The 55195-nt window shown below is 68.8% G+C and carries 52 protein-coding genes (1 of these 52 cut by a window edge); 31 read left to right on the top strand and 21 right to left on the bottom strand.

From position 1 onward, the window contains the following. The 4 genes in view from coaE to AC1DQJ_RS16110 are tightly spaced (at most 2 nt apart) and all read right to left on the bottom strand, a layout consistent with a single transcriptional unit that may run on beyond the window. Nucleotides 1–50: the beginning of a dephospho-CoA kinase gene (gene coaE, locus AC1DQJ_RS16125; protein ID WP_477605229.1), read on the bottom strand. It extends 574 nt beyond the left edge of the window; the window shows 50 of its 624 coding nt (coding positions 1–50); the start codon lies at nt 48–50; the stop codon falls past the left edge of the window. Between the two features lie 2 nt (nt 51–52). Further along, nucleotides 53–895, bottom strand: coding sequence for a shikimate dehydrogenase (aroE, locus tag AC1DQJ_RS16120; protein WP_477605086.1), 843 nt, complete (start codon nt 893–895; stop codon nt 53–55). Next, nucleotides 892–1488 (bottom strand): Maf family protein, encoded by a 597-nt coding sequence (locus AC1DQJ_RS16115; RefSeq protein ID WP_477605084.1) that lies wholly within the window; start codon nt 1486–1488, stop codon nt 892–894. The genes aroE and AC1DQJ_RS16115 overlap by 4 nt, the downstream gene beginning before the upstream one ends. Next, nucleotides 1485–2336 carry a pyruvate, water dikinase regulatory protein gene (locus AC1DQJ_RS16110; RefSeq protein ID WP_477605082.1) on the bottom strand — a complete coding sequence of 284 codons (852 nt, stop codon included), beginning with the start codon at nt 2334–2336 and terminating at the stop codon, nt 1485–1487. The genes AC1DQJ_RS16115 and AC1DQJ_RS16110 overlap by 4 nt, the downstream gene beginning before the upstream one ends. A gap of 511 nt (nt 2337–2847) precedes the next feature. Between AC1DQJ_RS16110 and hemE the strand changes: the two genes are divergently transcribed. The 4 genes from hemE (at nt 2848) to rho (ending at nt 7162) form a co-directional block, all read left to right on the top strand. Then, nucleotides 2848–3879, top strand: coding sequence for a uroporphyrinogen decarboxylase (gene hemE / locus AC1DQJ_RS16105; protein ID WP_477605080.1), 1032 nt, complete (start codon nt 2848–2850; stop codon nt 3877–3879). Next, a complete protein-coding gene (hemH, locus tag AC1DQJ_RS16100) occupies nt 3876–4916 on the top strand; it encodes a ferrochelatase (RefSeq protein WP_477605078.1) in 1041 nt (346 codons plus the stop codon). The genes hemE and hemH overlap by 4 nt, the downstream gene beginning before the upstream one ends. A 2-nt stretch (nt 4917–4918) precedes the next feature. Then, nucleotides 4919–5380, top strand: coding sequence for a CopD family protein (locus tag AC1DQJ_RS16095; RefSeq protein ID WP_477605076.1), 462 nt, complete (start codon nt 4919–4921; stop codon nt 5378–5380). A 354-nt stretch (nt 5381–5734) separates the two neighbouring features. Beyond that, a complete protein-coding gene (gene rho, locus AC1DQJ_RS16090) occupies nt 5735–7162 on the top strand; it encodes a transcription termination factor Rho (protein WP_477605074.1) in 1428 nt (475 codons plus the stop codon). A 299-nt stretch (nt 7163–7461) separates the two neighbouring features. On the opposite strand, the gene AC1DQJ_RS16085 is transcribed toward rho, so the two are convergent. Then, nucleotides 7462–8433, bottom strand: coding sequence for a quinone oxidoreductase family protein (locus AC1DQJ_RS16085; RefSeq protein WP_477605072.1), 972 nt, complete (start codon nt 8431–8433; stop codon nt 7462–7464). A 10-nt stretch (nt 8434–8443) separates the two neighbouring features. Then, a complete protein-coding gene (locus tag AC1DQJ_RS16080; RefSeq protein WP_477605070.1) occupies nt 8444–9139 on the bottom strand; it encodes a dienelactone hydrolase family protein in 696 nt (231 codons plus the stop codon). 135 nt (nt 9140–9274) lie between these two features. Between AC1DQJ_RS16080 and AC1DQJ_RS16075 the strand changes: the two genes are divergently transcribed. The 6 genes from AC1DQJ_RS16075 (at nt 9275) to AC1DQJ_RS16050 (ending at nt 15307) form a co-directional block, all read left to right on the top strand. After that, complete coding sequence (locus tag AC1DQJ_RS16075; protein WP_477605068.1) at nt 9275–9526, top strand: DUF6489 family protein; 252 nt, start codon at nt 9275–9277, stop codon at nt 9524–9526. Beyond that, nucleotides 9523–10857 carry a tRNA uridine-5-carboxymethylaminomethyl(34) synthesis GTPase MnmE gene (gene mnmE / locus AC1DQJ_RS16070; RefSeq protein WP_477605066.1) on the top strand — a complete coding sequence of 445 codons (1335 nt, stop codon included), beginning with the start codon at nt 9523–9525 and terminating at the stop codon, nt 10855–10857. The genes AC1DQJ_RS16075 and mnmE overlap by 4 nt, the downstream gene beginning before the upstream one ends. A 165-nt stretch (nt 10858–11022) precedes the next feature. After that, nucleotides 11023–12873, top strand: coding sequence for a tRNA uridine-5-carboxymethylaminomethyl(34) synthesis enzyme MnmG (gene mnmG, locus AC1DQJ_RS16065; RefSeq protein ID WP_477605064.1), 1851 nt, complete (start codon nt 11023–11025; stop codon nt 12871–12873). A gap of 8 nt (nt 12874–12881) precedes the next feature. Next, the gene (rsmG, locus tag AC1DQJ_RS16060; RefSeq protein ID WP_477605062.1) at nt 12882–13529 is read left to right on the top strand and encodes a 16S rRNA (guanine(527)-N(7))-methyltransferase RsmG; all 648 of its coding nucleotides are present in this window, start codon (nt 12882–12884) and stop codon (nt 13527–13529) included. 7 nt (nt 13530–13536) lie between these two features. After that, nucleotides 13537–14325 carry a ParA family protein gene (locus AC1DQJ_RS16055; protein ID WP_477605227.1) on the top strand — a complete coding sequence of 263 codons (789 nt, stop codon included), beginning with the start codon at nt 13537–13539 and terminating at the stop codon, nt 14323–14325. 94 nt (nt 14326–14419) lie between these two features. Continuing rightward, nucleotides 14420–15307 (top strand): ParB/RepB/Spo0J family partition protein, encoded by an 888-nt coding sequence (locus AC1DQJ_RS16050; protein ID WP_477605061.1) that lies wholly within the window; start codon nt 14420–14422, stop codon nt 15305–15307. 120 nt (nt 15308–15427) lie between these two features. Here the strand turns inward: AC1DQJ_RS16050 and holA are convergent, their stop codons facing one another. The 4 genes from holA to AC1DQJ_RS16030 form a co-directional block, all read right to left on the bottom strand. Further along, nucleotides 15428–16480, bottom strand: a complete 1053-nt coding sequence (gene holA / locus AC1DQJ_RS16045; protein ID WP_477605059.1) for a DNA polymerase III subunit delta — start codon at nt 16478–16480, stop codon at nt 15428–15430. Between the two features lie 13 nt (nt 16481–16493). Next, nucleotides 16494–16991 carry an LPS assembly lipoprotein LptE gene (gene lptE / locus AC1DQJ_RS16040; RefSeq protein ID WP_477605057.1) on the bottom strand — a complete coding sequence of 166 codons (498 nt, stop codon included), beginning with the start codon at nt 16989–16991 and terminating at the stop codon, nt 16494–16496. A gap of 6 nt (nt 16992–16997) precedes the next feature. Further along, nucleotides 16998–19583 carry a leucine--tRNA ligase gene (gene leuS, locus AC1DQJ_RS16035; protein ID WP_477605055.1) on the bottom strand — a complete coding sequence of 862 codons (2586 nt, stop codon included), beginning with the start codon at nt 19581–19583 and terminating at the stop codon, nt 16998–17000. A 112-nt stretch (nt 19584–19695) separates the two neighbouring features. Next, nucleotides 19696–20205 carry a DUF3576 domain-containing protein gene (locus tag AC1DQJ_RS16030; protein WP_477605053.1) on the bottom strand — a complete coding sequence of 170 codons (510 nt, stop codon included), beginning with the start codon at nt 20203–20205 and terminating at the stop codon, nt 19696–19698. 264 nt (nt 20206–20469) lie between these two features. Here AC1DQJ_RS16030 and AC1DQJ_RS16025 point away from each other — a divergent pair, with 264 nt between their 5' ends. Then, nucleotides 20470–20847 (top strand): NtrZ family periplasmic regulatory protein, encoded by a 378-nt coding sequence (locus AC1DQJ_RS16025; RefSeq protein WP_477605051.1) that lies wholly within the window; start codon nt 20470–20472, stop codon nt 20845–20847. 6 nt (nt 20848–20853) lie between these two features. On the opposite strand, the gene AC1DQJ_RS16020 is transcribed toward AC1DQJ_RS16025, so the two are convergent. Next, on the bottom strand, nt 20854–21468 hold the full coding sequence (locus AC1DQJ_RS16020; protein ID WP_477605049.1) for a thiamine phosphate synthase: 615 nt from the start codon (nt 21466–21468) through the stop codon (nt 20854–20856). Between AC1DQJ_RS16020 and AC1DQJ_RS16015 the strand changes: the two genes are divergently transcribed. Next, nucleotides 21461–22111, top strand: coding sequence for a YggS family pyridoxal phosphate-dependent enzyme (locus AC1DQJ_RS16015; RefSeq protein ID WP_477605047.1), 651 nt, complete (start codon nt 21461–21463; stop codon nt 22109–22111). The genes AC1DQJ_RS16020 and AC1DQJ_RS16015 overlap by 8 nt on opposite strands. Here the strand turns inward: AC1DQJ_RS16015 and AC1DQJ_RS16010 are convergent. Further along, complete coding sequence (locus AC1DQJ_RS16010) at nt 22108–22614, bottom strand: L,D-transpeptidase family protein (RefSeq protein ID WP_477605045.1); 507 nt, start codon at nt 22612–22614, stop codon at nt 22108–22110. The genes AC1DQJ_RS16015 and AC1DQJ_RS16010 overlap by 4 nt on opposite strands. A 58-nt stretch (nt 22615–22672) precedes the next feature. On the opposite strand from AC1DQJ_RS16010, the gene AC1DQJ_RS16005 reads away from it, so the two are divergent. Both AC1DQJ_RS16005 and AC1DQJ_RS16000 read left to right on the top strand, forming a co-directional pair. Beyond that, on the top strand, nt 22673–23359 hold the full coding sequence (locus AC1DQJ_RS16005) for a response regulator transcription factor (RefSeq protein WP_477605043.1): 687 nt from the start codon (nt 22673–22675) through the stop codon (nt 23357–23359). 23 nt (nt 23360–23382) lie between these two features. Continuing rightward, nucleotides 23383–23847, top strand: coding sequence for a hypothetical protein (locus tag AC1DQJ_RS16000; protein ID WP_477605042.1), 465 nt, complete (start codon nt 23383–23385; stop codon nt 23845–23847). On the opposite strand, the gene AC1DQJ_RS15995 is transcribed toward AC1DQJ_RS16000, so the two are convergent. The 4 genes from AC1DQJ_RS15995 to AC1DQJ_RS15980 all read right to left on the bottom strand — a co-directional run bounded on the left by AC1DQJ_RS15995 (nt 23844) and on the right by AC1DQJ_RS15980 (nt 28121). Then, nucleotides 23844–24650: an exodeoxyribonuclease III gene (locus AC1DQJ_RS15995; protein WP_477605040.1), complete on the bottom strand. Its 807-nt coding sequence runs from the start codon at nt 24648–24650 to the stop codon at nt 23844–23846. The genes AC1DQJ_RS16000 and AC1DQJ_RS15995 overlap by 4 nt on opposite strands. A gap of 214 nt (nt 24651–24864) precedes the next feature. Then, nucleotides 24865–25509: a LolA family protein gene (locus AC1DQJ_RS15990; RefSeq protein ID WP_477605038.1), complete on the bottom strand. Its 645-nt coding sequence runs from the start codon at nt 25507–25509 to the stop codon at nt 24865–24867. A 92-nt stretch (nt 25510–25601) separates the two neighbouring features. Continuing rightward, nucleotides 25602–27659, bottom strand: coding sequence for a prolyl oligopeptidase family serine peptidase (locus AC1DQJ_RS15985; RefSeq protein ID WP_477605036.1), 2058 nt, complete (start codon nt 27657–27659; stop codon nt 25602–25604). Between the two features lie 87 nt (nt 27660–27746). After that, nucleotides 27747–28121, bottom strand: coding sequence for a hypothetical protein (locus tag AC1DQJ_RS15980; protein ID WP_477605034.1), 375 nt, complete (start codon nt 28119–28121; stop codon nt 27747–27749). 233 nt (nt 28122–28354) lie between these two features. On the opposite strand from AC1DQJ_RS15980, the gene AC1DQJ_RS15975 reads away from it, so the two are divergent. Further along, nucleotides 28355–30190, top strand: coding sequence for a phosphoenolpyruvate carboxykinase (GTP) (locus AC1DQJ_RS15975; protein ID WP_477605033.1), 1836 nt, complete (start codon nt 28355–28357; stop codon nt 30188–30190). A gap of 221 nt (nt 30191–30411) precedes the next feature. After that, nucleotides 30412–31548, top strand: a complete 1137-nt coding sequence (locus AC1DQJ_RS15970; protein WP_477605031.1) for a serine hydrolase domain-containing protein — start codon at nt 30412–30414, stop codon at nt 31546–31548. Nucleotides 31549–31671: 123 nt separating this feature from the next. Here AC1DQJ_RS15970 and AC1DQJ_RS15965 read toward each other — a convergent pair whose 3' ends face one another. Continuing rightward, nucleotides 31672–34059, bottom strand: coding sequence for an FtsK/SpoIIIE family DNA translocase (locus AC1DQJ_RS15965; RefSeq protein WP_477605029.1), 2388 nt, complete (start codon nt 34057–34059; stop codon nt 31672–31674). 157 nt (nt 34060–34216) lie between these two features. Here AC1DQJ_RS15965 and AC1DQJ_RS15960 point away from each other — a divergent pair, with 157 nt between their 5' ends. Continuing rightward, a complete protein-coding gene (locus tag AC1DQJ_RS15960; protein WP_477605027.1) occupies nt 34217–34594 on the top strand; it encodes a hypothetical protein in 378 nt (125 codons plus the stop codon). Here the strand turns inward: AC1DQJ_RS15960 and AC1DQJ_RS15955 are convergent. Further along, nucleotides 34588–35205, bottom strand: a complete 618-nt coding sequence (locus AC1DQJ_RS15955) for an alpha-ketoglutarate-dependent dioxygenase AlkB (RefSeq protein ID WP_477605026.1) — start codon at nt 35203–35205, stop codon at nt 34588–34590. The genes AC1DQJ_RS15960 and AC1DQJ_RS15955 overlap by 7 nt on opposite strands. A gap of 19 nt (nt 35206–35224) precedes the next feature. On the opposite strand from AC1DQJ_RS15955, the gene AC1DQJ_RS15950 reads away from it, so the two are divergent. The 4 genes from AC1DQJ_RS15950 (at nt 35225) to AC1DQJ_RS15935 (ending at nt 39807) form a co-directional block, all read left to right on the top strand. After that, nucleotides 35225–35731 (top strand): hypothetical protein, encoded by a 507-nt coding sequence (locus AC1DQJ_RS15950; protein ID WP_477605024.1) that lies wholly within the window; start codon nt 35225–35227, stop codon nt 35729–35731. Between the two features lie 176 nt (nt 35732–35907). Then, nucleotides 35908–37821 (top strand): molecular chaperone DnaK, encoded by a 1914-nt coding sequence (gene dnaK / locus AC1DQJ_RS15945; RefSeq protein WP_477605022.1) that lies wholly within the window; start codon nt 35908–35910, stop codon nt 37819–37821. 165 nt (nt 37822–37986) lie between these two features. Further along, nucleotides 37987–39138, top strand: coding sequence for a molecular chaperone DnaJ (gene dnaJ / locus AC1DQJ_RS15940; RefSeq protein WP_477605020.1), 1152 nt, complete (start codon nt 37987–37989; stop codon nt 39136–39138). Nucleotides 39139–39216: 78 nt separating this feature from the next. After that, nucleotides 39217–39807, top strand: coding sequence for a TetR/AcrR family transcriptional regulator (locus AC1DQJ_RS15935; RefSeq protein WP_477605018.1), 591 nt, complete (start codon nt 39217–39219; stop codon nt 39805–39807). 33 nt (nt 39808–39840) lie between these two features. On the opposite strand, the gene AC1DQJ_RS15930 is transcribed toward AC1DQJ_RS15935, so the two are convergent. Then, nucleotides 39841–41406 (bottom strand): flavin monoamine oxidase family protein, encoded by a 1566-nt coding sequence (locus AC1DQJ_RS15930; RefSeq protein ID WP_477605016.1) that lies wholly within the window; start codon nt 41404–41406, stop codon nt 39841–39843. A 93-nt stretch (nt 41407–41499) separates the two neighbouring features. Continuing rightward, on the bottom strand, nt 41500–42024 hold the full coding sequence (locus tag AC1DQJ_RS15925) for an N-acetyltransferase family protein (protein ID WP_477605014.1): 525 nt from the start codon (nt 42022–42024) through the stop codon (nt 41500–41502). Nucleotides 42025–42119: 95 nt separating this feature from the next. Between AC1DQJ_RS15925 and mutS the strand changes: the two genes are divergently transcribed. Next, nucleotides 42120–44804 (top strand): DNA mismatch repair protein MutS, encoded by a 2685-nt coding sequence (gene mutS, locus AC1DQJ_RS15920; protein WP_477605012.1) that lies wholly within the window; start codon nt 42120–42122, stop codon nt 44802–44804. Further along, nucleotides 44801–45397 (top strand): HAD family hydrolase, encoded by a 597-nt coding sequence (locus AC1DQJ_RS15915; RefSeq protein ID WP_477605011.1) that lies wholly within the window; start codon nt 44801–44803, stop codon nt 45395–45397. Before mutS ends, AC1DQJ_RS15915 begins: the two co-directional genes overlap by 4 nt. Here the strand turns inward: AC1DQJ_RS15915 and AC1DQJ_RS15910 are convergent. Then, nucleotides 45394–46878, bottom strand: coding sequence for a methyl-accepting chemotaxis protein (locus AC1DQJ_RS15910; RefSeq protein ID WP_477605009.1), 1485 nt, complete (start codon nt 46876–46878; stop codon nt 45394–45396). The genes AC1DQJ_RS15915 and AC1DQJ_RS15910 overlap by 4 nt on opposite strands. Nucleotides 46879–47126: 248 nt before the next feature. On the opposite strand from AC1DQJ_RS15910, the gene AC1DQJ_RS15905 reads away from it, so the two are divergent. The 8 genes from AC1DQJ_RS15905 to AC1DQJ_RS15870 all read left to right on the top strand — a co-directional run. Next, nucleotides 47127–47375, top strand: coding sequence for a hypothetical protein (locus AC1DQJ_RS15905; RefSeq protein WP_477605007.1), 249 nt, complete (start codon nt 47127–47129; stop codon nt 47373–47375). Between the two features lie 97 nt (nt 47376–47472). After that, entirely contained in the window at nt 47473–50295 is a 2823-nt protein-coding gene (locus AC1DQJ_RS15900) for a [protein-PII] uridylyltransferase (protein ID WP_477605005.1), read from the top strand. Between the two features lie 45 nt (nt 50296–50340). Then, on the top strand, nt 50341–51966 hold the full coding sequence (gene murJ / locus AC1DQJ_RS15895) for a murein biosynthesis integral membrane protein MurJ (RefSeq protein ID WP_477605003.1): 1626 nt from the start codon (nt 50341–50343) through the stop codon (nt 51964–51966). 147 nt (nt 51967–52113) lie between these two features. After that, nucleotides 52114–53148 (top strand): tryptophan--tRNA ligase, encoded by a 1035-nt coding sequence (gene trpS, locus AC1DQJ_RS15890; protein ID WP_477605001.1) that lies wholly within the window; start codon nt 52114–52116, stop codon nt 53146–53148. A 44-nt stretch (nt 53149–53192) separates the two neighbouring features. Next, the gene (locus tag AC1DQJ_RS15885; RefSeq protein WP_477604999.1) at nt 53193–53666 is read left to right on the top strand and encodes a universal stress protein; all 474 of its coding nucleotides are present in this window, start codon (nt 53193–53195) and stop codon (nt 53664–53666) included. 48 nt (nt 53667–53714) lie between these two features. After that, a complete protein-coding gene (locus AC1DQJ_RS15880) occupies nt 53715–54287 on the top strand; it encodes a NifU family protein (RefSeq protein WP_477604997.1) in 573 nt (190 codons plus the stop codon). Between the two features lie 28 nt (nt 54288–54315). Next, nucleotides 54316–54954, top strand: a complete 639-nt coding sequence (gene tsaB / locus AC1DQJ_RS15875; protein ID WP_477605225.1) for a tRNA (adenosine(37)-N6)-threonylcarbamoyltransferase complex dimerization subunit type 1 TsaB — start codon at nt 54316–54318, stop codon at nt 54952–54954. Then, nucleotides 54951–55195, top strand: a 245-nt coding sequence (locus AC1DQJ_RS15870) for a GNAT family N-acetyltransferase (protein ID WP_477604995.1), incomplete at its 3' end; no start/stop codon positions are given. The genes tsaB and AC1DQJ_RS15870, both read left to right, overlap by 4 nt.

Here is a 55195-nt window from a genome sequence, read left to right as displayed (position 1 = left end):
GTCGTGGACTTGCCCATGCCGATGGAACCGGTGAGGCCGATGATGAGCATGGTCATAGTCCCAACGCCTTGATCGCCAGGCTCCGCACGTCCACCCCTCGCGGCGGCGGCTGGCCGTAGAAGTACTCGAAACTGGGGACCGCCTGGCCGATCAGCATGGCCAGGCCGTCCACGGTGCGCCGGCCCAATCCTTCGGCCTGAGCCAGGAACGGCGTCTTCAGCGGCTTGTAGACCATGTCCATCACCACCGCAGGCGGCGGCGTAGCATCCAGCGGAACCTCCAGCGCCGCCGAGCCCGACAGCCCGGCCGAGGTCGCGTTGACCACCGCCGTGACGCCGTCGAACGCCGCCGCGGCCTCGCTCAGCGGCAAGGCCGTGGCGCCCAGCGGCTCGGCGATCTCCTGCGCTTTCAGCAGGGTGCGGTTGACGATGCGGACGTCGGGGCAGCCGGCCTCGACGAAGGCCGCCGCCGCGCCGCGGGCCGCGCCGCCGGCGCCCAGGATCGCCACCGGGCCGGCCTTCGGATCGAAGCCCGGCGCCTGCTCGGCGAAGGCGACCAGCATTCCGAGGCCGTCGGTGTTGTCGGCGAAGATCGTCCCGTCATCGCGGAACACCAGGACGTTGGCCGCCTCGGCGCTTTTCGCCCGGAAGCTGGCCTCGTCGGCCAGGGCCAGCGCCTCGCCCTTGAACGGCAAGGTGACGTTGAGCCCGGACACCGATCCGCCGCGCAACGCCTCGGCGAAGGCCCGGAACCGACCCGGCTGGGTCGAGAACGGCACATAGACCCCGTCAATGCCCGCCGCCGCCAGCCAGGCGTTGTGCAGGATCGGACTCATCGAGTGGCTGATCGGATGGCCGACGACCCCGGCGACCCGCGTGGCGCCCGACAGGCTCATGCCTTGAGTGCCCCGTGGCGGCGGAAGAGGTCGAGCAGGCCCATCAGCGGCAGGCCGAGGATGGCGAAATAGTCGCCCTCGATCTTCGAGAACAACTGCGCGCCGGGACCTTCCAGCCGATAGCAGCCGACCGAGCCGAGCGCCTCTTCCCCCTCAAGCGCCAGGTAGTCCTCCAGGAAGTCGTCGGAGAAGTCGCGCATGGTCAGGGTCGCAGAGGCGACCTCGCGCCAGATCGGCGCCCCGTCCTTGGCCACCACCACCGCCGAGTGCAGCTTGTGCGGCTTGCCGCGCATCGTCCTCAGCCGCTCGGCGGCGGCCTCGAGCGTCTCGACCTTGTCGTAGAGCTTGCCCTCGAATTCCAGGGTCTGGTCCGAGCCGATCACGAAGCCCAGCCGGCCGGCGGAGACCTTCACCGCCTTGATCTCGGCCAGGGCGTCGGCGACGTCGCGCGGGGTCGCGCCCTGCGCCAGCATCGAAGTCTTCACCGCGTCTTCGTCGACGCCGGCCACCGCGACCTTGAACGGGACGCCGGCGCCGGTCAGCACGGCGCGGCGCGCGGCGCTCTTCGAGGCCAGGATAATGCTGTCGCTCATCCGCCCAGCACCTCGACCTGGCCGTGGCCGCCGTGAAGCAGGTTCAGCACCGCCGCGGCGGTTTCCTCGACGCTGCGGCGGGTGACGTCGATCACCGGCCAGCCCTGGCGTTCATAGAGTCTGCGCGCCTTCACCGTCTCCTCGCGCACTGCCTCGATGTCGATATAGGTGCTCTCCCGGTTCTCTTTCAGGCTGAGCAGCCGGTTGCGGCGGATCTGGATCAGCCGGTCGGGCGAGATGGTCAGGCCGACGACCAGGGTGTTCTTCAGCTCGAACAGCTTCTCCGGCGGCGGCCGGGTCGGCACCAGCGGCACGTTGGCCGCCCGCACGCCGCGGTGCGCCAGATAGATGCAGGTCGGGGTCTTGGAGGTCCGCGAGACGCCGACCAGCACCACGTCGGCCTGCTCCAGGTCCTGGCCGCCCTGTCCGTCGTCATGGCCGATCGCGTAGTTCAGCGCGTCCATGCGGTTGAAATAGTCGTTGTCCAGGGCGTGCTGCACGCCCACCCGCCGGCTGATCGAGGCGCCCAGATAGCGTTGCAGCGAGGAGACCAACGGGTCGAGGGCGGCGATGCAGGGCATGTCCAGCCGCCGCACGCCTTCTTCCAGCGCCGTGCGCAGCTGGTCGTCGACGATCGTGTGGATCACCACCCCCGGCGCCTCCTCGATGTCGGTCAGCGCCCGCTCGAGCTGCCGGGGCGAACGGACCAGGGCGTAGATGTGCTCGATCGGCAGCACGTTCTCGAACCGCGCGCACACCGCCCGGGCCATGGCGTTCAACGTCTCCCCGGTGGAGTCCGACACCAGGTGGACGTGGAAATAGGTCGCAAAGCGCGGGGTGGCGGTCATGGAGCCCTTGTCGGGTCGTAAAGAGGAAAAATCGGATCGGCGATCGGAAAGCTGGGGACGAAAGAGTCGAAACCTTCTTAACGAAGCAGGACCGCTTTGGGGAATAGCGCAGGCGCCGGCGGGCCGGGTGTGAACAAGCGGGACAACTCCCCCGGCTTGCTCGCCATTCGTCCACGCGTGAGATGGTTAAAATTCCATGAACAGGCGCCATGGGCGCAGCGCTTTTAATGACTCCCGTTCGCTATCGTTAACTCCCCGTTAACCTACTAACGAAAAGTAAACGGCGCTTGGCGTTGGGCGTTTTCCACGCTTTCCACAGGGGCCGCCGCGGTATGGCTAACAAGCCCCAATCACCATGTTGAAAAGGGGTTAGCGCGGTATGGCCGTGGGAAGTTGTCCCCACTTCTCCAAGGCCCTGCCTCTAACTCAACTTCCTAATTCAAATATCTAGATAGGAAGAAGAGGGCAGGCGGGCTTGAGCCCGGGCGCGTAAGCCGGTTTAACGACCGACATGTCGGAAGGTTCAAAACCGCGCCTCCTAAGGGCGCTCGCGGGCGAAACACTCGATCGGCCGCCGGTCTGGTTCATGCGTCAGGCCGGAAGGTCGCTGCCGGAGTACCGCGAGCTACGGGCCCGGGCCGGCGACTTCATCGCGTTCTGCCACAATCCAGAAATGGCCGCCGAGGCGACCCTGCAGCCGATGCGGCGCTTCCCGCTGGACGCCGCGATCGTCTTTGCGGACATCCTGCTGATCCCCCGCGCTCTGGGCCAGGACGTCTGGTTCGAGGCCGGCGAAGGACCGCGGCTGGGCGAGCTGCCGCCGATCGAGGCCCTGCGCGACCAGATCGAAGCCTCCACCGGCCGGCTGGCCGACATCGGTGAGACGCTCAGCCGCGTGCGCGCCGAACTGGAGCCCGAGCGGGCGCTCATCGGCTTTGCTGGCGCGCCCTGGACAGTTGCCACCTACATGCTGGAGGGCCGCGGCTCCCAGCGCGAGGCGGCCCGCACCTACGCCTACCAGAACCCCGAAAAGCTGGATGCGCTGCTCGAAGTGCTGGTGGAGTCCACCGCCCGCTACCTGGTCATGCAGGCCAAGGCCGGCGCCCAGGTGCTGAAGTTGTTCGAGAGCTGGGCTGAGAACCTGGCCGAGGACATGTTCGCGCGGATCGTCATCGGCCCGCACAAGGCGATCATCGAGAAGGTCCGCGCCGCCGGGATCGATACCCCGTTCATCGGCTTCCCACGTGGAGCCGGGGCGCTGGTCCAGAACTATGCCGGCCAGGTCCCGGTCCAGGCCGTCGCGCTCGACACCCAGGCTTCGGCCGAGCTGGGCCGGAACATCCAGGCCGGCGGCAAGACCATCCAGGGCGCGCTCGACAACCTGTTGCTGCGGGCCGGAGGCCCGGCTCTGGACGCGCGGGTCGACGCCCTGATCGAGCAGTGGAACGGCGGCCCTTACATTTTCAACCTTGGCCACGGGGTAATGCCCGACACGCCGATCGAGCACATCGAGCGCACCCTCCGCCGGGTGACCGGGAAGTGAGCAAGCTCGCCGTCGTGCTGTTCAACCTTGGCGGCCCTGACGGTCCCGAGGCGGTGAAGCCGTTCCTGGAGAACCTGTTCAGGGATCCGGCGATTATCAGCCTGCCGGCCATCGCCCGTCTGCCGCTGGCCAAGTTCATCGCCGCCCGCCGCGAGACGATGGCTAAGACCAACTATGCGATCATGGGCGGCGGCTCGCCGCTGCTGCCGGAGACGCAGAAGCAGGCCCACGCGCTGGAAGCGGCCCTGACCGCCGCGCGGCCGGATCTGGAGACCAAGGTCTTCATCGCCATGCGCTACTGGAAGCCGTTCGCCGCCGAAACCGCCCGGCAAGTGGCCGCCTTCGCGCCGGACGAGCTGGTGCTGCTGCCGCTCTATCCGCAATTCTCCACGACCACGACCGCCTCCTCGTTGAAGGACTGGGCCAAGGCCTATCGTGGATCTGGTCGCAGTCACGCCGTTTGCTGCTATCCGGACGCCCACGGCCTGGCCGAGGCCCACGCCCGGGCGATAAGCCAGACCTGGATCAAGGCCGGCCGTCCAGCCAACATCCGATTGCTGTTCTCGGCTCACGGCCTGCCGGAGAAGGTCATCGAGGCCGGCGACCCCTATCAGCTGCAGGTGGACGCCACCGCCCGCGCCGTCGCCGCTCGGGTGCCGGAGCTGACCGATTGGAGCGTCTGTTTCCAAAGCCGGGTCGGCCCGATGAAATGGATCGGTCCGTCCACGGAGGATGAGATCCGTCGCGCCGGGGCCGAGGGCAAGGGTGTGCTGGTCTGCCCGATCGCCTTCGTCTCCGAGCACGTCGAGACCCTGGTCGAGCTCGATCACGAATATGCCGAGGTGGCCAAAAGCGTTGGCTGCGCGCCCTATCTGCGCAGCCCGACCCCGACCGTCGATCCCTCCTTCATCGATGCGCTGGCCAAGGCCAGCCTGGCGGCGCTTGAGCGCGACACGGCTCCGGGATCCTACGGTGGTTGGCGCTGCCCCCCCAGCTATGCCAAATGCGCCTGCCAAACCAAGGCGAGGGGAGCCTGACGATGAATCATTTCGACCTGCTGCGCGGGCTGCACATCATTGCCGTCATCGCCTGGATGTCCGGGATGATGTACCTGCCGAGGCTCTACGCCTACCACACCGAGACGGCGCCCCCCGGCAGCGAGTTCGACAAGAACTTCCTGGTCTGGGAGCGCAAGCTCCTGAAGATCATCATCAACCCGTCCATGATCCTGACCTGGATCCTAGGCGTCAGCCTGATCCTGTTTCACGTCTATGCGATGAAGGAGGGCTGGGTCTTCCTGCTGCAGCCCTGGATGATCGTGAAACTGGCGGCGGTGATCTTCCTGTCGGGGTGGCACGGCTTCCTGGCCGGCTCCTACAAGAAGTTCCTGGCCGGTCAGCGCCCGAAGTCGGCGAAGTTCTGGCGCGCCACCAACGAACTGCCGTTCCTCGCCGCGGTCGTCGCCGTCCTGGCGGTCACCCTTCAATTCGGCCAACGCTGAACCTACATGCATAGTTGCTCCCCCAGTGGTGGATCTCCCGGCCGAAGGGCGGGGTGAGGGGGATTGCGGAGTCACCAGACCCCTCCGTCTCGCCCCTGCGCGGCGAGCCACCTCCCCCGTGAGGGAAGGAACTAGGTGCGGCCACGCTTGACCCGCCGCTCGGCATGTGGTTCCGGTCACATCACGTGGAGTCGCGCGTCGAAGCCACGCCCCGCCTTTTTCCGTGCGCCGCGCGCCAGTTTCGGCCGCCGCGGCCCGGTCCCAAGACATTCATCGGCGCTTCCCAGCGCCACACGCAGATTCTCCCGGCGCCCGAAGACCGTTCGGTCTGCCGGATCTCACCAGAGTAATCCTATGAACGAAGACACCCCCGCCCCGACCGACGAAACCCAGGTCGACACCGCCGAAGTCCCCGCCGCCGACGAAACCGTCGAGGCCCAGGTCGAGGCCGGCGCCGAAGGCGACGAAGACGACGATGAACCCTCGGAGGTCGCCGCGGCCATCGCCGCCATGGGCCTGACCCGCATGTCGCTCCAGGAGTTGAAGGACAAGTCGCCGGCCGACCTGCTCTCCTTCGCCGAGACGCTGGAGATCGAGAACGCCAACTCCATGCGCAAGCAGGACATGATGTTCGCGATCCTCAAGGCCCTGGCCGAGGAAGGCGTGCAGATCTCCGGCTCGGGCACGCTCGAGGTCCTGCAGGACGGCTTCGGCTACCTGCGCAGCCCGGAAGCCAACTACCTCTCCGGCCCCGACGACATCTATGTCAGCCCCTCCCAGATCCGGAAGTTCGGCCTGCGTACCGGCGACACCGTCGACGGCGCGATCCGCGCCCCGCGCGAAGGCGAGCGCTACTTCGCCTTGGTCAGCGTCGAGCAGATCAATTTTGAGCCGCCGGAAAACGTCCGTCACAAGGTGTTGTTCGACAATCTGACGCCGCTCTATCCGGATGAGCGGCTGAAGATGGAGATCGAAGATCCGACCCTGAAGGACCGCACCGGCCGGGTCATCGATATCGTCGCCCCGCTCGGCAAGGGCCAGCGCTGCCTGATCACCGCGCCGCCGCGGGTCGGCAAGACGGTGATGCTGCAGAACATCGCCAAGTCGATCGAGACCAACCACCCCGAGTGCTATCTGATCGTGCTGCTGATCGACGAGCGGCCGGAAGAAGTCACCGACATGCGCCGCACCGTCCGCGGCGAGGTGGTGTCGTCGACCTTCGACGAGCCGGCCACCCGCCACGTGCAGGTCGCCGAAATGGTCATCGAAAAGGCCAAGCGCCTGGTCGAGCACAAGCGCGACGTGGTCATCCTGCTGGACTCGGTCACCCGTCTCGGCCGCGCCTACAACACCGTCGTCCCGTCGTCGGGTAAGGTGCTGACCGGCGGTGTTGACGCCAATGCCCTGCAGCGCCCGAAGCGCTTCTTCGGCGCCGCCCGGAACATCGAGGAAGGCGGCTCGCTGACCATCATCGCCACCGCCCTGATCGACACCGGCAGCCGGATGGACGAAGTCATCTTCGAAGAGTTCAAGGGCACGGGTAACTCGGAAATCATTCTGGATCGCAAGGTCGCCGACAAGCGGATCTACCCCGCTGTCGACGTCATCAAGTCGGGCACCCGGAAGGAAGACCTCATCACGCCGAAGGAACACCTGCAGAAGTCGTTCATCCTGCGCCGGATCATCACCCCGATGGGCGCCCAGGATGCGATCGAGTTCCTGCTCGACAAGATGCGGCAGTCGAAGAACAACGAGGACTTCTTCCAGTCGATGAACACCTAGAGCCGGTTGAGGAAAAGTGCGAAGCGGTTTTCCGCTCGCAACCCGCTCCAGGCGACAGGTTCACCGGCGGACATGAAAAAGGGGCTCGCAGCAATGCGGGCCCCTTTGCTTTTTGGCTAACAGTCTGAGTCTAAACGTGTCTCACGTGGAACACCCTGAGCGGCTGTTGCTCGCGGCCTAGTTGCTCCCGCTGAGGGAGCTGTCAGCCAGCATGGCTGGCTGAGGGGGATTGCTGACTCAGCAGGCCCCCTCCGCCGCGCTTCGCGCGCCACCTCTCCCAAAAGGGGAGGATCTCTTGCCTACGGGATCAGCAAACTCGCTCCGACGGTCTCACGACCTTCCAGGGCCTCGTGCGCCTTGCGGGCGTCGCCGAGCGCAAACGTCTGGCCGATGTCGATCTTCACGGCGCCGGACTTGACCACCTCGAACAGGGCCTGGGCGCTTTCGTCCAGCTCCGGAGTCGTCGCCGTGTAGTCGAACATGGTCGGCCGGGTGAAGAACAACGAGCCAGCCTGCGAGAGCCGCAGCGGCGCGAACGGCGGCACAGGCCCTGACGCGTTGCCGAACGAGATGAACAGACCGCGCCGGGCCAGGCTCCCCATGGTGCCCTCGAAGGTCGCTGCGCCCACGGAGTCGTAGGCCACCGGCACGCCCTTGCCATCGGTCAGGCGGCGGACCTCCGCGGCCACGTCCTGGTCGCGGTAGAGAATGACGTGGTCGGCCCCGTGGCCGCGCGCCAGCTCGGCCTTCTCTTCCGAACCAGCGGTGCCGATGACCCGGGCCCCGAGGTGCTTGGCCCATTGGACCAGGATCGAGCCGACCCCGCCCGCGGCGGCGTGGACCAGGATGGTGTCGCCCGCCTTCACCGGGAAGGTCCGCCGAACCAGGAACTCGGCGGTCATGCCCTTGAGCAGGGCCGCGGCCCCGACCTTGGCGTCGACGCCCTCCGGCAGCTTCACGGCCCTGGCCGCCGATGTGACATGCAGCTCCGAATAGGCGCCGATCGGGCCGGAGGCGTAGGCCACCCGGTCACCGACCTGGAAGCGCTCGACGCCGTCGCCGACCGCCTCCACCACGCCTGCGGCTTCGAGGCCGAGGCCGGACGGCAGCTTCACCGGATAGAGCCCGGTGCGGTGATAGGTGTCGATGAAGTTCACCCCCACCGCTTCGTGCCGGACCAGAATCTCGCCGGGCTTGGGGGAGGGGACCTCGACTTCGGCCAGCTCCAGCACTTCGGGCCCGCCGGTGCGCGCGATACGGATCGCTTTCATGGACGCTCCCCTAGGCTAGGTTCTGCTGGAAGAACGCGAGGGTGCGCCCGTTGGCCAACTTGGCGTCGGCTGCGTCGTAGTGTTCGCCGCCGGTCCGCGCGAAAGCGTGGTCGCGGCCGGCATAGGTGTGAGCCTGCACCTGCGGATGGTTCTTCAGCTGCGACAGAATCAGGGCCTGCGCTTCCTTGGGCACGAACTGATCCTCTTCTGCGATGTGCATCAGCAGCGGGTGGGCCAGCTTGTCGGCCTCGGCCAGGTGCTTCTCAATTCCCACTCCGTAGTAGGAGACGCAGGCGTCGGCGTCGGTGCGCGTCGCGGTCAGAAAGGCCAGCAGCCCGCCCAGGCAGAAACCGACCGCACCGACCTTGCCGTTGACCTCGGGCAGGGCGCGAACCTGGTCGATGGTCGCGCCGATGTCCTGGACTCCGGCGTCGACGTCGAACGCGTTGTAGAGCTCGAAGGCTCTCTTCCACTCGGCCTCGGACTGGTCGGTGATGTCGATCCCGGGCTCGATGCGCCAGAACAGGTCGGGGCAGACGGCCAGGAAGCCAGCTGCAGCCAGCTCGTCGCAGACCTCGCGCATCACGGCGTTGACCCCGAAGATCTCCTGGATCACCACCACGGCCGGGCCGTTCGGCTGAGCCGGGCGGGCCACATAGGCCGCGAACTGGCCGTCTTCGGCCTTGATGGTCGTCATCTCGCCCATGGGCGTCTCCCGTCTGGAACTAAAGGACAGTGTTACTCGAGCGCGTCACCTGAACTGGAAAGGCTCTAGCGCTAGCGGCCACGCTGCGCTCATAACAATGTGGTCAAGCACATCTCTGGCCGTAGAGGTATCCGAATGAAGATGACCATCGAAGTCGAATGCTCTCCGCAAGAGGCGCGCGCCTTCCTCGGCCTGCCGGACGTGTCTGGTCTGAACGAAAAGCTCGTCGAAGAGATGCAGAACCGGATGACCGCCAACATGGCGATGCTGTCGCCGGACGAGCTGATCAAGAACTGGACCGCCTTCGGCGTCGGGGCCCAGGAACAGTTCCGCAGCCTGATGAGCGCCGCCGTCGACGCCAGCCTAGGCGCCACCCGCTCCAAATGACCGACACCATCTTCGCGCCGGCCACCGCCGCGGGCCGCTCGGCGGTCGCGGTCGTTCGCCTGTCCGGTCCCCAGTCAGGCAGGGCGGTGGCGGCGTTGGCCGGCCGAACACCCAAGCCGCGCGAAGCGGCTTTGAGGGTGCTCAAGCGCCAGGACGGCGCGCCGATCGACCAGGCCCTGGTGCTGTGGTTCGAGGGGCCCGCCAGCTACACCGGCGAGGACTGCGCCGAATTTCACGTGCATGGCGGCCCGGCCGTGGTCGCCGGCCTGCTGGAAGAGCTGGCCGCCCTGGGCCTGCGCTTGGCCGAACCCGGCGAGTTTACCCGCCGCGCCTTCGAGAACGGCAAGCTCGACCTGGCCCAGGCCGAAGGCGTCGCCGACCTGATCGAGGCCGAGACCGAGGCCCAGCGCCGCCAGGCGCTCGACCAGCTGGGCGGGGCGCTGGGCCAGGCGCAGGCGCGCTGGCGCGACGGCCTGATCGAGGCCCTGGCGATGTTCGAGGCGGCCGTCGACTTTCCGGACGAAGAGGTGCCCGCTGACGTCGCCGCTCGCGCGCAGCCGGTGCTGGTCAGTCTGATCGGCGAGTTGGAGCATGCCCTGGCCGACGTGAAACGCGGCGAACGGGTGCGCGAGGGCTTCCGCATCGCCCTGGTCGGCGCGCCCAACGCCGGCAAGAGCACCATCCTCAACGCCCTGGCGCGGCGGGAGGCGGCGATCGTCACCGCCACGCCGGGCACCACCCGCGACATCATCGAGGTCCCGATGCGGTTCGCTGGCTACAAGGTGCTGCTGGCCGACACCGCGGGCCTGCGCGAGACCCACGACGAGATCGAGGCCGAGGGTGTGCGCCGCGCGCGCGCCTGGGCCGGGGAGGCGGACCTGCGGATCTGGGTGGTCGACGGTTCCAGCGACGCCGCGGCCACCGCGCCGGGGCTGCATCCGCATGACCTCTGCGTGATCAACAAGGCCGACCTGCCGGCGGGCGACGAGACCGGCCACGCTGTGGTCGAGGCCCGCGCCGCCAATGTAGAGATCCTGCGGCTCAGCGCGCGGAAACCTGACGATATCGGCGCGCTTGAAGCAGCCCTGGAACATCGGGTGGTCGATGCGCTGGCCGGCGCTGAGCTGCCGACCGCCACGCGCCTGCGCCACCGCGAACTGCTGTCCGAGGCGCTGGCGCGGCTGAAGCGGGCGCTCGTAACGGAAGACGAACTGGAACTAGCCGCCGAGGACGTACGCCTTGCGGGCCGGGCCCTGGACCGCATTACCGGCAGGATTGATCCGGAGGACGTTCTCGACCGGGTGTTCTCCAGCTTCTGCATTGGAAAGTAGGGCCGCTGTTTCACGTGAAACACGCCTCGCGGCGCGGCCTCACTGTTTCACGTGAAACGCTGCTAGGCCTGGCGACGGAATCCCGGTGAAAAACCGCCCCACGTTCGCTATATAGCTGCCAGTCGCGCCCCCGGCCTTCCGGGGGCGTCTTGCGTGGAGACAAGCTTGAGCGCCTGGGACGTGATCATCATCGGGGGAGGGCATGCCGGCTGTGAAGCCGCGGCGGCCTCCGCGCGCTTCGGCGCCAAGACCCTGCTGCTGACCCACAAGCTCGAGACCATCGGCGAGATGAGCTGCAACCCGGCCATCGGCGGCCTGGGCAAGGGTCACCTGGTCCGCGAGATAGACGCCCTCGACGGCTTGATGGGCCGTCTGGCCGACCAGGCCGGCATCCAGTTCCGGATGCTCAATCGCTCCAAGGGCGCGGCCGTCCGCGGCCCGCGCAGCCAGATTGACCGCAAGCTCTATCGCGAGGCGATGCAGGCCGAGCTCGCCGCCACCCCGAACCTCAGCGTGCGCGCCGAGGCGGTGGAGGACCTGATCGTCGTCGATGGCGTGGTCCAGGGCGTGATCGGCGCGAGCGGAGCTGAGTACCGCGCAGGCCGCGTGGTGCTGACCACGGGCACCTTCCTCAAGGGCCTGATCCATCTGGGCGACACCCGCATCCCGGCCGGTCGGGTCGGGGACGCCCCGGCGATCGGCCTTTCCGACCGGCTCTACGCCTCGGGCCTGAGCATGGGTCGGCTGAAGACCGGCACCCCGGCGCGCCTCGAGGGCTCGACCATCGCCTGGGACGGCCTGGAGATGCAGGCTGCGGACGACGAGCCTGTGCCGTTCTCGTTCCTGACCGACAAGATCACCACTCCGCAGATTGCCTGCGGCGTCACTTACACCAACGCCAAGACCCACCAGATCATCGCCGACCGGCTGACCGAATCCGCCGTCTACGGCGGCCGGATCAGCGGCCGCGGCCCGCGTTACTGCCCGTCGATCGAGGACAAGGTGGTGCGCTTCGGCGACAAGGACAGTCACCAGATCTTCCTCGAGCCCGAGGGCCTGGACGACGACACCGTCTATCCCAACGGCATCTCCACCTCGGTATCGGAAGAGACCCAGGACCTGTTCCTGCGCACCATTTCGGGCCTGGAGAATGTCCGGGTGAAACGCTACGGCTACGCAATCGAGTACGACTACGTCGACCCGCGCGAGCTCTATCCGACCCTTGAGGTCAAGCGGCTGCCGGGGCTCTACCTGGCCGGCCAGATCAATGGGACCACCGGCTATGAGGAGGCTGGGGCCCAGGGGCTGATGGCCGGGCTCAACGCCGCCCGCGCCGCCTCCGGCCAGGATGGCGCGACCTTCGGCCGGGACGAGGCCTATATCGGCGTGCTGATCGATGACCTCACCACCCGCGGGGTCACCGAGCCCTATCGGATGTTCACCAGCCGGGCCGAGTTCCGCCTCACCCTGCGCGCCGACAATGCCGACCAGCGACTGACCGGCAAGGGCATTGAGCTGGGGGTGGTCGGTGTTTCACGTGAAACGGCCTATGGCGCCAAGGCGGCCGAACTCGCCCATGCCCGCCAGCGGGCAGGGGAGCTGATCCTGTCTCCGAACATGGCCCAGAAGGCGGGTCTGCCGGTCAAGTCCGACGGCGTGGTCCGCGATTTCGTGCAGCTGCTGGCCTATCCGACCATCAGCTTCGACGACCTCGCCGCGATCTTCCCCGAAGCGTATGACTGGTCGCCCGGCTGCCGCGAGCAGCTTGAGATCGACGCCGCCTATGCCGGCTATCTGGACCGCCAGGCGGCCGACGCCGCCGCGTTCCGCCGTGACGAGAACCTTCGCCTGCCGCCGGAGCTCGACTACGGCGCGGTTGGCGGCCTCTCCAACGAGGTCCGCGAAAAGCTGGTCGCCGTTCGACCCCTGACTCTGGGCCAGGCGGCGCGCATCGAAGGCGTCACGCCCGGCGCCCTGACCGCCTTGCTGGCCCATGTCCGCCGCCGCGCCGCCTGAGCTCGCCATTGTCATCTGAAACCAGCATTGACGTCACCGACGCGGCCAGCTTCGCCGCCGCCGCCGCCGCCTCGCCGCAGGCCGTCGCCGATCTTGAGCGCTACCGGTCATACCTGGTCGAGTGGAACGAGAAGATGAACCTGGTGGGGCCTGCCACGCTCGACGTCTTCTGGTCGCGGCACGCCTGGGATTCGGCCCAGATCCTGCCCTTGGCGCCCGAGGCGCTGACCTGGGCCGATCTCGGAACCGGCGCAGGACTTCCCGGCATCGTCTTGGCGATCCTCGGAAAAGGCCGTCCCGGTTTCCACGTGCACCTGGTCGATAGCCTCACCAAACGCTGCCGGTTCCTCAGCGAAGTGGTGGACGGATTGGCGCTTCCGGCCACGGTTCACAATTCTCGTGCGGAAGACTTGTCCCTGACTGTGGATATCGTCACCGCCCGGGCTTGCGCGCCCCTGTCGCGACTGATGGGGTACGCCCAGCCCTACCTAAAGCGCGGCGCACAGGCGCTGTTCCTGAAGGGGCAGGACGTGGCGGCCGAGCTGGAAGAGGCGCGGCGGACTTGGGATTTCGAGGCGGACGTGTCGCCCAGCTTGAGTGACGCCAGAGGCCAGATCGTGCGTTTGAGGAGGCTCGGCCGTGGCCGGAAAAGCTAAACGGGGTCTGCGCGTCCTGGTGGTCGCCAACCAGAAGGGCGGGGTGGGCAAGACCACCACGGCCATCAATCTCGGCACAGCGCTCGCGGCGGTGGGCGAGAAGGTGCTGCTGATCGACTCCGACCCACAGGGCAACGCCTCAACCGGGCTCGGCGTCGGCCGAGCCCAGCGCAAGGTCACCCTCTACGACGTTCTGATGGGCGAGCAGTCGATCACCTCGGCCGTGGTCAACACCGCGCTGCCAGGCCTCGACCTGGTCGCCGCCGACCCTGATCTGTCCGGCGTGGAGCTGGAGCTAGGCCAGCAGGCGCGCCGTTCGTTCAAGCTGCGCGACGCTTTGGAGCCGATCCGCGCCGCCGGCGAATACACCTACGTCCTGATAGACTGCCCGCCGTCGCTGAACCTGCTGACGGTGAACGCCATGGCGGCCTCGGATGCAGTGCTGGTGCCGTTGCAGTGCGAGTTCTTCGCCCTGGAGGGCCTCACCCAGCTGATGCGCACCGTCGATCTGGTGCGCGGCAGCCTGAACCCGAACCTGGAGATCCAGGGGGTGGTCCTGACCATGTACGACCGCCGCAACAGCCTCTCCGAGCAGGTCGCCCGCGACGTTCGCAGCCACTTCGGCGAGACGGTCTACAACACGGTCATACCGCGCAACGTGCGGGTCTCCGAGGCGCCCAGCTACGGCAAGCCGGTGCTGGTTTACGATCTGAAGTGCACGGGCTCGCAGGCCTATCTGAAGCTGGCGCGCGAGGTCGTGCTGCGTGAGCGCGATCGCCGGGCGAAGGCCGCGTGAGCGTGACAGCCAAAAATGCCCGCCCGTTTTGGCGACCGTCACGCTCTGTTTTTAACGCGCCGAGCATGATCAGCGATCATGCTCGGAGGGGGACATGATGGTCGAGAAGCGTGGACTGGGCCGCGGCCTGTCGGCCCTGTTGGGCGATGTTGACGAGGCCAAGGTGGTCGCCGGCGCGCCGGTCGAGGAGGTCGCTGGCGTCCGCGAGATCCCGATCGAGCTGATCCGTCGCAACGCGCACCAACCTCGCTGGGTGTTCTCCGAGACTGAGGTCGAGGAACTCGCCGCCTCGATCCGCGAGAAGGGCGTGCTGCAGCCGATCCTCGTGCGTCCCGCCCCCGGCTTGCCCGGCGAGTGGGAGATCGTCGCCGGCGAGCGCCGCTGGCGCGCCAGTCAGAAGGCCGGCCTGCGGGTCATGCCGGCCCTGGTCCGCGAGCTGGACGATGTCCAGGTTCTTGAGATCGGCGTCATCGAGAACGTCCAACGCGCCAACCTCAACCCCATCGAAGAGGCGGCCGCCTACCAGCAGCTGATCGAGAAGTTCAAGCGCACTCAGGAAGAGGTGGCGGGCAGCATCGGCAAGAGCCGCAGCCACGTCGCCAACACCCTGCGCCTGATGAACCTGCCCGAGAAGGTTCGCGGCTACGTGCTCGACGGCCAGCTGTCGGCCGGTCATGCCCGGGCCATCCTCACCGCCGACGACCCGCTGGCCCTGGCCGACCAGATCATCGCCAAGGGACTGTCGGTCCGCGAGGCCGAGGCCTTGGCCCGTGGCGGCGCGCCGAGCGCCAGCCGACCGAAGGCCGCCTCGCGGAAGGTCGCCAAGGACACCGATACCCAGGCGCTCGAGTCCGACCTCTCCGACGCGCTCGGTCTCGACGTCGAAGTGCTCGACAAGGGCGGCGTCGGCGAGCTGCGGATCAAGTACGCGACGCTCGAACAGCTCGACGAGCTTTGCCGCAAACTGACCGTTCGGGGTTAGCGCTAAGTCATTGATTTATATGGAGTCGATTTCGAAATTCGGCTTCTGGTGAATCGAGCGGCCACCGATACGGGTAGCCCTCGCTTTGTGCGCCACAGGGGCGATTTCAAAAGCGCCGATTCAGAGCCCTAGACGGCGCGCGCGGCCGGCGATGGTCAGCGCCAGTCGCTCGGCGATCAGGTGATCGGGCGAGCCGGCGGTCTTGCAGGCCTTGTCGGCGGCCAGCACTTCCGGCTGCAGCCGGTCCAGTTCCTCCAGCGACCAGCTGCGCGCCTGGCGGAGGAACTCGCGCTCCTGCTTCCAGAACACCCCCGAGGCCTTGGCCGCCTCCTGCAGCCCGGCGCCGGACTTGGCGAGGGTGAGGGTGCGGCGCAGGCGGCCGAGATAGATGCTGATCGCGCGGATGGCGGCGGGCCCAGCCTCGCCCTCGGCGGCGGCGCGGCGTAGCCCGGCCTGCGCGTCGCCCAGTCGCCCGCCGAACGCATCGGCGGCGGCGTCGGACAGCGAGGCTTCGGGCTCGACGCCCAGGAAGTCGTCGAGGTCGCGCGGCGTGGCGGTGCGGCCGCTGCCAGGCTCCAGATAGAGCGCCAGCCGTTCGATCTCCTGGCGGGCGACGCCGCGCTCCTTGGGCAACCGGCCGACGAACAGCTGCAGCGCCTGGGCGTCCAGGCCGACGCTGTCCTTGGCCAGCAGCTCGCGGACCAGCCGCGCCACATCGCCGGGCTCGTCCTCGTAGCAGGGGATGGCCACCGCCTCGCCGGCCTTCTCGGCGGCCTTCCGCAGCGCGGAGTCGCGCCCGAGGTTGCCGGCCTCGATCAGGAAGAAGGCGTCGGGATTGAGCTTGCCCTCAGCGTGGGCGACCACGGCCTCGGCCACCTGCTTGTCGAGATTGGCCTTCTCGGTGGCGAAGCGCAGCCGCACCAGCCGTCGCCCGCCCATCAACGACTGCGCCGCCAGCTCGCCCTCGAGCTTGCCGCCGTCGGAATCCAGGTCGCCGTCGGTCAGCAGCGCCACATCGAACGGGTCGTCGAGGTTGGGAACCACCTTGCGGGCCAGTTGGGTTCCGCGATCGCGGACCACGCCGGTGTCGCGCCCATAGATCAGCGCCACCCGGACGGGAGCCTCCGGCTTGCTCAGGAAGCGCTCGATGTCCGGCCGCTTGGAAAGGATCACGCCTTTGAAATCCCTAGGATTTTCCCTGGGTCGCGATCCACGCCGCCAATTCGACCTGGATCTTGCGGGCGCACTCGGCGGCGGCGCGGTCCTGGGCGTCCTGCTGGGCGGTGATCGAGGCGTAGGGCTGGTCGGCGCTATCGTAGGTGACCTGGGCGCGGGCGGTGCCAGACTTCACCGGAGCACCCGATACGGATGAGACCAGGGTGTAGTCGGCGATCAGCACGTACTCGTAGCGGGTGGCGACATTGTCGACCCGCACGCCGCGTGGATAGCGGGTCTCCGACAGCGCCAGTTCCATCCGATAGGCCGGCGCGGCGCCCTTGTCGCGCGCCAGGGCGTCGTCCAGGTGCTCGCGGATCAACTGCCCGGTGCGACCGGGCGGCGTGGAGACCGCGACACTGGCCAACTGCGAGGTCACGCCAGGCGCGCCGTAGAGCGGCGTGAACCCGCACCCGGCCAGGGTCAGGGCCCCGACCGCCAGCACGGCGGAGACGACGGCGCGGTTCATGTCAGCTCACCCAGCCACGATGTTGACGATACGGTCCTTCACGACGATCACCTTCTTGATCGCCAGGCCCTCAAGGCGCCGCGCGATCTCGGGATCGTCAAGCACGATCTTCTCAACATCGGCCGGTTCGGCTCCGGCGGCGACGGAAATCTCGCCGCGACGCTTGCCGTTCACCTGCACGGGCAGGACCTTGACCGCCTCCTGGGTCAGGCCGGCGTCGAACTCCGGCCACGGGGCGGCGACCACCATCCCCTTGCCGCCGATCCGCACCCAGGCTTCTTCAGCCAGGTGGGGCGTGAACGGCGAGATCAGCCGGGCGAAGGCCGACAGCGCCTCATGGCGCGCCGCAAGCACCGGCGGCGTCGCGCCATCAGCCGGGAAGTCTTTCAACTTGTTCAGGAACTCGTACATCCGCGCGATGCCGGAATTGAACCGGAAGCTCTCCACCGCTTCGGTCACCGCCTTGATCGTGCGATGGGTGGCGGCGCGCAATTCGTCGGCCTTCGGGTCGGCGGAGGGGGAGGGGGCAGGGCCTTCCGGCTGGCTGTCGAACTCGTTCCAGACCCGATTGACGAACCGCCAGGCGCCCTCGACACCAGAGGCCGACCATTGGGTGTCGCGCTCGGGAGGACTGTCGGACAGCACGAACAGACGCGCCGCATCGACGCCGTAGACCTCGAAGATCTCGTCCGGCGTGACGGTGTTCTTCTTGGACTTGGCCATCTTCTCGACGTCGCCGATGACCACCGGCTCGCCAGTCTCGATCAGCTTGGCCCGGCGGGTACCGCCTTCAGTCTCGAACTCCACCGATCGCGGCTCGATCCATTCGCCGTTCTGACGGCGATAGGTCTCGTGGGTGACCATGCCCTGGGTGAACAGGCCGGCGAACGGCTCGCGCGCCGACAGCATGCCCTCGTCGCCCAGGGCGCGGGTCACGAAGCGGGCGTACAGCAGGTGCAGCACGGCGTGCTCGATGCCGCCCACATACTGGTCGACCGGCAGCCAGTAGTCGGCCGCCGCCTTGTTGATCGGCTCCGCCGCCTCGGTGTCGGTGAAGCGCGCGAAGTACCAGGAGCTGTCGACGAAGGTGTCCAGCGTGTCGGTCTCGCGCGTCGCCGCGCCGCCGCACTCTGGACAGCTGGTGTCCTTCCAGGTCGGGTGACGCGCCAGGGCATTGCCGGGCTTGGAGAAATCCATGTCGTCCGGCAGCACGACGGGCAGCTGGTCCTTCGGCAGGGCCACGACCCCGCACTTGGCGCAATGGACCACCGGGATCGGGCAACCCCAGCCGCGCTGGCGGGCAACGCCCCAGTCGCGCAGGCGGAAGACCGTCGCGCCCTCGCCACGGCCCTCGGCTTCGATGCGGGCGATCGCCGCGGCCTTGGCCGGCTCGATCTCCATGCCGTCCAGGAACTGCGAATGGAAGATCGTGCCGGGGCCGGTATAGGCCTCCGTCCCGACGTCGAACGTCGCCGGATCCTCGCCCGGCGGCAGCACCACCGCCTTGACCGGCAGGGCGTACTTGCGGGCGAAATCCAGGTCGCGCTGGTCGTGGGCCGGGCAGGCGAAGATCGCGCCGGTGCCGTAGTCCATCAGGATGAAGTTGGCGATCCAGACCGGCAGCTTCCATTCCGGATCAAAGGGATGGGCCACGGTCAGGCCGGTGTCGAACCCGATCTTCTCGGCGGTCTCGATCTCGGCTTCCGAGGCGCCGCCCTTACGGCACTCGGCGATGAACGCCGCGACCTTCGGATCGGCGGCGGCCAGCTGCTCAGCCAACGGATGGTCAGGCGCGACGCCGACGAAGCTGGCGCCGTACAGCGTGTCGGGGCGGGTGGTGTAGACCTCCAGCCCGGCGTCGAAGCCGGCGGGGGCCTGGCCTGACCAGCCGAACTTGAAGCGCAGGCCCTTGGAGCGCCCGATCCAGTTCTCCTGCATCAGGCGGACCTTGTCGGGCCAGCGGTCCAGGGTCTTCAGGCCCTCGATCAGTTCGTCGGCGTAGTCGGTGATGCGCAGGAACCACTGGTTCAGCTTGCGCTTTTCGACCACTGCGCCGGACCGCCAGCCGCGGCCGTCGACCACCTGTTCATTGGCCAACACGGTCTGATCGACTGGGTCCCAGTTGACGACGCTTTCCTTGCGATAGACCAGGCCGCGCTTCCACAGGTCCAGGAACCAGTCCTGCTGCTTGCCGTAGTAGGCGGCGTCGCAGGTCGCGAACTCACGCGACCAGTCGATCGACAGGCCCAGCTCCTTCAGCTCGCTGCGCATCCGCGCGATGTTTTCGTAGGTCCAGCCCCGCGGGTCGACGCCGCGCTCCATGGCCGCGTTCTCGGCGGGCAGGCCGAAGGCGTCCCAGCCCATGGGGTGCAGCACGTTGAAGCCGCGGGCGCGCTTGTAGCGGGCCACCACGTCGCCCAGTGAGTAGTTGCGCACGTGGCCCATGTGCAGACGCCCCGACGGATAGGGGAACATCTCCAGCGCGTAGTATTTCGGCACGCCGGGCGCGGGCGGACCGGCGCGGAACACGTCAGCGTCGGCCCAGGCTTTGCGCCACTTGGGCTCGGTCTCTTTGGGATTATAGCGGGCCATGGGGCGGTCTTCGAACTTCAGTTGGATGTGGACCAGCGCCGGATGGCGCTAGCCCTTGAGTGGGAGCGCATCCGACTGGTTTCCAACCTTGCTGAATGCGCGCCCGAAAGGCCTAGCCGATGTTGGACAGCCGAAGCTGCCGCGCCTTGGTAAGGATCGCGTTTTCCAGGTCGGTTTCGGTCTGGCCGGCCGAGGGCGCGTCGGTCCAATTGCCGCCGGCGTCCTTGACCTGTTTGAAGACGGCCACGTTCAGGCCGTCGGCGCGCAGGCGCGAGTCCAGGATGTAGACGGTGCACTTGAAGCGCTCGTCAGGCTTTTCCGGGTTCACGTACCAGTCGGTGATCACCACGCCGCCGTAGGGGTCCGCCGAAGCCAGCGGCATGAAGGACAGGGTGTCCAGCGTCGCTCGCCACAGATAGCCGTTCACGCCGATGGCGGGCTGGTTGGCGTTCGCAGGCGCCGCCTTCTTGCTGCCGCCCAGGCCGAACAAACCCCCGCCCTGCTCTTGGGTCTGGAAGGTTCGCGAGCTACCGCTGCTCGAGCAGGCGGCCAGCGCCGTGAGGCTCAGCACCAAGACCCCGGTCGTCACGCCACGCATCAACTCACCGCGCACAAACGGCATATATTGGCTCCTAGTCGTTCATTCCGCGTCGGTCGCGCCGCGGGCGCCGCCCCCTCGCAGCCGCAGCCTCTATAACAATGCCCGTGGAACCGCCAAACAGGAATCGCGTGTCTCTGCCGCCACAGGCGCCGACGATATGGTCTTCAGGCGCCTGGAGGGCCCGAGGAGTCGGTTGACCTGACGTCCGGTCGGACTTTAATCGGCTCAACGGTCACGTCTCCGTAAAGGTGGCGCGGCCGGGGCTCAGGGGCCATATGGGTGGTTATGTCCAAGCGGTTGGTCATTTCGTTGATCGGTGCGGCGCTCCTCGCGAGCGGCGCTTCGGCGGCGCATGCCCAGACCGCGAAGAAGGCCACCGACTTCACCGTGCGCAGCGAATCTTCAGTGGGCCCGCAAGGGAACAAGTCGCTGAAGTGGGATACGCGCAAGGGGCGCTGGGGGGTCTCGCTCAACGTCGATCAACGCGCTGAGCACGACACACAGTGGAACGACGTTCAGGCTGGGGCTTACTTCCGCGTCACGCCGAGCCTTCGGGTCGGCGGCGCGGTTGCCCTGGGCGAAAAGGAAGCCCCGTCCTACAAGAAGACCGAGCCGCAGGAATCGGCGCCGCGCGTCCGGCTCGAGACCGCCTTCCGCTTCTAGGCCGACCTAGGCCAGAGCTTCCACCGCCGCTAGACCCACCAAGCCCGCAGGCAGCAGCCGGCGGGCGGTTTTGTCGTTGATCCCGCCCAGCCCGTAGACACGGCCGCCAGTCTGCCGTGCAATTTGCGCCAGACGCAGCGAGCCGATGGGTCGGCCGGCCGAGGGGCTGGCGGAAGGAAATACCGCCGAGACCACCACCGCATCGGCGCCGGCCGCCAGGCCGCGCCGGGCCGCCGCCGGACTGTGAGCGGCGGCGGTGATGATCCAGCCGGGCCGGCGCAGCCGTTGTGCTGTCCTCGCCAGGCGTTCGGGCAGGTGCACGCCGTCGGCCCCGACCGCTGCGGCCAGCGCCGCGTCGGCGCCCACCAACAGTTTCAAGCCCCGCCGACGGGCCAGCCGCAGCAGCCCTGCCGCCTCTAGGCGCGCGGTTGCGGCCCCGAAGGCGCGGTAGACCACCGCGCTGCCGCGCGGCAGCCGCGCCATCGCGCCGGCGATGTCCGGCGTCCTCTGGGGATCGGTGAAGAACAGCAGCGGCGGCAACGGGGGCTTTCGCGCGCCCGCGCGGCGACCTATGGCTTGCGCCGTCTTCGCCACTGTCCAGAAGCTGTCCGAAATGACCATTCCTCCCGCCCTCACCGACGTCCTAGACCGGATCGCCCGCGCGGCGAAGGCGTCCGGCCGCGAGGCTTCGGATGTGACCCTGGTGGCGGTGTCCAAGCAACAGCCCTGGGAGAAGGTCGCGCCGATCCTGTCTGGCGGCCAGAAGGTGTTCGGCGAGAACCGTGTCCAGGAAGCCATGGAGCGCTGGGCGGGCAAGGCGCAGGGGCTGGAGTTGCGGCTGATCGGCCCGCTGCAGTCCAACAAGGCCAAGGAGGCGGTGGCCTTCTTCGACGTCGTCGAGAGCCTGGATCGCGAAAAGCTCGCCCGCGCCCTGGCCGACGAGATCCAGAAGCAGGGCCGAACCCCGCGCCTCTATGTCCAGGTCAACACCGGCGAGGAGCCGCAGAAGGCCGGGATCCTCCCGGCCGAGGCCGACACCTTCATCGCGGCCTGCCGCGAGACCTACGGCCTGCCGATCCAGGGGCTGATGTGCATTCCGCCGGTGGCCGAGCCGCCTGGCCCGCACTTCGCCCTGCTGGCCAGGATCGCCGCCCGTAACGGCCTGGCTGGGCTCTCCATGGGCATGAGCGACGACTTCGAGACCGCCGTCCGCTTCGGCGCCACCAGCGTCCGCGTCGGCTCGGCCCTGTTCGGCGCGCGCTAGGCCCGCTCGATGGCCAATGCGTCGCCGAGTTTGGCCAGCGACAGCAACTCCAGCATGTCCTCGCGCGATAGCGCCACACAGCCCTCGGTCGGCGAGAAATCCGGCCGCGCCAGGTGCATGAAGATCGCCGAACCGAGCGGACTGACCGGCGGATCGTCGTTGTGGGCGAGGATGCAGACCAGGTCGTAGACATTGTCGTCGCGCCACATCTGCTCGGCGCTGGCCGGGTGCGGCAGCTTGACGGCGCGGTTGTAGGCGGGGTCTCCCGGCGCATCGCACCAGCCGTCGTCGCGTTCCAGCGCCTTGGTTGGCAGGCGTGTTTGCGGCGCGTCGAACTTGTCCGGCCGGTACAGCACCCGACGGATCGGCCAGATCCCTAGAGGCGACTTGCCGTCGCCCTCGCGCTTGTCGCGCGCAGCAATCACCCCGCCCTTGCCCAGCGCACAGCGGGTTTCGCGCCCGTCCAGCCGGAAGCGTCCATCTGACAACGCCGTGAAGATCATGGGTTAAGGGCTCTCCCGCGGTTGGCTCTTTGTGTGGTTACGGTGCATGTTCCGGTCCATGGCTCAACGCAAGACTCTGCTCGTCGTCGACGACAACGAAGAACTCCGCGGCGCGATCGCCGAACAACTCCAGCTTTCAGAGGACTTCTCGGCCATCGAGGCGGCGACCGCCGGCGAGGGCGTGAAGGCCGCGGTCGAGCATCGTCCCGACCTGATCCTGCTGGATGTCGATTTGCCGGACATGAACGGCCGCGAGGCCTGTCGCCAGATGCGCGAGAAGGGCGTCGTCGCCCCGATCATCATGCTGACCGCGGCCGACACCGACGACGACCAGATCTCAGGCCTGGAGGCCGGGGCGAACGACTATGTGACCAAGCCCTTCAAGTTCCAGGTGCTGCTGGCGCGCATCCGCGCCCAGCTGCGTAGCCACGAGCAGTCGGAGGGCGCGGTTTTCCACCTGGGCGCCTACGAGTTCCGCCCCTCGGCCAAGATGCTGGTCGACGCCAATCAGAAGAAGATCCGGCTGACCGAGAAAGAGACCAACATCCTGAAATACCTCTACCGGGCCGGCGAAAAGCCGGTCTCGCGTGAGGAACTGCTGGCCGAGGTCTGGGGCTATAACGCCGGGGTCACCACCCACACCCTGGAAACCCACGTCTACCGCCTGCGGCAGAAGATCGAGCCCGATCCCGGCAACGCCCGGTTGCTGCTGACGGAGGCCGGAGGCTATCGTCTCGCACCGTAAGGGTTGCGTCGCGGGAGGCGGTATTGGCGAAGAAGTGGACCCTGGCGCGGGCTTTCCCGCTCATGCTGGTAGGCGCCGTGGTCATTGGCGCGATCAGCGCTGGCGTCATCGGCTATCAGCGCCGCGCCAACACCATCGCCCAGTCCACAGCCGCCGTGCAGGCCGCGGCCCTGACCGGCGAGCCTTGCCCGGTGCTGACCAGGGACGAGTACGTCGCTCGCGGTTCGAAGGCCAAGCAGGTCTTCATCACCAACGACATCCGCTACGAGCGCCGCTATGGCCACGTCGACTGCAGCATCATCGAGGGCGGCAAGAGCGGGAACGACTATGTCCCGATCTGCCAATTCAGCGGACCGGCCCTGCTGGTGGTGACCACCGCCAAGGGCGCCTACTACTTCGCCCCGGGGGCCGGACGACCGGCAACCATCGCGACGCATGACGGCGTGCCGTCCTGCATCCTGCCCAAAGAATCCCAGGCCCCGGCCTAGACCGCGAAGTCGGCGCTGACCGGCGCGTGGTCGCTGGGCCGTTCCCACTCGCGCACGTCGTCATGCACCCGCGAAGACGCCGCGCCGGTGCGGAACGCCGCCTCGCGCAGGCCGGGCGTCACCAGGATGTGGTCGAGGCGCAGGCCGCGGTTGGACTTGCGGAAGTCGGCAGCGCGATAGCTCCACCAGGAGAACAGCTTCTCCGGCTCGGGGATCGCTTCGCGCGGCAGGTCGATGAAGTCGAGGCTGGCCTTCAGCTTTGCGAAGGCCTCGAGCTCGATGGGCGTGTGGCTGACGATCTTCGACATCTGCCTGTGGCTCCAGACGTCGAACTCGCCGGGCGCCACGTTCAGGTCGCCGACGATGGCCAGGGGGTCCTTCGGGTCGCGGCGGCTCATCTCGGCGGTCAGCTTTTCGAAGAAGTCCAGCTTGTGGTCGAACTTCGGATTGACCTCCCGGTCCGGAATGTCGCCCCCGGCCGGGATGTAGAAGTTCTGGATCTCCACACCTGCGACTTTGCCGCCCACGCAGCGGGCGTGCTTCTCGCGGCAGACGTCCAGCGGCGCGGCGTCCTCGATCGGCAGGCGCGAGGCGATGGCGACGCCGTGCCAGCCCTTTTGTCCGGCGATCTTGATGTGCGGCAGGCCGGCGGCCTCGAACGCCGCGCGCGGGAACTCGCCCTCCTGGCACTTGATCTCCTGCATGCACAGGACATCGGGGGCCTGCTCGTCCACGAAGCGGGCCACTTGCTCGGCCCGCAGGCGCACGGAATTGACGTTCCAGGTCGAAAGGCGAAGGCGCATGCGGTGGTGTTTAAGGGGCTTCGGGCAAAAAGAAACGCCCCGGCACTGGAGAAGCCGGGGCGTAAAGTGTGTCTCTCATGCCGCCGCCGGGAGGGGATAGGGTCCGGCACGGAAAAGGTTCGCGATCGCGCGAACCTAATAGTGTCATTAATGCCACGTGGCCTGAGAAAAAGTCAAGGATGAATCACGCGGCATATTGCCTGTTGTGATTGTGTCACATTTTCGAGCGGCCGACGTTCTTGGGCCGCGGATCCTTCAGCACGAACAGCGACGGCGCCAGGCCGGCGGTCTTGGTCAGGCTGGTCAGCCGGATGCGGGTCGAGGAGCCTTGGGCGTCCGTCACCGTCCAGCCGATCAGCGCCAGGGGGTTGTCGGAGAAGGTCAGGGTGATCTGGCCCTCGGCCTGCTTGCGGCCGTCACGGGCGGTGAGCGAGAAGCCGTCGGCCATGCGCGTGACGCGGGTGACGTTGATGCCTTTGTCCAGGCGGATCTCCCGCGACAGGAACAGCGACAGCGGCGTGGCCATCAGCGGATAGGCGTCGAAAGTCTTCAGCCGCGAGTCGGCGATCGAGACGTTGCCGCCGTCCGAGACCACCAGCAGGCCCGAGGGCTTGTCGTATTCGAACCGGGCCTTGCCGGGCCGCTTCAGGTAAAGCGAGCCCTGGCTCATCGCCCCGCGCGCGTCGGTCTGCACGAACCGGCCCTTGGCCTCGGTCAGCCCCTGCAGATAGGCGGCGGCGCGCTCGACCAGCGCCTTGTCGGCGGCCGAGAGGGCTGCGGCCGCCGGCTTCTGGGCCAGGGCGGGCAGGGGCAGGGCGGCCAGGCCGAGCGCCAGGGCGCGTCGCGTCAGTCGGGTCATGCAGAACTCCAAGTCTTGTCGCCCGAATTATAGGCCGGGAACGGCCTCAATAGGGCGCAAGAACGGCGGAGCCGTCCCGCCGTTCCTTCGCCTTACCGCGCCTCGCCCTTTACTGCGCCTGCGCCGATCCAGCGGTCGAGCCAGGTCTCCTTGACCTCGAACCACTGAACCAGGTTCTGCGGTTTCAGCACCCAGTGGTTCTCGTCCGGGAACAGCAGGAACTGGCTGGGCAGGCCGCGGCGGCGCAGCGCGCCATAGGCCGACGTTCCCTGGTCGAGCGGCACGCGGTAGTCGCGCGCGCCGTGGATGACCAGCATCGGACGGTTCCAGGCCGCGACCTTCTCGGCCGGATTGAAGCGGGCGATCGCCGCCTCGTCCTTCCAGGGCAGGCCCCCGAACTCGTCCTCGGTCCAGCGGGTGATGTCGGTCGAGTAGGCGAAGGTGCGCAGGTCGAACAGGCCGGCGTGGTTGACCAGGCACTTCCACGGCTCGCTCCAGACGCCGGCGATCCAGTTGACCATGTAGCCGCCATACGACCCGCCCAGCGCGCAGGCGCGATCGCCGTCCAGCCAGGGATAGGCCCCCAGGGCATGCGCCCAGCCCTTCTGCAGATCCTCCAGCGGCCGGTCGCCCCAGTGCCCGCGGATCGACTGGGCGAACGCCGCCCCATAGCCGGACGAGCCGTGGAAATCGATCATCACCACGCCGTAGCCTCGGCCGGTCCAGACCTGCGGGTTCCAGCGATAGCTCCAGGTGTTGGGGAAGCTGCCGTGCGGGCCGCCATGGATCAGGAACGCCACCGGATACTTCTGCCCCGGCTTCCAGCCGTGCGGCTTGAGCACGTAGCCGTAGACCCGCTCGCCGTTCCAGCCGGCGAAGCTGAACTGCTCGGCGGGCGACATCGGCGTCTCGTCCAGGGCGGCGCTGCGGCTCAGCGGCCGCACCTTGCCGCCGGCCAGGTCGTAGAGCGCCACCGGCGAATCCAGCGCATCGCGGCCATAGACCACCCCGCCCTGATAGAGGTCGAACTCGGTCACCGAGCCGTCGCCGGTCAGCGGCTTGGCCGCGCCGTCGCCGGCGTCGATGGCGTAGAGCCGGTTCTGGCCCCGGTCCTCGGCGATCGCGTAGAGGCTCTTGCCGTCCTGCGCCCACTCAAGCCGTCCGAAGGTCAGGGCCTGGCCGTCGCTCAGCACCCGGATGGCGCCGCTGCGCATGTCGCGCAGCTTCAGCAGGATCGGCGCGGCGGTGGCGAAGGGGCCGTCCTCGGCCAGGTAGGCCAAGGTCCGTCCGTCCGGCGAAAGGGTCGGTTTGGCGTCCGAGGTGGTCGAGGCCGGGTCCAGCCGCTGCGGGGCGGACGAGCCGTCCAGCGGCGCGACATAGAGGCTGGCCGGACGGGTGTCGCCAAAGTCGCTGCCGGCCGGGCGGGCCGAATAGATCACGCTGTCGGCGGTGAGGTCGAAGTCGCCGTCGCCGCCGGGCGGCCGGTCGAGCATGTCGGCTTTCAGGCCCGGCGCCAGCGCCTTGCCGTTCCTGGCCGGCGCCTCGCCCAGGCTGATCGCGAACAGGCCGACGAAGCGGCTGTCCTCATAGGTGTCGAAGAACCGCGGCGCGGCGCCGTCATAGAACAGGCCCGAGGTCTTGGCCTTGGCCTCCTGATCGCGCCGGGCCCGCGAACAGGCGAGGTCGGCGCAGTCGGGATAGACGTCCAGCGCCGCCACCAGGGTCTTGCCGTCTGCGGTCAGTCGATAGGCCTGCACGTCCAGCGGCAGGTCGGTGACCTGGACCGGCGGGCCGCCGGCGGCCGGCGCCTTCCAGACCTGCAGCGAGCCCGAGGCGGTCCCGAGGTAGTAGAGCCAGCGGCCGTCGGACGACCAGCGCGGCGTGGTCGGCGCGGCCTGGCGCTCCAGCACCCGGCGCGGCTGCGGCTGGGCGGCGCTGCGCTCCATCACCCACAGCGCGTGGACGCCGCGGTTGGCCTCCCAGTCGGTGGATCGGACATTGTAGGCCACGAGCTTGCCGTCCGGAGAGACCTGCGGGTCGCCGAGCCGGTCGAGCATCGCCAGGTCCTTGGCGGTGAACGGTCGCGCCGCCACCCCGGCAGGCGCCAGCAGGACGGCCGCGGCCAGCGCGGCGGCGAGAAATGGCTTCATCGGAGACCCCCGGAAATCAGGCGGCGAGAGGATCATGCGGGCCGCGAGCTTTGCAACCGCCTTGCGACCGGCTTGGACGGCCAGGGGTCAGACGCGCGGGGCCTTGCGCCAGCCGACGATGCAGAGCGCCAGCATGATCAGGTTGCCCACCGCATCGAGCAGGCCGACCACGCTCAGGACCGGCTTCACCACGAAGAACCAGTAGTTGAAGACGAAGAACGGCAGCAGCGCCAAGCCATAGGCCAGGAAGGTCGTCTTGGTGAATTTGGAGAACGCCGCGAACAGCCCGGCCAACACCGCCTGCGCCCCGAAGCAGCCGAATGCGAACAGGGCGATGAATTCTTGCGACTGGTGCTCGGGGCGGATGGTCAGGGCCATGACGCTGCCGGGCGAAACAAGACACCAGCCGCCCAGCACGAAGAACACGCTGGCTAGCGCCCACTGGATCTGACGGACGCTCATCGGGCGCCGCCTGACGCCCCGGCAAGCTGCGAATGCGACGCGGGCACGAGATCGTGACTACCCGCATCACGCGATGCCACCGGTGTCATTTCATCACTTCGCCGCATATGGGCCTCCTAAGCTTGTGCGCGTCAAAAATCGTACATATCACCGACCGGCCAGCCAGGGACGGGGTCCGAAAGAGACCCCGCCGGGCCGGCGACGAAGCGTGGTAACATAAGGGGCGCAGCCTGATGGGCTTGGCCATACCGGGTCTCGACGAGGCCCCGACGAAACATGCGAAACTCCTGGCATGGGTACGCGAAGTCGCGGAACTGACCCAGCCGGATCGGGTCCATTGGTGTGATGGATCCGACGCGGAGTGGACCGCCCTGACCGACGAACTGGTCAAGTCGGGAACCCTCAAGCCGCTGAACCCGGCCAAGCGCCCCAACAGCTTCTACGCCGCCTCCGATCCGCGCGATGTCGCCCGGGTCGAGAGCCGCACCTTCATCTGCTCGCAGGACCCGGCCGACGCCGGTCCGACCAACAACTGGCTCGAGCCGGGCGAGATGCGGGCCGACCTGACGCAGCTGTTCAAGGGCTGCATGCGCGGGCGCACCATGTACGTGGTGCCGTTCTGCATGGGGCCGCTGGGCTCGAAGATCTCCGCCCTGGGCGTCGAGATCACCGACAGCGCCTATGTCGCCATTTCGATGCGGGTGATGACCCGGATGGGCAAGGGCGCCCTCGACATGCTCGGCGAGGACGGCTTCTTCGTTCCGGCCCTGCATTCGGTCGGCGCGCCGCTGGAAGCTGGCCAGGCCGACGTGCCGTGGCCCTGCAACGAGATCAAGTACATCGTCCACTTCCCCGAGAGCCGGGAGATCTGGTCCTACGGCTCGGGCTACGGCGGCAACGCCCTGCTGGGCAAGAAGTGCTACGCCCTGCGCATCGCCTCGGTGATGGCCCGCGACGCCGGCTGGCTGGCCGAGCACATGCTGATCCTCAAGCTGACCTCGCCGCAAGGCGCCGTCCGCTACGTGGCCGCCGCCTTCCCCAGCGCCTGCGGCAAGACCAACATGGCGATGCTGCAGCCGACCATTACCGGCTGGAAGGCCGAGACCATCGGCGACGACATCTGCTGGATGCGCTTCGGCGACGACGGCCGGCTCTATGCGATCAATCCGGAAGCCGGCTTCTTCGGCGTCGCGCCCGGGACCGGCAATGCGACCAACAAGAACGCCGTCGACGCCCTGCACGCCAACACCGTCTTCACCAACGTTGCGCTCACCGCTGACGGCGACGTCTGGTGGGAAGGCCTGACCGACGCCCCGCCCGAAGGTCTGACCGACTGGAAGGGCCGGCCCTGGACGCCGGAGCTCGGCGAGCCCGCCGCCCACCCCAACGCCCGCTTCGCGGTGCCGGCCGACCAGTGCCCGGTGATCGCCGACGAGTGGGACGATCCGGCCGGCGTGCCGATCTCCGCCATCCTGTTCGGCGGCCGTCGGGCCAGCGCGGTGCCGCTGGTGACCGAGGCCTTCGACTGGGCGCACGGCGTCTTCCTGGCCTCCAACGTCGCTTCGGAAGGCACCGCCGCTGCGGAGAACAAGGTCGGCGAACTGCGCCGCGACCCGTTCGCGATGCTGCCGTTCTGCGGCTACAACATGGGTGACTATTTCGGCCACTGGCTGAAGGTCGGCGCCGATGCAGACGCTGCCAAGCTGCCGCGCATCTACTTCGTCAACTGGTTCCGCAAGGGCGCCGACGGCAAGTTCCTGTGGCCGGGCTATGGCGAGAACAGCCGCGTGCTGAAGTGGATCGCCGAGCGCCTGGACGGAACCGCCCAGGCCGTCGACACCGCAATCGGCCGCGTGCCGAGCAAGGACTCGCTCGACCTGACCGGCCTGACCATCGCCGACGCGGCGCTGGAGACCCTGCTCTCGGTCGATCCCGAGGTCTGGGCCGAGGAAGCCGCCCTGATCCCCGACTTCTACAAGAAGTTCGGCGACCGCCTGCCTGGGGCCCTCTGGGACCAGCACGCCGCGCTCAACCAGCGCCTCGGCGCCCACGCCCAGGCCGCCGAGTAGCTCACGGGTGTCATCCCGGTTTTGCGCAGCAAGACCGGGACCCATGAACACCTGATGCTTTTGGTGTCGGGGCGGCCTCGCCTCATCCGGCGATGCGGAGCGACCCGGACAGCCGCTATGCGGCTTCCGGGATGACATGAGTTGTGCGCGCCTTCCCTAACGACAGGCTTGCGCCGCAAGCTGCGCCATCCATCTGATCCAGGAAACGGATGGAGCGCCCCATGACCCTCAGCCTCGACATCGACGACGTCGTCGACCGCGCCTTGGCCGAACAGCGCATCGTCGGCGGCGTGGTGCTGATCGCCCGCGGCGGCGATCTCGTCTACGCCCGCGCCGCCGGTGACGCCGACCGCGAGCGCGGCGTCCCGATGGCGCTCGACACCAATTTCCGGCTGGCCTCGGTGTCAAAGCCGATTGTCGCCGCCGCGGCGCTGGCGATGGTCGAGCGCGGCGAGCTCGCTCTCGACGCTCCGGTCAGCCGCTGGCTGCCGGATTTCCGGCCCAAGGCTCCGGGCGGAGCGGACGCGGCGATCAGCATCGCCCAGCTGCTCACCCACACCAGCGGCCTCGGCTACGGCTTCTTGCAGCCGCTGGACGGGCCCTACCTGCAGGCGGGGGTCTCCGACGGCCTGGACCTGCCCGACCGCAGCATGGCCGACAACCTGGCCCGGCTCGGCGCGCTGGAGCTGTTCTTCCCGCCGGGCGCCGCCTGGAACTATTCGGTCAGCCTCGACGTGCTGGGCGCGGCGATGGAACGGGCGGCCGGAAAGCCGCTGCCGGAGCTCGTCAAGGAACTGGTGCTCACGCCGCTCGGTATGGCCGCCAGCGGCTTCTACGTGGCCGACGCCGGCCAGCTGGCCACGCCCTATATCGATGGCCAGCCGCCGCGGCCCATGAAGGAGCCCGACGTCTCCCCGTTCTTCGAGTTGTCGGGCATCCGCTATTCGCCGGCCCGCGCCACCCGCCCGGCCTCGTTCCCGTCCGGCGGCGCCGGCATGGTCGGCACGGCCCCCGACGTGCTCAAGCTGCTGGAGGCGGTTCGCACCGGCGGCGGGCCGATCCTGTCGGCGCCATCGGCGGCTTCCATGCTCGCCAACCAGATCGGCGACCTGGTCGTCACCACCCATGGTCCCGGCTTCGGTTTCGGCTTCGCAGGCGCGGTGCTCAAGGACCCGGCCGCCGCCGGCTCGCCGCTGCGCCAGGGCACGGTCAGCTGGGGCGGCGTCTACGGCCACTCCTGGCAGATCATCCCCGACCGCGAGGTGAGCGTCGTCGCCCTGACCAACACCGCCATTGAAGGCATGAGCGGCGTGTTCCCGGCCGAACTCGGCGCGGCGGTGGCCAAGGCGGTGGGTTAGCTCCGTCCTCAATTGCTCCCCCGCTGGGGGAGCTGTCAGCCGAAAAGGCTGACTGAGGGGGCTTGCTGACTCGGAGCCTTCCCCCTCGGTCCCTTGGGAACGCCACCTCCCCCAGGAGGGGAGTTACGGCGCGGCGCCGACCAGCACTTCGCGCTTGCCGGCGTGGTTGGCGGGGCTGACCACGCCTTCCTGCTCCATCCGCTCGATCAGCGAGGCGGCGCGGTTGTAGCCGATCTGCAGCCGGCGCTGGACGTAGCTGGTCGAGGCCTTGCGGTCGCGGGTGACCACGGCCACGGCGCGGTCGTAGAGGTCGTCGCCGGAGCCGCCGCCCTCATCCCCGAACATCTCGCCGTCTTCGCCGTCCTCGTCGCCGCCAGCGGTGACGTCCTCGAGGTACTGCGGCTCGCCCTGTGCGCGCAGGAACTTGGCCACCGCCTCGACCTCCTCGTCGGAGACGAATGGGCCGTGCAGGCGGGTGATGCGGCCGCCGCCGGCCATGTAGAGCATGTCGCCCTGGCCCAGCAGCTGCTCGCCGCCCTGCTCGCCCAGGATGGTGCGGCTGTCGATCTTGGAGGTGACCTGGAAGGAGATCCGGGTCGGGAAGTTGGCCTTGATGGTGCCGGTGATGACGTCCACCGACGGGCGCTGGGTGGCCATGACCAGGTGGATGCCGGCGGCGCGGGCCATCTGGGCCAGGCGCTGCACGGCGCCTTCCACGTCCTTGCCGGCCACCAGCATCAGGTCGGCCACCTCGTCGATGACCACCACCAGGTAGGGCATGGCCTTCGGGTCGATCCGCTCGCTCTCGTAGATCGGCCGGCCGTTGTCGTCGAAGCCGGTCTGCACGGTGCGCTCGAAGTGCTCGCCCTTGGCGGCGGCCTCCTTGGCGCGCTCGTTGTACGAGGCGACGTTCCGCACCCCGATCTTCGACATCAGGCGGTAGCGGTCCTCCATCTCGCGCACGGTCCACTTCAGCGCGACGATGGCCTTCTTCGGATCGGTGACGACCGGCGCCAGCAGGTGCGGGATGCCGTCATAGACGCTGAGCTCCAGCATCTTCGGGTCGATCATGATGAACCGGCACTGCTCGGGCGGCAGCCGGTAGAGGATCGACAGGATCATGGCGTTGACGCCGACCGACTTGCCCGAGCCGGTGGTCCCGGCGATCAGCAGGTGAGGCATCTTCGAGAGGTCGGCGATGTAGGGCTCGCCGCCAATGTTCTCGCCCAGCGCCATCGGCAGGGCCTGGGTCGACTTCTCGTATTCGCCACTGGCCAGCAGGTCGCGCAGATAGACCGTCTCGCGCCGGGCGTTGGGCAGTTCGATGCCGATGGCGTTGCGGCCAGGAACCACGCTGACCCGGCAGGCGGCCACCGACATCGAACGGGCGATGTCGTCGCTGAGCGCCACGACCCGGGCCGACTTCACGCCGGCGGCGGGCACCAGCTCATAGAGGGTGACCACCGGGCCGGGCCGGATCTGGTCGATGTTGCCGCGCACCCCGAACTCGGCCAGCACGCTTTCCAGCAGCTGGGCGTTCTGCCGCAGGGCGCCTTCGTCGAACATCGAGGCGCGGGGCTTGGGCTTGGCCAGCATGGCCAGCTCGGGCAGGGCGAAACCGCTGGTCTTGACGAAGTCGAACGCCCCTTGGGCCTCACGCAGTTCGCGGCCGGACTCCTTGGGCGTGGGCTTGGGCTGGCGGATGGCCACCGAGCTGCCGGCGGCGTCGACCTCCGCCTCTTCGGCGAGGGCGGCCGGTTCGGGCGCCTGAGCGGGGCGCGGCGCCGGGGCGGCGGCCTGGGGCGCTTCGGCCGCCTTGGCGCGGCGCGCCACCGAGGCGCGCTGGCTGGCCTTCGCCGGAACGGGCGGGGCGGGAGGAGTCCTCTGCAGCACGGCGCGGACCCAGTCGATGCTGGCGGCCAGCTCGGAGCGGCGGACGCCGACCGCGAAGCCCAGGCCGGCGGCGGCGGCGGCCAGCAGCAGCAGGGCTGCGAACAGCACGCTGCCCGGGATGTGGGCGTAGGCGAAGATTCCGGCGATGGCGTGCAGCAGTCCGTCGCCCCAGAAGCCGCCAAGGCCCTTGGCCAGCGGCCAGGCGGCGGGCGCCGGCGGGGCCGACAGCAGGCCGGCGAGGGCCATGACGCCCAGCAGGCCGACGGCGGCGCGCAGGCGCACCTTGCGCCGGGTCAGGTCCGGTTGCGGCGTGGTCGCCCGGCCCAGGCCGAACACCACCATCAGCAGCGCGCCCATGCCGGCGGCCAGGCCCATCGACTGGATGCCGATGTCGGCCGCGGTCGCGCCCGGCGCGCCCAGGGCGTTGCTCGGCCCCAGGGCCGAGGCGGCGTTCAGGCTGGGGTCGGCGGCGTTGTAGGTGGCGAGCGCGATGGCGAAGGCGATGCCGGCGGCCGCCACGATGCCGCCGCGCAGGCGCGCGGTGGCCGGATGGCTCCAGGCCAGGCCCGCAATGTGCATCCCCAGCTCAACGCCCGTCTTACGCGCCGCACGCGCCATTCTCGTCCCCCGATTCAGAGAGCCCATGTTTGGCCCACCGAGGGTTAAGAGGCGTTTACCAAGCCGGGCCTTTGGCGGCGGCTCGGCCGATGATCCATCGGAAAATCCCCGTTTCAGTTTCGCCAAACCCCATCTAGGTTTCGCGACCATGTGGAGCATGCCTCGAAGCGTCCTGCGGGTCGTCGCCATCGTCCTTGGCCTGTGCGCCGTCGGCGGGTTCATCCTGGGTGTCCGGGGCGCTCCCGATCGGGCTCGGCTGCCCGGCGAGTCCCGCGAGGGCGGCGCGGCGCTGCAGGCCAGCGATGCGCGGCCGCTCGACGACTTCGTGCTCACCCCTTCCGAAGTGGTCGCTGAGCCCAAGAAGGAAGAAAAGCCCGAGGAGAAGGCCGAGGAGGCGATCCTCCCGGTCGAGAAGGCGCCGGTCGCGCCCGTGACGCCGGCCCCGAAGGCGCCGACCCTGCCGACCGCCGACGAGGACAAGGTGGGCGACCTGATCGACGGGCTGACGCCGCCGCCGGAACAGCCGCCCTACTGATCGGCCGGCGCGGCGCGTCTCAGGGTCAGGTTGATCCGGCCGCCGCCGGGCACCAGTCTCGACGAGCCGGGCAGGATGCGGTCGACCCCGTGGTGGAACAGCCGCGCTTCGCCGGCCAGCAGGCAGACGTCGCCAGAGGCCAGCTTCACCGAGCTGGTCGGGTCCGAGCGCTTGGCGCCGCCGATCCGGAACACCGCCGTGTCGCCGAGCGAGACTGACAGCACCGGAAAGCGCAGGTCGGCTTCGTCCCTGTCCTGGTGCAGGCCCATCTTGGCCTGCGCGTCATAGAAGTTGACCAGGCAGGCGTCGGGCGGCGTCGCCGGGTCGGCGAGCTCGGCCCAGAGTTCCGTCAGGATTGTGGGAATGGCCGGCCAAAACCTGCCGGTGGTCGGGTGTCGCGGCTCATAGCGATAGCCCCTCTGGTCGGTGGTCCAGCCGAGCGCGCCGAAGCTGGTCATGCCCACGCTCATCGGCTTGCCGCCCGGCGTAACCTGTTGAACCAGCGGCGCTTCCTCGACCCGCGCCAGCACCTCGTCCAGCAAGGCCTGCTGCTGCTCAGGCGACAGCCGGCCGGGCAGCAGGCGAAATCCTGTGGTCGTCGAAAGGCTCATGGTCCCTCATATAGGCGCCATGGCCCCCGCCAGTCTCGATTTGATGAAACCCTTGCGCTGGCGCGGTCTGACATCCGGCGAACGGGCGATCTGCGCCGAGGTGTTCGCCGCCAGCCTCGATCCCGATCGCGTGCGGCTGTTGAGCTTGCCCGTCTGGCCGCGACCTTTCGTCCCGAGCGGCGGCCTGGTGGTCTGGCCCGCCGTCTCGGCCCCGGTCGATTTCGCCGACGCGCCGCTGTGGCTGCGCTCGGTGCTGGTGCATGAACTGGTGCACGTCTGGCAGGCCCAAAGCGGCGTCTTCCTGCCCTTCGCCAAGCTCAAGGCCGGCGACGGGCGGGCGGCCTACGCCTACGATCTGCACGACGGCCGGGAATTCTCGCAGCTCAACATCGAACAGCAGGCGATGGTCGTACAGCACGCCTATCTGGCGGCCGGCGGCGGCGCTGCGCCGTACCAAAGCCAAGCTTATGCAAGGATTTTAGCGGGTTGGCCGGGCGCGCTGGGCCGAAGACCCTGGGCGATATAGGGGCATTCCCACTTGCGGGGGACGCATGTCATCCCATATCGCGACTCGACGCCGGTTTCCCCGTGGGTTAACCGGCCGAGCCCTTATTCGAACCGGGGATGCCGAGAAGAACCGGGGTGCTTCACACGAAGGCCCTTAAACCGGCGTCCGCCACATAGGAGCGAGCAAGACTCGATATGAGCAAGATCATCGGCATCGACCTGGGCACGACCAATTCGTGCGTGGCCATCATGGACGGCAAGCAGCCGAAAGTGATCGAGAACGCCGAGGGCGTTCGGACCACGCCTTCGGTCGTCGCCATCCTCGACGACGGGGAGCGCCTCGTCGGTCAGCCGGCCAAGCGCCAGGCCGTGACCAACCCCGCCAACACCCTGTTCGCCATCAAGCGTCTGATCGGTCGCCAGTACAACGATCCGCTGGTGGAGAAGGACAAGGGCATGGTGCCCTATGAGATCGTCAAGGGTCCGAACAGCGACGCCTGGGTGAAGGCCCACGGCAAGGACTATTCGCCCCAGCAGGTCTCGGCCTTCATTCTGCAGAAGATGAAGGAAGCCGCCGAGCAGCACCTCGGCGAGAAGGTCGAGAAGGCGGTCATCACCGTCCCGGCCTACTTCAACGACGCCCAGCGCCAGGCGACCAAGGACGCCGGCAAGATCGCCGGCCTGGAAGTCCTGCGCATCATCAACGAACCGACCGCGGCCGCCCTGGCCTATGGCCTGGACAAGAACGACGGCAAGAAGATCGCCGTCTACGACCTCGGCGGCGGCACCTTCGACGTCTCGATCCTGGAGATCGGCGACGGCGTGTTCGAGGTGAAGGCCACCAACGGCGACACCTTCCTCGGCGGTGAAGACTTCGACATGCGCATCGTCGAGTACCTCGCCGACGAGTTCAAGAAGGAGACCGGCGTCGATCTGCGGAACGACAAGCTGGCTCTGCAGCGCCTGAAGGAAGAAGGCGAGAAGGCCAAGAAGGAGCTGTCCTCGACCGCTCAGTACGAGGTCAACCTGCCCTTCATCTCCATGAACGCCTCGGGTCCGCTGCACCTCAACATCAAGCTCTCGCGCGCCAAGCTCGAAGCCCTGGTCGAGGACCTGATCGCCCGCACCGTCGGCCCCTGCGAGCAGGCGCTGAAGGATGCTGGCCTGAAGAAGTCCGACATCGACGAAGTCATCCTGGTCGGCGGCATGACCCGCATGCCCAAGGTCGTCGAAACCGTGAAGGAGTTCTTCGGCCGCGAACCCCACAAGGGCGTGAATCCGGACGAAGTGGTGGCGCTGGGCGCCGCGGTGCAGGCCGGCGTTCTGCAGGGCGACGTTAAGGACGTGCTGCTGCTCGACGTCACCCCGCTGACACTGGGCATCGAAACCCTGGGCGGCGTGTTCACCCCGCTGATCGAGCGCAACACCACCATTCCGACCAAGCGCTCGCAGACCTTCTCGACCGCCGACGACAACCAGTCGGCCGTGACGATCCGCGTGTTCCAGGGCGAACGCCCGATGGCGCACGACAACAAGATGCTGGGTCAGTTCGACCTAGTGGGCATCCCGCCGGCGCCGCGCGGCGTGCCGCAGGTCGAGGTCACCTTCGACATCGACGCCAACGGCATCGTCAACGTCTCGGCCCGCGACAAGGCGACCAGCAAGGAGCAGTCGATCCGCATCCAGGCCAATGGCGGCCTCTCGGATACGGATATCGAGAAGATGGTCCAGGAAGCCGAGGCCAATAAGGCCGAGGACGAGAAGCGCAAGGCGGCCGTCGAGGCCAAGAACCAGGCCGAGGCGGTGGTGCACTCCACCGAGAAGGCCCTGTCTGAGCACGGCGACAAAGTCTCCGGCGCCGACAAGGAGGCCATCGAGACGGCGCTGGCCGACGTCAAGACGGCCCTGGAAGGCGACGACGCCGAGTCCATCTCGGCCAAGACCCAGACCCTCATCCAGGCTTCGATGAAGCTGGGCGAGGCGATGTACGCGGCCCAACAGGGCGGCGGTGACGAACAGCCGCAATCTTCGGCGGCCGGCGACGACGACGTGGTCGATGCTGAATTCGAGGAAGTCGGCGACGACGACGACAAGAAGAAGTCGGCGTGACGTTCCGCCCTATGGCGGCCATCCGCAACCTCTGCGAGAAGGCCGCCATGGGGTCGGGCGACCCCCCTGGAAATCTTCGCCCGCTTCGGCTTGGAATAAGCCTTGCAGTCGGACGTAGATCATCCCACCTCAATTCTCAGATCAATTTTGAACGCCTGACATAACATGCGGGATTATTACGAGGTCCTGGGCGTGGAGCGGGGCGCGGACGAAGCCGCGCTGAAATCCGCCTTCCGCAAGCTGGCCATGGAGCATCACCCCGACCGCAATGGCGGTTGCGAGGATGCTGCTGGGCGCTTCAAGGAAATCAACGAAGCCTATTCGATCCTGTCGGATCCGCAGAAGCGTGCGGCCTACGACCGTTTCGGCCATGCCGGGGTCAACGGCTCAGGCGGCGGTGGCGGCGGCGGGCAGTTCCACGACGTCAACGACATCTTCAACGAGGTGTTCGGGGACGTCTTCGGCGACATGTTCGGCGGCCGCGGCCGCCAGCGCTCGGGTCCGGCCCGCGGCCAGGATCTGCGTTACGATCTGGAGATCTCGCTGGAGCAGGCCTATGCCGGTTCCGAGGTCGAGATCATCGTGCCGGCCTCGATCAACTGCGAGAGCTGCGACGGCTCCGGCGCCAAGCCGGGCACCAGCCCGACGGTCTGCGGCGGCTGCGGCGGCGCGGGCCGCGTGCGCGCCAGCCAGGGCTTTTTCTCGATCGAGCGCGCCTGCCCGCGCTGCGGCGGCTCCGGCCGCCTCGTGCTCGATCCGTGCGAGGAGTGTCATGGCCACGGCCAGGTGCGCAAGCAGCGCACCCTGCAGGTCCGCATCCCGGCGGGCGTCGATGACGGCGCGCGCATTCGACTGGCCGGCGAAGGCGACGCGGGGGCCCGTGGCGGCCCGCGCGGCGACCTCTACATCTTCCTCTCGGTGAAGCCGCACGAGCTGTTCGACCGCGACGGCCTGGACCTGCTCTGCACGGTGCCGGTGCCGATGTCGGTGGCCGCGCTCGGCGGCGAGATCGAGGCGCCCTGCCTGATGGGCGGCGACAACTGCGACGGCAATTGCCGCATCGAGGTCAGCGTGCCGGAGGGCTCGCAGACCGGCCGCACCGTGCGCCTGAAGGGCAAGGGCATGCCGTCCCTGCGCTCACGCGACCGCGGCGACCTTGTGGTCGAGCTGTTCGTCGAAACTCCGACCAAGCTCAGCGCCCGCCAGAAGGAGCTGATGCGTGAGTTTGCCGAGATCTGCGGCGAGCAGCAGCACCCCAAGTCGGCGAACTTCATCGGCAAGGCCAAGCAGTTCTGGGAAGACGTCACCGGCGGCTGAGGCGCGCCTGCGTCCCATTAGTCACGCCACGGTATCGGGGGCGTGCAAACCGGCGCCACCGCAGGTTATTCAGGCTGCATGATCGCTGACGCCACCGAGAAGCCAGACGGCCGCCGCGCGCGGGCCGTCGCCAGCCGCGCCCGCATCCTCGCGGCGATGGTCGACCTGATCCAGGCCGGCGAGGTGCAGCCCTCAGCCGAGGCGGTGGCCGTCCGCGCCGGGGTCGGTGTGCGCACGGTGTTCCGCCTGTTCAACGACGTCGACGGCCTGCACCAGGGTCTGCAAGAGACAATGGATGCGCGCCTGGCGCCGATCTACGCCGAGCCGGTGCGCGGCTCGCTGGTCGAGCGACTGGACCAACTGGTAGCCCGCCGCGCCGCGGTGTTCGAGACGCTGGCGCGGCCCAAGGCGTTCGCCGACGCCAACCGCGTCCGCTCGCCGGGCATGGTCGCCGCCCACCAGGTCTTCGTCCGCCGTCAGCGCGAACTGCTGCTTGGCCACCTCGAGGGCGTCGCCCCCAAGGCTGGAGATCTGGTCGAGGCGCTCGACCTGGTGCTCAGCTTCGATGTCTGGCGCCGCCTGCGCGAAGACCAGCGGCTGTCGCCGACGGACGCAGAGCGCGTGGTCCGCAAGCTCGCCCGCGCCGCCGTCGCGGGCGCCGAACCCTAGCGTCCCTTTCCCGCAAGGAGAGAAGGAGGGCCGCTAAGCCGCCGCCCCCACCCGCGCGGCCAGCAGCTTAATCGCTTCGTGCGCCGACAGCGCGGCGCCCTCCTGCCAGGCGTTGATGTAGCTCATGTGCTCGCCGGCGAAGTAGACACGGTCGTCGGGCTTGCAGAGCTCCGCATAGTCGGTCGCGCGCTGCTCGGCCTTCCACTCCGCCGCCACCCCCTCGCTGTGGGGCGTCTGACCCCAGGAGACGGTGACCGGCATGCTCAGCTCGTTGCCCTTTCCGGGGTGGAACTTCTCGATCACCCGGCGGGAAATGGCGAACCGCTCCTCAAACGACAGCGCCGCGAACTTTGGCGGGTTCTGCGGCCCGGAGAAGCCGATCGAATAGGCCCCGACCAGGATGCCGTTCTGCTCGGTCAGCCCGCCGGACGGGTACCAGACCAGTTCGCTGAGTTCTTCGGTCCAGCCCAGCCCGCCGAACTGGAACTCGTCCTGCTCCCAGAACCGCCGGGCGCGCCAGGCGACCTTGGTGCCCTGGCCATAGTGGCAGGCGGCGATCGCCTGCTTGGTGCGGCGATCGAAATCGGCGGGGATCTTGGCCAGGACGGGGAGGGGCAGGGTGCAGATGCAGTAGTCGGCCTCCAGCGCCTTTTCCGCGCCGCCCTCGACATAGATGATGCGCACGCCCTTGGGCCGCCTGCGGATCGCCTTGATCGTCGCGCCCAGATGCACAGCGGGCTTCACCGCCTCGTAGAGCGCGTAGGAGATCCGATCCATGCCGCCGACCGGTTGCAGCATGGTGGCCTGCATGTCGCTGATCTCTTCGAACAGCAGCGAGGCGCCCCAGAATTTGGCCTGCATCATGTCGGCCAACCGCAGCGGCGCGCCGGACGTGGGCGCGTTCAGGTAGCCGCCGGCCTCCTTGTCGAAGTGGGCGCGCATCGAGCCGCCGTAGACCTTCTCCGGGCTGAGGTCGCCATAAGCGCCCAGATAGGCGATCAGCCGCTCCTTATCGACGCCGGTCAGTTCGCGATCCAGCGCGCCGCGGTCGATCGACTTGGCCAGCAGTTCGGCGAAGGTCCCACGGGTGTCGTTCACCGCCTGGCCGTTGCGCACCACCGTGCCGCCGAAGTCGAGCTTGGCCGAGCGGTTGGCGTTGACCATCACCTCCAGTGGCACGCCCAGTTCCCGGCAGTAGCCGAGGATCGCCTTGTGGGTCTGGGGAATGCGGGCTGGTCCGGCGTTGAAATACATGTGCCGACCTTCCTCCCAGTCGGCCTGCTGGTCGGGTCGCCCGTTCTGCACGATTTTGTCGCCGCCGCGCACCGACCAGGCCCGTCCACCCGGTCGCTCCCGCGCCTCCAGGACGGTGACGTCGTACCCCGCCTTGCGCAGCTCAAGAGCGCTGACCAGACCGGCGACCCCAGCGCCCAGGATGACGATCTTGGTTCCCTTGCCCGATCCGGCGGGCAAGTCCGGCGGACCTGCATAGGCGGGCGCCGCCGCCAGCAGGCCCAGCGCCTGCATCGTCACATAGAGCGCGCTGTAACCTCCCGCGCGCCCGACCTTTTCCAGAAACGCCCGACGCGACACGCTCATACGAACCCCCTACGCAGGCGCCGATGAGAGCGCCGCCGCCAACTGAGCTTCAATGTTGCCGTCGTCAGGATAGCGCTGCTTTGCGAGCGGCGCCTATTGCGTCAGCACCCAGATGTCGGGCCAGCGATAACTGACCTCATAGGTGACGCCGCCGGGGCCGGGCTCGCGCCGCGGCGCCTCGGCCTGGCCGCCCAGATGCTCGTAGAAACCACGGGCCGCAATATTGTCGCGCAGCACCGACAGCATCATCGACCTTGCGCCGTTGTCGGCGAACACCCGGGCCAGGCCGGTGATCAGCCGTCGCCCCAGGCCGTAGCCCTGCGCCCGGCGCAGCACATAGAGGGTTGTGACCTCAGCCTCACCCGGCCGCCGGGACCGAGAAGGCCCGCCGGCCGCATATCCGACCAGCCCTTCGCGCTCGGCCGCCGCCAGCGTCGCCTCAAGCGGCCCGGGGCGCATCAGCCCGGCCCGGAACCGCCGCGCGTGGACCGGAACGGTCATGCGCTTGAGGTAGGAGTCCGGCAGCAGGCCCTCATAGGTCTCGCGCCAACTGGCCACGTGCACCCGCGCCAGGTCCTCGGCGTCCTCAGGTCCGGCGGGAAAGATCACGTGCGGCACGAAAAGCTCCTGCTCCCCACCAGAGCTTGGTAGCCAACAGCCGCAGTTCAAGGGGGCTGACGGATCACGCGGGCGCCGCTAGCTTCCGCTCACCGATGAACGCCCCCAATCCCGCCCTCCCTGATCCCGCCGGCGCCACGCCGGTCATGGCCCAATTTTTCGAGGCCAAGTCCCGCCAGCCCGATGCGCTGGTGTTCTTCCGCATGGGCGATTTCTACGAGCTGTTCTTCGAGGACGCCGAGAAGGCGTCCGCGGCGCTGGGCATCACCCTGACCGCACGCGGCAATCACGGCGGCGCGCCGATCAAGATGTGCGGCGTGCCCGTGCACGCGGCCGAGGCCTATCTGGCGAAACTGGTCCGCGCCGGCTTCAAGGTCGCCCTCTGCGAGCAGATGGAAGATCCCGCCGAGGCCAAAAAGCGCGGCTCCAAGTCGGTGGTGCGCCGCGACGTGGTCCGCGTGGTCACGCCAGGCACGCTTACCGAGGACGGCCTGCTCGACGCCCGCGGCGCCAACCGCCTGGCCGCAGTCGCGGTGCGCGGCGGCGCCGCGGCGGTCGCCAGCGTCGAGCTCTCCACCGGCGAGGTGGAATGCATGGCCCTGTCGCGCGACAGCCTGGCCTCCGCACTCGCCGCGCTCGGCCCGTCCGAGACCTTGGTCCCCGACCGGCTGTTCGCCGACGAAACCCTGGCCGGCGTGTTCAAGTCGGCCAGCGGGCTGATCCAGCCGATGCCCTCGGCGCTCGCCGAGCCGTCGGCGTCCGAGGCGCGGCTGAAGCGGCTCTACGGCGTCGACACCCTCGACGGCTTCGGCGAGTTGACCGGAGCCGAGGTCTCGGCGCTCGGCCTGATCGCCGCGCACCTGGAGACCACCCAGGCAGGCCGGCTGCCAGCCCTTACCGCGCCGCGCCGCGCTGGCGAGGCCGACGTCATGGCCATCGACCCGGCGACCCGCACCAGCCTGGAGATCGAGAAGTCGACCTCCGGCTCGCGCGACGGTTCGCTGCTGGGCGCTATCGACCGCACCATCACCGCCCCCGGGGCGCGTCTGCTGGCCTCGCGCCTGGCCCGGCCGCTGCTCGACCCCGCCGCCATCGACGCCCGGCTCGACGCCATCGAGTGGTTCTGCGAGCGCCGGCCGTTGCGGGAAAAGCTGCGCGAGCGGCTGCGCGGCATGGGCGACATGGCCCGCGCCCTGGCCCGCCTCGCCCTGGGTCGCGGCGGCCCCCGCGACCTCGGCTGCCTGAAGGACGGCCTGGCCGGAGGGGAGGCGATCTTCGGCCTCTTCGGACATCCCGAGCCGCTGGACCCGCCGGCGCCGCCGGAGATCGCCGCCGCGCTCGCCGCCCTGCATCCGGCCGCCGATCCGGACCTGGCCGAGTTCCGCCGCATGCTGGCCGAGGGACTGGGCGAGGATCTGCCGGCCCAGGCCCGCGACGGCGGCTACGTCGCCGCCGGTGTCCGCGCCGAGCTCGACCAGGCCAGAGCCCTGCGCGACGACAGCCGCAAGGTGATCCTGCAGCTCGAGGCGCGGCTGGCGGCCGAGAGCGGCGTCGCCTTGAAGATCCGCCACAACGCCGTGCTGGGCTATTTCGTCGAGACCACCGCCAAGGCGGCCGAGCCGCTGATGAGCCCGCCGCTCAACGCCACCTTCATCCACCGCCAGACCCTGGCCAACCAGGTCCGCTTCACCACCGTCGAACTGGCCGAGCTGGACGCCCGCATCGCCCAGGCCGCCGAGCGCGCCCTGGCCATGGAGATCGCCAACTTCGAGGCCTGGCGCGAGGCCGCCATCCGCATCGCCGTGGCGATCCAGTCCGCCGCCGAGGGCGCTGCCCGGCTCGACGTCGCCGCCGGCCTCGCCGAGTGGGCTGACGATGTCGGCGCCGCGCGCCCGGTGGTCGACCGCTCCACCGCCTTCGAGGCCCAGGCCGCCCGCCATCCGGTGGTCGAGGCCGCGGTCAAGCGGGCCGGCGACCCCTTCACCCCCAACGACTGCAGCCTCGATGGGGCCGGCGTTGCGGGCGCTCGGCTGTCGATCGTCACCGGGCCGAACATGGCCGGCAAGTCGACCTTCCTGCGCCAAAACGCGCTGCTGGCGGTGCTGGCCCAGGCCGGCTGCTATGTCCCGGCCAAGGCCCTGCGCATCGGCGTGGTCGATCGGCTGTTCAGCCGGGTGGGCGCGGGCGACGACCTCGCCCGCGGCCGCTCGACCTTCATGGCCGAGATGGTCGAGACCGCCGCGATCCTCACCCAGGCGACGCCGCGCTCGCTGGTCATCCTCGACGAGATCGGCCGCGGCACCGCCACCTATGACGGCTTGGCCATCGCCTGGGCCTGCGCCGAGGCGCTGCACGAAACGAACCGTTGCCGCGGGCTGTTCGCCACGCACTACCACGAGCTGGCCGTGCTCGAGGACCGCCTGGCCCACGTTTCCAACCTCTCCTTGAAGGCCAAGGAGTGGAACGGCGACCTGATCTTCCTGCACGAGGCCGGCGCCGGCCCGGCCGACCGCTCCTACGGCGTCCAGGTCGCCAAGCTGGCCGGCGTGCCCCCGGCCGTCGTCGTCCGCGCCCGCGAGGTGCTGGACCGGCTGGAGCGCGAGGCGGGCGCCCCGGCCCACCTGGAAGACCTGCCGCTGTTCGCCGCCCACGTCGCCGAGCCCGAGTCCAGCCGCGGCCCCAGCCAGGTCGAGGAGGCGCTGAAGGGCCTCGACCTCGACGGCATGAGCCCGCGCGAGGCCATGGCCGCGCTCTACAAGCTCAAGGAAATGATGCGGTGAAGGCGCTGATGGTCGATGTCGACGGCGTCGTCGTCGTCCATCCCGACCCCGGCGGCTGGTCGGCCAATCTCGAGCGCGACCTGGGCCTCAAGATTGAAGATCTGCAGGACAGATTCTTCGCGCCGAATTTCCACGACATCATTCATGGCCACGCCAAGCTGCGCGAGCGCCTGGCGCCTGTGCTGGCTCAGATCGCCCCGCACCTGACTTGCGACCAGCTCTGCGACTACTGGTTCGAAAACGACAGCCACCTTGACCACGGATTGCTGGAGCAGCTGGCGGCGTTCCGCGCCCAGGGGATCGCGCTGCACCTGGCCACCGTCCAGGAGCACGAGCGCGCCGCCTATCTGTGGGACGGGATGGGCCTGAAGCACCACTTCGACGCCATGCACTACGCGGCCGACCTCGGCCATGCCAAGCCGGCTCCGGCGTTCTACGCCGCCATCGAGGCGCGCACCGGCTTTGCGCCGGCCGACCTGTTCTTCATCGATGACAAGGCCGCCAACGTCGAGGCCGCCCAGGCCCGCGGCTGGCGCGCCGCGCTCTGGACTGGCCAGGACAGGCTCGCCGATCTGATCGAGCGGGCCGCCTAGGCCGCCCGTCGCGGCGCTGCAGAAGCGCCCGCCTGCGCCAGCCGGAAGCGGCTGACCAGCCGCGACAGGTTCTGCGCCTCGTGGGCCAGGTCGGCCGCGGCCGTGGCCGTCTCGTGCACCATGCCGGCGTTCTGCTGGGTCACCCGGTCCATCTCGTTGACCGCGGTGTTGACCTGGCCGAGGCCCACCGCCTGCTCCTGGGTCGAGCCGGAGATGTCGGCCACCAGCCCATGCACCTCGCTCACCCGGGTGACGATGCGGGTCAGCGCCTCGCCGGTCTGCCCGACCAGATCGACGCCCTGCGCCACCTGTTCGCTGGAGTCGGTGATGAGGCCCTTGATCTCCTTGGCCGCGTCGGCGGCGCGCTGGGCCAGGGCCCGCACCTCCGAGGCGACGACCGCAAACCCCTTGCCGGCTTCCCCGGCCCGGGCCGCCTCGACGCCGGCATTGAGGGCCAGCAGGTTGGTCTGGAAAGCGATCTCGTCGATCACCCCAATGATCTGGCCGATCTGCGCGGCCGACTGTTCGATCTGACCCATCGCCGAGATCGCGGCCTCCACCACCGGGGCGCTCTGCTCGGCCTCCTGGCGGGCGTCGGCCACGGCCGCGGCGGTCTGGCGCGCGGTCTCGGCGGCCCGCCGCACGGTGACGGTGATCTCGTCGACCGCGGCGGCGGTCTGCTCCAGCGAGGCGGCCTGGTTCTCGGTTCGCCGCTGCAGGTCGTCGCCTGAGCTTTTCAGCTGGCCGACCGTGGCGGTGACCGCCGCGACCGACTCCACCACCGCGGCGATCGCCCCGTGCAGTTCGCCGACCGCGCCGTCGAAGTCGTCACCAAGCTGGGCGTAGTCGCCGGTAAGCTGCCGATCGATGCGGCTGGTCAAATCGCCCCTGGCCAGGCCTGACAGCGCGTTCGCCAGCGTCCGGACGACCTTGGCTTGCTCGGCGGCGGCGGCGGCGCGCTCGGCTTCGGACCTAGCCCGCTCGGCCTCGGCCGCTTCGAAATAGACGTCCAGCACCAGGCTCATGTCGAGCATGGTGCCCTTGATCAGCGCCGACAGGGTGTCGGCCAGTTCGGCGTTCTTGGCCTTGGCGCCGAAGCCCTTCGGAGCCTTGGCCTCGATCACCGCCCGGACCAGCTGCTCCAGCACCAGGGCGTAGCCGCCGATGTACCAGCGCGGCTCCAGGCCGATCTTGGCGTGCACGCCGCCGATCGTCTGCACGGCCTTGGCGTAGTCGGCGGAGAACTCGCCCGAAGCGATGCCCTGCCAGTGACGCAGCTGCGCGTTCTGGGCCTTGGTGATGTGGCCGTCGTCGCGGAAGTGGACCTTCGTCTCTGGCGTGCGGCGGACCTGGGCGTAGAAGTGGTCCAGCGCCGCCGGAAGCTTTTCGGAGACTAGCGGCTGGGCCGCGCGGAGCGACTTGCGGGTCTCAGGGCCGATCTGCATGAACTCCAGACGGCCGTCCAAACTCGCACCAGTCATCACCAACTCCACCACTTTACCTATCGCGGCGCAGTCCTGAATGGCGGCGGTTAACGATGCGTAAGCGCGTTCGAAAACGTGAGAATCCTTTGCACGATATGGCCCACAAGGCGCAATCTGGACAATATTGCACTGCAACACGTTTACTCTCGCACCGCACAATTTTTTAATACATAGGCGTCAAAAAGCGCCGTGTTGAAGCGCGGTCTTCCTCCCCAATTTCCCGCCGCGCAGCAGGAGAACTTGAGATGATGCGTGTTGTGACCCTGGCCGCCGTCGCCGCTTTTGTTGCTTTCCCCGCCGCCGCCGAAGTCCGCGTTTCCCTGGCCGGCAAGTCGGCCGCCCAGCTGGACGCCGAGATCGCCCGCGCCGCCCGCACCGTCTGCCTGCGCGACACCGCCGGCGAGACCCTGGTGGTCAACGCCTACGGTCGCTGCGTGAAGGACACCCTGAAGGTCGCCCAGGCCAAGCTCGCCGCCGCGCAGCTCGCCGACTAAGATCTGAGCGCTTCTGTAGTTCTCGAGAAGGCCGGCGGATTCGCCGGCCTTTTTCTTTGCGCTCGGCAGGGAAGCGCCGGATGACTATATCCAAGTCATGCCGCCTCGCCTTCGTCCCACGCGCCTGGAATATGTCGTCGACGGGGTGCGCTTGCGCGCCCAGCTCTCCGCTGCCGCCCTCGATGCGGCCGGCGACGAGACCGAGCAGCGTCGGCGCGCGCTGGAAATCCTCAAGCAGGCCCTGTTCCGCGGACGGATGATCGCCAAGGAGCGCCTGGAGAACGGCGCCGGCGGCATCGAGACCGCCCGGCTGCTGTCGGGCGTCACCGACGAGGTGGTCACCGCCCTCTACGACTTCACCACCGTCCACGTGTTCCGGGCCCGCAACCCCACCGAGGGCGAGCGCCTGGCGCTGCTGGCGGTCGGCGGCTACGGCCGCGGCGCCCTGGCGCCGTTCTCCGACCTCGATCTGCTGTTCCTGCGTCCCTACAAGCAGACCGCCCACGCCGAAAGCGTGATCGAGTACATGCTCTATGCGCTGTGGGATCTGGGCTTCAAGGTCGGCCACGCCTCGCGGACGGTCGAGGAGTGCCTGAAGCTCTCCCGCGAAGACTACACGATCCGCACCTCGATCCTGGAGGCGCGCCAGCTGACCGGCGACACCGCCCTGGCCGAGGAGCTGATCCGCCGCTTTCGCGCCGAGGTGGTCCGCGGCACCGCCGCCCAGTTCGTCGCCGCCAAGCTCAAGGAACGCGACATCCGCCAGGAGCGGGCCGGCGCCAGCCGCTATCTGGTCGAGCCCAACGTCAAGGAGGGCAAGGGCGGCCTGCGCGACCTCAACACCCTGTTCTGGATCGCTCAGTACCTGCACCCGGTCAGCCAGGTCGACGGCTTCGTCCAGCTCGACATGTTCGACCGCAAGGAGGTGGCGACCTTCATCAAGGCGTTCGACTTCCTGTGGGCGGTGCGCTGCCACCTGCACTTCGCCACCGGCCGCCCGGAAGAGCGCCTGACCTTCGACCTGCAGCCGGAAATCGCCCGGCGCATGGGCTATGGCGACCGCGGTGACGCCCCCGCCGTCGAGCGGTTCATGCGCCGCTACTTCATGATCGCCAAGGAGGTGGGCGCGCTGACCCGCGTGTTCGCCGCAAAGCTCGAAGCCGAGCAGATCAAGCAGCAGCCCAAGGGGCTGTCGCGGCTGATCCCCGGCCACGGCAAGGCCAAGAAGAAGAAGCTCGACCCCGGTTTCCACGAGGAGGGCGGCCGCCTCAACATCGACGGTCCGCAGATCTTCGAGGCCGACCCGATCAACATGCTGCGGCTGTTCCGCCTGGCCGACCAGCGTGACCTTGACCTGCACCCCGACGCCTTCACCGCCGCCAGCCGTTGCGCCAGCCTGATCGGCTCCAAGGTCCGCCGCGACCCGCGCGCGGCCAAGGTGTTCCTCGATATTCTGGCCCACGGCCGCGATCCGCAGCGCACCCTGTCGATGATGAACGAGGCCGACGTTCTCGGCCGCTTCATCCCCGAATGGGGCCGCATCGTCGCCCAGATGCAGTTCAACATGTACCACTCGTACACGGTGGACGAGCACACCCTGCGCGCGGTCGGGGTGATCGCCGACATCGCCGACGGCCGCTTCGCCGAGGACCACCCGCTCTCGACCGCGGTCATGCCGCTGATCGACGACCAGGAAGTCCTGTTCCTGGCCATGCTGCTGCACGACACCGGCAAAGGCGGAGTGGGCGGCCAGGAGAAGGCCGGCGCCCGCTCGGCCCGCCAGGCCTGCGAGCGCTTGGGCCTCGATCGCAAGCGCATCGAGATGTGCGCCTGGCTGGTCGAGCATCACCTGGTGATGAGCGACTACGCCCAGAAGCGCGACGTCTCCGATCCGCGCACCGTCGCCGACTTCGCCCGCATCGTGGAGACGCCCGAGCGCCTGCGCCTGCTGCTGGTGCTGACCGTCGCCGACATCCGTGCGGTCGGTCCTGGAGTCTGGAACGGCTGGAAGGGCCAGCTGATGCGCGAGCTCTACGGCGCCACCGAAGCGGTGTTCCGCGGCGGCCGGGGATCCGACGCCGCCGCCGCTATCCGCCGCTATCACGAGAACGCCGCCTATGACGCCCGGGTCCGGCTGGTCGGCGCCGATCCGGCCACCGCCGACTGGGTGCAGGCGATGGAAGACGCCTATTTCACGTCGTTCCCCGACGTCGAGATTCTCGGCCACGCGGCGCTGGCTGCGCGCGCCGCCGCGGCCGGCGGCTCGGCCGCCGAGGGCCAGATCCGCAGCGGGCTGAACGCCGCCGAGGTGGTCGTCGCCGCCCACGACCGCCAGCGTCTGTTCGTCGATCTCGCGGCTGCGGTGACCGCCGCCGGCGCCAACGTCGTCGGGGCGCGGGTGTTCACCTCCCGCCAGGGCCAGGCGCTCGACGTCTTCTATGTCCAGGACGCCACCGGCGCGCCCTACGGCGGCGACAACGCCCGCGCCCTGGCCAAGCTCGCCCAGTCGCTGGAAGCCGCCGGCCGCGGTGAGGTGGCCAAGACCGAACCGCGCCGGGTCACCGACTTCGGCCGCGCCGCCGCCTTCACCATCACCCCGACTGTGATGCTGGACAACGAGGCCTCCGAGGCTTCCACCGTGGTCGAAGCCTCCGGCCGCGACCGGCCCGGCCTGCTGGTGGCCTTGGCCCGCAACATCGCCGACGCCGGGCTCTCGATCCTCTCAGCCCATATCGACGGCTATGGCGAGCGGGCCGTCGACGCCTTCTACGTGGTCGAGCCGAACGGCGGGAAGTTGAAGGACGCCAAGCGGATGGCGGCGCTGAAGGCCGACCTGATGGCCTCTCTCGAAGAGGTCGAGGCCGCCTCGCCCAAACCGCGCGCCAACCTGCAGAAAGCCCGCGCCAGCGTCGCGCGCTAACGGCGCGTCTTGACCCATATCGAGGCTCGGAGCACACCAACCACCGTGACCGTGCCTGCGCCCCCACCGCCGAAGAGCGGACTGATCCGCTCGTCCCTGGTGCTGTCGGGGCTGACGCTCATCAGCCGATTCATGGGCCTGGCCCGCGACCTGGTGCTGACCGCCCGCCTGGGCGCCAGCGCCACCATCGCCGCCGACGCCTACTACACGGCCCTGGCCTTCCCGAACCTGTTCCGGCGCATCTTCGCCGAGGGCGCGTTCTCATCGGCCTTCGTGCCAGCCTACACCAAGACCCTCGGCGCCGAGGGCCAGGCGGAGGCCGACCGCATCGCCTCCGACGCCCTGGCCACGCTGGCGGCGGCGACCATCGCCCTGACCCTGCTGGCGCAGCTGTCGATGCCGTGGCTGATGTATGTCATCAATCCCGGCTACGCCTCCGATCCGGAGAAGTTCAAGCTCGCCATCGTGCTGACCCAGATCAGCATGCCCTACCTGCCGTGCATGGCCATCGGCGCCCTGCTGTCGGGGGTGCTGAACGCCCACCGGCGCTTCATCGTCACCGGCATCTTCCCGACCATCCTCAACCTGGTGATGCTGATCGCGGTGATCCCGCAGACCGACCCGATCCGCGCTGCCTGGGCAGCCTCGATCGGCATCCCGATCGCCGGTGTGCTGCAGGCCAGCCTGCTGTGGTGGGGCGCGCGCAAGGCGGGGGCGCACATCCGCCTGCGCACGCCCAAGCTGACGCCCGAGATCAAGGCCTTGGTCTCGCTGGCGATCCCCGGCGCCATCGCCGCCAGCGCGGTGCAGATCAACATCTTCATCTCCGGCATCCTGGCCTCCCAGGTCGCCGGCGGCCGCGCCTGGACCGAGGTTGCGGCCCGGCTCTACCAACTGCCGCTCGGCCTGATCGGCGTGGCGGTCAGCGTCGCCCTGCTGCCGCGGCTCTCCAGCGCCATCCAGGCCAAGGACCATGCTGACGCCCAGGCCGCCACCGACCAGGCGGTGATCTTCTCGTTGGCCCTGACCGCGCCGGCCGCCGCCGCCCTGGTGGCCATGCCGTTTTTCCTGATCGACGGCCTCTTCACCCGCGGCGCCTTCACGGTGCTGGACGCCCGCGAGACCGGCTGGATCCTCTTCAACTACGGCTGGGGCGTGCCGGCCTTCGTGCTGGCCCGCGTGCTGCAGCCGGCCTTCTTCGCCCGCGCCGACACCCGCGCCCCGATGCGCTTTGGCCTGATCTCGGTGGCCGTGAACATCGTGCTCGGCCTCACCCTCTTCCAGTTCATCGGCGTGAAGGGGATCGCGGCGGCCACCAGCGCCGCGGCCTGGATCAACGTCCTGCAGATGGTGCTGCTGCTGAACAAGCGCGGCGACTACTCGCCGACCACGGCGGCCTGGAGCCGGATCGCCCGCATCGCCGCTGCCAGCATCGTCTTCGGCGCGCTGCTCGGCTTCGCCTCCCACGAACGGGCCTGGCTGGAGGCTCCGCTGCGCGGTTTCCACCTCGTGGGGCTGGGCGCCAAGGAGATCGCGGTGCTGGCGACGGCGGCGGTCGGGGTGGCGGTCTACGGCCTGCTGCTGCTGGCCTTCCGCGGCATCACGCCTAGCGAAATCCGCACCGCGCTCAAGCGCCGGCCGGGCGACGCCGCCGTGGTCGCCGACATCTGACGGGCTTGCAGCCTGGCCGCGCAGGCTTTATTCGCAACGGCCATGGCTTACGGACGAAACACTTGGCGATGGCGTCGCGCCTGATCCCGCCCTTTCCCGGCGCGATGACACGCGCCTGCATGTTCTCCTCTCAAGAAGCCTGATCCCATGACCGACCAAGCTCCCCCCGCCTACACGGGTCCCCAACGCGTGCTGTCCGGCGTCCAGCCGTCCGGCGCCCTGCACCTGGGCAACTATCTCGGCGCGCTGGTGAAGTTCGCCCGCCTGCAGCACGAGGTGGAGACCTTCATCTTCGTCGCCGACATGCACGCCATCACCGTGTGGCAGGACCCCAAGCTGCTGGCCGACCAGGTGCGCGAGATCGCCGCCGCCTATCTGGCCGCCGGGCTCGACCCGAAGGTGGCGACCATCTTCCCGCAGTCGGCGGTGCCGGCGCACGCCGAGCTGGCCTGGATCTTCAACTGCGTGGCGCGGCTCGGCTGGCTCGACCGCATGACCCAGTTCAAGGAGAAGTCGGGCAAGCACAAGGAGCGCTCGAGCGTCGGCCTCTACACCTATCCGGTGCTGCAGGCGGCCGACATCCTGCTCTACAAGGCGACCCAGGTGCCGGTCGGCGACGACCAGCGCCAGCACCTTGAGCTGACCCGCGACGTCGCGGCCAAGTTCAACCACGACTTCGAGGTCCCGGCCTACTTCCCGCTGCCCGACGCCCTGACCCAGGGCCCTGGCGCGCGGATCATGTCGCTGCGCGACGGGGCGGCGAAGATGAGCAAGTCCGATCCGTCGGACAATTCGCGGCTCAACCTGCTCGACGACGCCGAGACCATCGCCCAGAAGGTCCGCAAGGCGAAGACCGATCCAGAGCCGCTGCCCGCGACCCTGGAAGAGCTCAAGGCCCGGCCGGAAGCCGAGAACCTGGTCGGCATCTATGCCGCCCTTGATGGCCGGACCTCCGAAGCGGTGCTGGCCGAGTTCGCCGGCCAGGGCTTCGGCGCCTTCAAGCCCAAGCTCGCCGACCTTGCGGTCGCCAAGCTCGGTCCGGTGACGTCCGAGATGCGCCGGCTGATGGCCGATCCGGCCGAGATCGACCGCGTGCTGGCCGCGGGGGCCGAACGGGCCCGCGAAGCCGCCGCCCCGACCCTGGCCGAGGTCCGCAAGATCGTCGGCTTCTGGGGCGCCTGAACGTAGTGGTTGCGCGCGGCTCGTCCGCGCGCCACCGTCTGCCCATGAGCCAGCGCAAGTTCCTCGTCATCGCCGACGACAGCCCGGAGTTCCAGGCGGCCCTGCGCTTCGCCTGCCGCCGCGCGCGTTCGACGGGCGGCCATGTGGCGCTGCTGCGGGTGATCGAGCCGGCGGTGTTCGAGCACTGGAGCGGCGTGCGCGACGAGATCGAGCGCCAGGCCCGCGAGGAGGCCGAAGCCGTCCTGCACAAGATGGCCGAGTTCGTGATCGCTGAGACCGGCGCGGCGCCGGAGTTCATCATCGTCCACGCCGACAACACCCGCGCGGCCCTGCGCAAGGTCATCTCCGAGGACCCGGCCATCAAGATCCTGGTGCTGGCCTCAGCGGTCGGCGGCCGTGGCCCCGGCCCGCTGGTCTCCTCGATCGCCAAGGACGGGGTGAAGTGGGGCGCGCGCAAGGTGCCGGTGACGGTGGTGCCGGGCGACCTCACCGACGAAGAGATCGCAGATCTGGCTTAGGGCGTCGGAAAACTTGCGATTCCCGTCGCAAAACGCCACATCTCCCTCATGTTCATCCAGACCGAGCTGACCCCGAACCCTGAGGTCCTGAAGTTCCTTCCCGGCCGCGAAGTGCTGGCCGACGGATCGCGCGACTTCCGCAGCCTGGACGAGGCGCAGGCTTCGCCGCTGGCGGCCGAGCTGTTCGAGATCGACGGCGTCACCCGGGTGTTCTTCGGGACCGACTTCGTGACGGTCGGCAAGGACGCTGACCACGACTGGCCGCTGCTTAAGGCGCCGGTGCTGGCGACCATCATGGATCACTTCACCTCCGGCCGGCCGCTGTTCACCGAGAGCGCCGCGGAGGCCGGTGGTCACGACGAGGCGGTCTACGAGGGCGAGACCGCCCAGGTGGTCGCCGAGATCAAGGACCTGCTCGACACCCGCATCCGTCCGGCCGTGGCCCAGGACGGCGGCGACATCCTGTTCAACCGCTTCGACGCCGACACCGGCGTGGTGTGGCTGCACATGCGCGGCGCCTGCTCGGGTTGCCCGTCCTCGTCGGCGACGCTGAAGGCCGGCGTCGAGAACATGCTCAAGCACTACGTCCCCGAGGTCACCCGGGTCGAGCAGACCCTCTAAGGCCCGCGCTGGAGCCCGCGCCGGCGTGATCGTCCTGGCCATCGACACCTGCCTGTTCGCCTGCTCCGCCGCGGTGGTGCGGGACGGCGTGGTGCTGGCTTCGAAGATCGAGCCGATGGACCGCGGCCACCAGGAGCGCCTCGCCCCGCTGGTCGCCGAGCTGATGCGCGAAGCCGGCCTCGGCTTCGACCAGCTGGACCGCATCGGCGTCACCGTCGGCCCGGGCTCGTTCACCGGCCTGCGGGTCGGCCTGGCCTTCGCCAAGGGGCTGTCGGCGGCGCTGGGCGTGCCCGCGGTCGGAATCGGCTCGCTGGAAGCCCTCGCAAAACCCCATGACGGCCGGGTGTTCGCCGTGCTCGACGCCAAGCGCGGCCAGGTCTACCTGCAGGCCTTCGCCGATGGGGTCGCGGTCAGCGCCCCCGACGCCCTGCCGATCGAGACCGCCGCCGCCCGCGTCGCCGAACTGGCCCCCGACGTCCTGGTCGGCACCGGCGCGAAACTGCTGGCCGAGATGCGGCCCTCGGCCACGGTCGCCGAGACCAACCGCGCCGACCCGGCCGTGGTGGCGGCGCTCGCCGCCGCCGCCAAGTCGCCGCCGCCGCCGCGCCCGCTCTACCTGCGCGCGCCTGACGCCAAGCTGCCCGGCGGCCGGACGCTCGAGCCGTGAAGCTGCGCGGCGCCTGGGGCCACGAGGCCGACGCCCTCGCGCAGATCCACGCCAGCGCCTTCGACAACGCCTGGTCCGGCCCCGAGATCGCCCAGCTGCTCGACGGCCCCGGCGGTTTCGCGCTGCTGGTCGAGGATGAAGGTCTGCTGGCCTTCATCCTCTGCCGCGCCATCGCCGGCGAGGCCGAGATCCTGACCTTGGCCGTCGCCCCGCCGGCCCGCCGGCGCGGTCTGGCCCGCGC

The organism is Phenylobacterium sp. P4_E10 (assembly GCF_056401675.1).
The sequence above is the reverse complement of the archived record's forward strand: the minus strand, read 5'-3'. Positions and strand labels throughout refer to the sequence as shown.

Bases quoted from the DNA above. Each gene is read 5' to 3' on its own strand.
- aroE (WP_477605086.1), bottom strand. From the start codon at position 895: ATGAGCCTGTCGGGCGCCACGCGGGTCGCCGGGGTCGTCGGCCATCCG.
- AC1DQJ_RS16115 (WP_477605084.1), bottom strand. From the start codon at position 1,488: ATGAGCGACAGCATTATCCTGGCCTCGAAGAGCGCCGCGCGCCGCGCC.
- AC1DQJ_RS16110 (WP_477605082.1), bottom strand. From the start codon at position 2,336: ATGACCGCCACCCCGCGCTTTGCGACCTATTTCCACGTCCACCTGGTG.
- hemE (WP_477605080.1), top strand. From the start codon at position 2,848: ATGTCGGAAGGTTCAAAACCGCGCCTCCTAAGGGCGCTCGCGGGCGAA.
- AC1DQJ_RS16095 (WP_477605076.1), top strand. From the start codon at position 4,919: ATGAATCATTTCGACCTGCTGCGCGGGCTGCACATCATTGCCGTCATC.
- rho (WP_477605074.1), top strand. From the start codon at position 5,735: ATGAACGAAGACACCCCCGCCCCGACCGACGAAACCCAGGTCGACACC.
- AC1DQJ_RS16085 (WP_477605072.1), bottom strand. From the start codon at position 8,433: ATGAAAGCGATCCGTATCGCGCGCACCGGCGGGCCCGAAGTGCTGGAG.
- AC1DQJ_RS16080 (WP_477605070.1), bottom strand. From the start codon at position 9,139: ATGGGCGAGATGACGACCATCAAGGCCGAAGACGGCCAGTTCGCGGCC.
- AC1DQJ_RS16075 (WP_477605068.1), top strand. From the start codon at position 9,275: ATGAAGATGACCATCGAAGTCGAATGCTCTCCGCAAGAGGCGCGCGCC.
- mnmE (WP_477605066.1), top strand. From the start codon at position 9,523: ATGACCGACACCATCTTCGCGCCGGCCACCGCCGCGGGCCGCTCGGCG.
- AC1DQJ_RS16050 (WP_477605061.1), top strand. From the start codon at position 14,420: ATGATGGTCGAGAAGCGTGGACTGGGCCGCGGCCTGTCGGCCCTGTTG.
- lptE (WP_477605057.1), bottom strand. From the start codon at position 16,991: ATGAACCGCGCCGTCGTCTCCGCCGTGCTGGCGGTCGGGGCCCTGACC.
- leuS (WP_477605055.1), bottom strand. From the start codon at position 19,583: ATGGCCCGCTATAATCCCAAAGAGACCGAGCCCAAGTGGCGCAAAGCC.
- AC1DQJ_RS16030 (WP_477605053.1), bottom strand. From the start codon at position 20,205: ATGCCGTTTGTGCGCGGTGAGTTGATGCGTGGCGTGACGACCGGGGTC.
- AC1DQJ_RS16025 (WP_477605051.1), top strand. From the start codon at position 20,470: ATGTCCAAGCGGTTGGTCATTTCGTTGATCGGTGCGGCGCTCCTCGCG.
- AC1DQJ_RS16015 (WP_477605047.1), top strand. From the start codon at position 21,461: ATGACCATTCCTCCCGCCCTCACCGACGTCCTAGACCGGATCGCCCGC.
- AC1DQJ_RS16020 (WP_477605049.1), bottom strand. From the start codon at position 21,468: ATGGTCATTTCGGACAGCTTCTGGACAGTGGCGAAGACGGCGCAAGCC.
- AC1DQJ_RS16010 (WP_477605045.1), bottom strand. From the start codon at position 22,614: ATGATCTTCACGGCGTTGTCAGATGGACGCTTCCGGCTGGACGGGCGC.
- AC1DQJ_RS16005 (WP_477605043.1), top strand. From the start codon at position 22,673: ATGGCTCAACGCAAGACTCTGCTCGTCGTCGACGACAACGAAGAACTC.
- AC1DQJ_RS15995 (WP_477605040.1), bottom strand. From the start codon at position 24,650: ATGCGCCTTCGCCTTTCGACCTGGAACGTCAATTCCGTGCGCCTGCGG.
- AC1DQJ_RS15990 (WP_477605038.1), bottom strand. From the start codon at position 25,509: ATGACCCGACTGACGCGACGCGCCCTGGCGCTCGGCCTGGCCGCCCTG.
- AC1DQJ_RS15985 (WP_477605036.1), bottom strand. From the start codon at position 27,659: ATGAAGCCATTTCTCGCCGCCGCGCTGGCCGCGGCCGTCCTGCTGGCG.
- AC1DQJ_RS15980 (WP_477605034.1), bottom strand. From the start codon at position 28,121: ATGAGCGTCCGTCAGATCCAGTGGGCGCTAGCCAGCGTGTTCTTCGTG.
- AC1DQJ_RS15975 (WP_477605033.1), top strand. From the start codon at position 28,355: ATGGGCTTGGCCATACCGGGTCTCGACGAGGCCCCGACGAAACATGCG.
- AC1DQJ_RS15970 (WP_477605031.1), top strand. From the start codon at position 30,412: ATGACCCTCAGCCTCGACATCGACGACGTCGTCGACCGCGCCTTGGCC.
- AC1DQJ_RS15965 (WP_477605029.1), bottom strand. From the start codon at position 34,059: ATGGCGCGTGCGGCGCGTAAGACGGGCGTTGAGCTGGGGATGCACATT.
- AC1DQJ_RS15960 (WP_477605027.1), top strand. From the start codon at position 34,217: ATGCCTCGAAGCGTCCTGCGGGTCGTCGCCATCGTCCTTGGCCTGTGC.
- AC1DQJ_RS15955 (WP_477605026.1), bottom strand. From the start codon at position 35,205: ATGAGCCTTTCGACGACCACAGGATTTCGCCTGCTGCCCGGCCGGCTG.
- AC1DQJ_RS15950 (WP_477605024.1), top strand. From the start codon at position 35,225: ATGGCCCCCGCCAGTCTCGATTTGATGAAACCCTTGCGCTGGCGCGGT.
- dnaK (WP_477605022.1), top strand. From the start codon at position 35,908: ATGAGCAAGATCATCGGCATCGACCTGGGCACGACCAATTCGTGCGTG.
- dnaJ (WP_477605020.1), top strand. From the start codon at position 37,987: ATGCGGGATTATTACGAGGTCCTGGGCGTGGAGCGGGGCGCGGACGAA.
- AC1DQJ_RS15935 (WP_477605018.1), top strand. From the start codon at position 39,217: ATGATCGCTGACGCCACCGAGAAGCCAGACGGCCGCCGCGCGCGGGCC.
- AC1DQJ_RS15930 (WP_477605016.1), bottom strand. From the start codon at position 41,406: ATGAGCGTGTCGCGTCGGGCGTTTCTGGAAAAGGTCGGGCGCGCGGGA.
- mutS (WP_477605012.1), top strand. From the start codon at position 42,120: ATGAACGCCCCCAATCCCGCCCTCCCTGATCCCGCCGGCGCCACGCCG.
- AC1DQJ_RS15910 (WP_477605009.1), bottom strand. From the start codon at position 46,878: ATGACTGGTGCGAGTTTGGACGGCCGTCTGGAGTTCATGCAGATCGGC.
- AC1DQJ_RS15905 (WP_477605007.1), top strand. From the start codon at position 47,127: ATGATGCGTGTTGTGACCCTGGCCGCCGTCGCCGCTTTTGTTGCTTTC.
- AC1DQJ_RS15900 (WP_477605005.1), top strand. From the start codon at position 47,473: ATGCCGCCTCGCCTTCGTCCCACGCGCCTGGAATATGTCGTCGACGGG.
- trpS (WP_477605001.1), top strand. From the start codon at position 52,114: ATGACCGACCAAGCTCCCCCCGCCTACACGGGTCCCCAACGCGTGCTG.
- AC1DQJ_RS15885 (WP_477604999.1), top strand. From the start codon at position 53,193: ATGAGCCAGCGCAAGTTCCTCGTCATCGCCGACGACAGCCCGGAGTTC.
- AC1DQJ_RS15880 (WP_477604997.1), top strand. From the start codon at position 53,715: ATGTTCATCCAGACCGAGCTGACCCCGAACCCTGAGGTCCTGAAGTTC.